We start from the raw sequence: 49,939 nt of genomic DNA, 5'->3' as shown, positions 1-49,939 counted from the left end.
TGTATTTTTCGGGCGCTCCTAAAGTTGCCGGATGATGTAGAACTAAGACGTAACATCCATCATCATGGCAAATGTGCGCCATTCCACCATATTCGTTTATAAAGGTGACTACGGGATGAATTATTACTCCATTATCCTTATACCTAAAAGAGGTCGGTTTTGTTTTTATCCACATAATTATTTATCACCCAATCCGAAACTCATATGACCGCTTTCATGCCCAATTAATGTGGTGACTTCTATGTCTTTCCGAGACGTATTGTTATAGTGGTGCTCATCAAACTCCTTCTGAACTTCCAGTAGTAGTTGAAGTGCGCGTACATTGTGTGTGGTGGCGAGTTCGCCTACTGATTGCTGTACTGCTTTAATTGCTTGCTCTATTGTTTGTTTTGGGTTATTCATTGTTATTTACCTCATTAACTACCAAAATCAACGCAATCTTCCCAATAAAAACTCAATTTTTCTATCATTCGTCTTCCAATGAAATCCCTGTTGTAAATGTCATTGCTAGAAGATTTAACTCGAATAAAGTCTTGAATAATCATTTTTCCTTCTTCTGAAAGGTCGCAATGTGTGGAAACTTCAACAGCCGTTCCTCTACGAGTCATGTTACTACACAAATAATATACAGTTTCATCAACTTCGTAACCACGATCGTATGTTCTATCTATAGGTTCAGCTAAAATTGCAGCTTGATATATCTCAGCTTCATCTTTGTCATCGAACAGTTTACCATCTGTAGTACGATAAGCGGTTATTGTTTGTATCATGTTATTCAAAAATATCGAAATATCCGTTCAGCGAGTATTCATCTAACACATAGTTCGCTACAGCAGTCCAATGTGTTTGTATGTTTTCGGGTAACTGTTCCCATGTGGGGGGCATTGGATTACCTTGAAAGTTCGTCCATTGTGCGGAATCGCCGTACACCTCGTATAACTGAATCGCTAGTTCTGTTTCATTATTCATGTTCTTACAGTATTGGTTGTAGTTATAGTATAACAACTTTAAATGCGGCGTTTCTAAAAATATAGATCGCCGCATTGTTTATACCTATTTAGCAAAACCAACCTTTTCGACCTTCATCTTGGTTCTCTACTTCTTTAGCTGTTTCCTTGATTTTCTCAAGTATCTCTTCCGTATTCTGAACATTCTCTGTTTTTTCTATCTTGTCTTTTACTTCCGATAAATCTTGTTCTGGACGATCGTTACGTTCGTCACCTTTACCAAACAACCCACTAGACATATTACTTGTTATCCTTTATTTGCTGTTCTAAGTCTTGAACGAGTATTGTAATTTCATTACTACCGCATTTACGAGAAATCTCATCAGCAGTAATATTTATCTGATGCATTATTCCTTCTACATCTTCTACGTTGTCCATCTGACGTACTTGTTCGATAATGTGTTGTATATCAGATTTGGGTCTGTTTATTTTAAATGATATTGATTTCATACTTGTTATCCTCTAACACATATGCTAGCATCATCCTTCATTGTAGCGTGGTAGAAAAAATGTTGTCTAGTAACTTGGAGATAGTTCCATCTCTACAAACTCTGGTTTACCAGCGATCGACATAATTCGCGCAATGACGTACTGATAATTTTCACACAACATCTGTATTTGTTCGAGATTGACGGTGTGATATATGCCTATTATAGGTTGGCGACGCTTCATTTGCTCGTATAATTTACCACACTCAAATCCGTATAAAAAATTGCGGTCGCACTCGTTCATTAGTGACTCCAGTTAACTATTAACCTGTGATGTGCGTATTCGTATATTGTTTCTATTACTTTTTTGTAAAGTAACAACAATTTAGCAGCAGGATATTTGCTGTATAATCCGCTAACAACAATCAACCATTCAAGCTGTCGTTCGTTCGACCACTCTTGAACTGCTGACATAACGTGTCCGTTGTATAAAACAAGTGCTAGTTCTTCTGGTAGTTCGAGTTGTGATGCTTCCATTTGGCATACAAGTTTGTAGCGTTCAATTAATTCTTGTTTATTATTCGACATAACTAATACGTAATTCCGGATATTGTGATTCAACAATCAACCAATCAACTGCGGATTCGTATATTGGTTCGCCATCTTTATCTTCATCTGACCAATCTAATATACCAGAATCAATACACTCTTGAATCAAGCCACCCATAGGAGCGCCACAATCCATCTTTTCTCTACATTTATTGTGTATCTTGTGGCAATCTATACACATTTTGTATGTTTCCCATTTGTCAAACCATAAGCCGCTAATATACCAATATTTGGTACCTTTATTTATTTGACGATCGCATTCAGAACATTTGTGTTGCTTTCGGGAAACACGCTCCACCTCGTTCCAAACTTTTGGATGCTCGTAATCACACATTTTTCTACCTCTTTTTCAGTCTAAACGTTATTGCCGCCACTATTTCATCCATTGTTAGGTTGTAGTCGTACATGAGGTTAGCAATATCATCACCACCTTTGTACGCGCTTTTAATTGCCCAACATGGAACTAACGTTCGTTTTATACAGTACTGTTGACGAACTATATGTTTATGCTTACATATTAAACTGCTATTTTCTTTCCCAGACATCTTGAAAGCTCCATTTAGTTTTATACCAGTTCATATTACTCTTTTTTCTATCCCTATTACAAAATATATAGTCGATATAATAACTAGCTAGTTTGATTGGGTTGTTGGCTTTCATTGTGTTTGCAGATAAGTTTGTATATTTGTTCCAATGTTCCAATTGATAGTTTGTCTAAATTCGCATTATCTATTTCATATACTAATTTGCGTTTGTGTTCGCGTAGCTGTTGTTCTCTCTGTATTTCATCGGCTCTTTCTTGAGTGATTGGACTTACCCACCATCGAAACATTGGACGACCGCCAACTTCGTAACCACTTGATTTACTAAACCTTATTTCAGAATTACCGGAACTTGCAACAATTTGAGTTTTGGTTACTTTGACAACTGGTAGAATCAACTCATTGCGATAATTTCCTTTACTTATCAGCAACAAATCTCCAACATTCACATCATTTAAGTTACTCATTCTTTTTCTCCTGTTTGTCTATTTTATCTATCAAATCGTATATCGCTTCATCTATTGAATCAGCATCCCAACCATTAATTACACGTTTGTCGCTGAACAGTATGTTCGCATAGCATCCATGATACATATGACTCGTTATGCTAAGTAAAGCATAGTCATCTTCCCAAATACAAAGCATGAGTTCGTTTATTAATTCTGCTGCCGTCATAAGTTATATTTGTCATAGATGAAACTATTATATTAAACAATGGCATACGTACAATATGCATCAGGTAGAACGAAGCTACCATTCAATACATCAAACGTAACAATAACTAACGATGGTTCGTTAGGTGTTGCAGGAACTATCTATTTATCCATACAAGGTGAAAACCGTGTTGGTAGAAATAAAAATAGTGTATTGGTTCCAGTAACTTTAACAGCAACCAGTAAACTATCAATAACAATACCTCCTCTACTAAACAGCGAAGACTGGCAGAACGTAATCGTTTCAGCGTCGTTAACGAACGATGTTAACACGCTCACACAAATCGTCAAGGTGAACGTTGCAGATATTGGAATACCTCTTATTCTCTCTAGTGAGAGAATATTTAAACTTACGTTAAACGATCGTACCGTAGCCAACGCATCATCGTTACCATTAGCACCAGAATACGGATTAATACGTTATGTGGCGGCGCTCAACTATTACTACGAGTACGACAAGTTCAGCACAAAAGTACCCGATGGATTGAATGTATTGTCAGCTACAGTTGGTCGTTGGTATCGTGTAGCATCCTCAGATACATACATCAGCGATACAACATTACCTGGAGGATGCGATCGCGACATCAGAACACCAGATCTTAAGGTGACAATACCCGACTATCCGGTGGACGGAAGTAAAGGTGCCGGTGTTGTGTACTGGATGCGTAATGACTACACCGAAGTCATACCAAGTGGAACCAGAGTCAGCACCATTGTCAAGTTATATGAAGAAGACCGGAGTCAATTGTTCTCTGGATTGATTGTGTTGGAATTGCTCGGATATGTGAATCTCACAACAACAGTTCTCGACACATCTGTTTCATCTGGTGAAATACTATTCGATCCAAACAAACGACATCTCACACTAACCGAAGACCTACCAAGCGGTCATGCAGCAGTTGTGCGAGTGTCGCCAAAATTCAGAATCGAACATCTGGGTAACGTAGTTCCTTTTGGTGCAAAACTGTCGGTAAACCTTCAATTTGTTGGCACTACCGGAGTGTACAGCCCTGGTGTATTCGGTAATGTGATTTACGCTGAATACGATAAATGGCGCATTGTACCCGAACTTGGGTTGAGTTGTAGAAAACTAAAAGGAAGTGGTATCGTCGATCGCTACGAACTCAATGCCATTGGTGAAGATAGCATCACGGGACTCATACCCCAGACCGCCGCACAATACATTTATCTCACAAGTAACAGCACTGCTTTTTCTAACACTTCCAACGATCTGGAAAGCGCCGTTATCCGAGCAGTCGTTGGAACTGTAGATGGTGAGGGAATAGCGACATCTTACGGAAATATCACAGTCAACAGTACAAGTAAAGTAGGAATAACCATATATTATCCTACGGATATCCGAAGTAATTATCCAGATACCACAATTGCAGGTGTAAGCAAAGGGGTCTTCAACGCCTCGTCAGTCATTTTTTACCTGAAGTCCGGCAGTGCGTACTACCGTTCTGAGAAAGTGATTTCGCCAGGAGCGCTTGTTGACACATTTAAGCTAGATTGGATTGATTTCACCGCATCCAGTTTACCTACAGTCGCCGCCAACTTTGGTCTATACAAACCAACGTCTGTTTCAACAACGGTTATCGCAGAAGCTTCTTCTTTTTCTACCACTACTTACGAAGTATTTGTCGCATTCAAATACATCAACACTGTGACAACTATCGATCACAGTGTTTCTCAACTGGTAGAAACAATAGCAAACCTTGCTGAAATACTCGATAGCATCAGCACGCAGTGGTTTACTGGTAGCGGCGTTCCAAGTTCCGGACTGGGAATCAACAATGATTTGTATTTGAATACCACCAACAGCGACATATACAAGAAGGTGAATGATACCTGGACTCTGGTTGCATCGATCAAAGGTCAAACAGGCGCATCTCCTACACTGTCTATCGCTGCTGTCAATAGCGTATCTCCAACAACACCAGCTAACGTGACATTGGGTGGTACTCAACTTGCACCGACATTAACGTTCAATATACCGCAGGGAATTCAAGGTGAAGCTGCAACAATGCAAGTTGGGTCTGTTAGTACTGGAACACCGTCAGTAACTAACAGTGGTACAACGGACGCTGCCATACTCGATTTTGTATTACCTGCTGGAATTCCTGGTGCTGCTGGTACTGTGAGTGTTGGAACTGTAACTGCACTTAATCCCAATCAATCGCCCACCGTAGCAAATGGAGGAACTGGAAACGCTGCCGTTCTCAATTTTGGATTGCCGCGATCGCCAGCTTTTACTGTAGGTTCTGTAACAACGGGTGCTTCTGGTAGTAACGCTTCTGTAATAAACGCTGGAACAAATGGTGATATCGTACTCAACTTCACCATACCTCAAGGTGCTGCTGGCACTTTATCTGCTACATCTAGTGTTTCACTCATACCATCAACGTCACCTTCAACTGCATCTAACGTAATAGGGGTATTCGCCGATAGCACGAACAATAGGTTAAAGTATAGATTGCAAAATAATGGTTTAGTTCATGCATTAGCTACAACATCTTTACCTCAACAATACGATGGAGTCCAGGGAATAAACATACAGAATATTACTTTTTCTACCACTCTTTCAGTTGATTTGAGCTTGAGTAATACTTATAGTTTGACATTGAATAACGATGTAAGTTCGTTTGATACAATCAATTTAAAACAAGCAACATACATATTCTTAATTAAGCAAGACTCAACAGGTGGTAGAATAATAAGCGGATATAGTAGTAAATTTAAATTCCCTAATGGTACTGTTCCTACATTATCGTCAGCAGCAAATAAAACAGATATGCTAACGTGTATTAGCGATGGAACAAGTTTGTACTGTACTTTAACACCAGGATTCTAGTATGTTTACTTTTCCAATAGGTTTATTTCAACAGTTGTCAAATAACAATAATTTTAGTACAAAACTATTGTTACATTTTGATGGAGTAAATAATAGTTCTACTTTCGCAGATAGTGCTAATAATTTACCAGTATTTATATCTGGTAATACTATTATTTCTACCGTTCAAAATAAATTTGGAGGAAGTAGTGGTTATTTTGACGGTAATAGCTCCTACATTTACGTAGACTCAAATGAATTCAATTTTGGAACTTCAGATTTTACTATAGAAGCGTTTATTTATTTAGAAGAATTAGGTAAATTTGGTCATACTATTTTTTCTAAGTTATTAAATAATCAATATTCAAGATATGCTTTTTACATCGACTACACCGATAAAATAAATTTTATTCAACAAGATGATTTTGGAAACACTGTGTTTGCGCTAACAAGTTTATCAACTATTGTTTTGCAGACTTGGACTCATGTTGCTGTTTCAAGATCTGGTAATAACTTTTATCTTTTTGTTGATGGAGTTTTAGAAGTATCAAATAATAACAATATAGCAATTTCTGGAACAAATGGTACTTTTAAGATAGGAGCATTAGATCCATCAAATCCGCCATATGATATGTATTTTCATGGTTATATAGATGAGTTTCGAGTTTCGAGTAGTGCTATTTACACTAATAACTTTATACCCCCTACAGGAGCATTTGATTCATGAGCGATCGCAAATTACAAGACGAACTAAAAAAATTAGTTTCCGGTAATATTATTTCTGGATTTTACGATGGAACTAAGTTTACGCATAATGGTGGTAACATTACTAGCGACAAACTGATATTAACTAACAATCAACCGAGTGATGGATTTGTTGTATGGAGTGAAGCGGATGATAAATGGGTGTTTGTTGGTAGTAGTGAAAGTGTTGTGGTTAGGCAGAATATTATCAATCAGCGTAGAAAAAGGTATCAAGAAACAACTTTTGATATTTTATATAAATGTTTAATAGCACCGTCTATGTCGGAAACATATATAACTTTTTACAATGATACGAGTGGTTCTTTAAATTATTTTTATTATACTTTTTATGAAATATTTAATAGAATAAAAGAGTTATTAACTCCAATTTATGGAGACAGATTAAATGATTATGTCAAAGCTATTGACGATTCTAGCGAACGATGGATATATTGGATGACGCCAGAACATGAAAAAGAAATTAAAATTGCTTTTATTAATGAGTCTGTTCCGGGTTATCATGAGAAGTTTTCTGAAGAACCTTACGATATTAGTGAAACATTTATTACTGATTTTCAAAATTTCAAAAAAGAAAAAGAAAAAGATACAGTAATATATTTTAAAGGATTAATTTATGCAATAGAGCCTCAAGAAGGATTTGACCAGCACATAGCATTAGCATTTAGTACATACAATTTACAAAGTTACAATTTAAGTTATCGCTTTAAAAGTAGCGGGATATCTGGAGATGAAGTTTATTCTGACTTTAAATCGTTTATATCAGAATCTTCTGATTATAATAAAATTTTCTTAATAGAAAAAAATAAAACAAAAACAATTCAGTTACCAGATTATTTTGAAGGATCTATATCTTATTTTTTAGAAAATAAATTTATTGGTTTTAAATTTGGAACAAACCCTAATGATAATAAATACTATAAAAGTATTGTTATTTACAAAAATGATAATTTCTATAAATTTGACTATCCTAACGTTCCATCTACTAAGCTAACACCTAATTCATGGCGAAAAGAATTTTGGCAAAATTATTTAATAAAACCTGAAGATGAAGACCCTAAAAATATAGATGGAATGCTTTAATAACAGAAATTAATAACAAAATATACAAAGTAAAAGAACCCACAATATTTTCTAAAGATACTATAGGTAATAAAAAGAAAAAAGGAATTCTACAATTATGTAAAATTATAGAAGGTATACCGTCTTTTTGTAAAAAATATACAACTATAACAAGTCCACCTTTCAAGCCAGAGAAAAAATTACCAGAGCAAGTAATACCGAAAGAAGTTCTAAAACAATTAACAATAGTAAGTGATTATTTTTCTATCTCATGACCACATCCTCATTCCTATCTTCGAGGATTACAGCACTAACTACAAATGTAATACAAGAACTATCAAACCCCAACAAACATTCGATAGAAGAATATCTAGAAATACTCAAAAACCCTTGGGCAGCAGCAGCAGTTGACATCAAAGCACAACGAGCTGCCAACTCGTTAGGTGAATACCAACACAAGAACAAAGAGGTAGAAAAATTTATCAAAGACAACATAGAGAACATGGTCGGTTCTCTACCAGATATTGTTGCCACACTCACCGGAGCAATGCCGTTCGGTCACATGGCTGCAGAGATCGGCTTTCGGAGAAAAAAGAAGTTTCGCAAAGTTGAGTGGCGACTTGATGGTTTCAACGTGCTCGATCCATCGAGATTGCAATACGCCGGACATTATGGACGATTGACTCATGTCAAATACAATGACACAAACAGAGAAATATGGATTCCTTACGATAAGGTCATTCACATAACCAACGGACTTGCTACCAACTTCAATAGGCGCACGGTATACGGGAACCCAGAATGTGAGGTGGCATACCCCTACGTGAAGCTGTACTCTCTGATCATGCAGGAGATGGCAATATCCGCCAAGACACTCGCTACAGGCATCCTCCTAGGACTTGCTGATGCCGATAATACAATTCTGGTAACAGACCCCAATACAGGCGAACCGATACGCGATCGCAACGGTCAACCACTGAAACGAGATGCGGTATTTCACTTAGCAGAACAATTGAAGCTATTGGAGAACCACTCACACATTGTTACCGATAAGAAGAACGCCGTATCAGCCCTTCAGATACCTGCTGGAGAGCAATTCTGGACTATCAGCGAGCAGATGTTGAAGCGATGTATTCTAGCAGCCTTCCGAGTACCTTCAATGGTACTGGATGAAGGTAGTGGTGCAATGGGTATGGCAACTCTCAGTGTAAAACATATGACAATACTTGACGCAACTGTAGAAGCAGTTGTGAAGCAAATCAGGGACAATCTGATCGAGAAGGTTTGTCGTCCACTGATAATTTGGAACTTCGGGACTCAAGATGATTATGGATCGTTTGAAATTACAGCAACATCAGACCCACAAACTGACAGCTTGATTACTCAGAACCTCATGTCCGCTATGAGTATGGGATTGATAAATCAAACAGATATGACTGCACAGAATGCACTTAGAGAACGCTTGAAGTTGCCGCCAATTACACCCGAAATGCAGCAACAACAAGCAATGCAGCAACAGATGTTGGCATCACTCCAACAACCTGCGGTCGATCCAAATCAACAACAGGTACCGGAGGAGTACCAGCAAGATTATTTGGGGGGTTAGGTGTTATTTTTATGACTTTTCTGATTGATGGTTGGTAAGTACTTTTTAGCCCAACCTTATATAACTACCTTATATAGCTATATAAGGGGAATTTGACATAATATTAGGCTTATTTGAGTCTTTTAACGCAAATAAGCTTGCTTATAGTCTCTCAAAGCCTGAAACCCTTTAAGGACTAGGTAAAAAGTGCTTAAACGCAAAAAAGCGATCGCATAGAAGAGTGCGATCGTTTTCCACTTGTTTATTTAACAGATTTCCTAGCTAGTCTTCTGGGTCTTCAAAAGGCTCCCCTTAAAGGGGAGCCTTTTGAAGACAGTGAAGGTTTACCTACTTTTGAGCGAGAATTTACAAATTCTTCCCAGGATAGTAAAGGTCTGCCTATTCGTTTGTAACAATCAATCAAATCTGCATCTTGCTCTCCTAAATAGTGGTCGAGGCAATTGTTAAAATCTACAGATGACCATAAACCTGCTTCTTTAACCGCTGAATCAAACTCGGCTTTCACATAAAAGGAAGCGCAAACAGTGTATTCTTGTATAAACTTTACCAGTTGTTCTGCTGGTTCAACCCATTCGCCATCGTACTGTATAGTTTTGGGGTTACACGCTCTGAATCTGGGGCTGACTGGATAGCCAACTTCAAATCTTTCTAAAGAGAACACGCTAACCCAGCAACTTTCAACATTTCTGTTGATTCTATCGACTATTTCCTGCAGATTTCTGCTATTAATTATTGGCATTTCTGATAACTCCTATGGTTTGAACTTCATTTATATGTCTGGTGTTTTCTTGAGCAATACGATATGTAGTAACAATCGCCTCGTTTTGTGCGAATATTGTTTCAGCCATATTGCTGAATATGTTTTCCAGACGAGTCATTCGTTCTTCAATGGTTAGCGGTCTTTCCGGTGTATTTGTCATTATTTTTCTACATCTATCTCAAACAATTTCTCATTTATCTTGGTTAACAGTTTTTCCAATTTTTCACCACTGTTAGAATTCCATTCGTATGGTTCTGATGCATTTTCACCAGGACAATTTTGTAAATACAACTGATAAGCAAGATTACCATGTGCGATTTTCAAATTCTCTAGATAATCTTCAGCACCGACAGTAGCCGCAATCGCCCCCAACAGTTGATGTGTTGTGAGTTCGAGCGTATGTCCGTCGAATTCAATTTCAATGCGATCGCTGTCAAGTTTGGTGATTCTGTAACTCATGTGTTTTCTATTCGATAATGTTTGAAATCTCAATCTTGGCTTTCCAGCAATCTTTACCATGCGCTTGTATGCATTCAGCACGATAGAAAAAATTGTTGTACAAAATTACTGACATTTTTCTGTAAGAGTCCCAGAACAAACACTTACTATCTAGTTCTGCGCTGTGGTTATCCAGTACAGCAAACACACGAAACTCAGCATCTTCGTTTGTATACTTGTTGTTGTGACCATATAGTCCATATCTCTTCTTTTTTCTATCCTCATATTCACTCATCCACACTTCAATTGTTTCATTGAGAGCATCAGCTAGTTCTTCAGCATCGTGTTCGTGTGGTAATTGTATGACCATGTAATTTGAATTTAGTAATACTTTTCCATCACCAGATGCTGTGAAATATATATCGGTCATTATCTTATCTCCCACTCTACGTGTAAATAAAACATAAACGGTAACCACAACCAGAATCCATAACAATTCTCTCCCAAATTATGAAGCGAAACAAACGAGAATGCCCACCGCATACCTTCGGACGTATCTCGCGATAACTTGAATTCATTTATTCTCATTTTCTACCTCTACTCCATACATTTCACACATCTTCTTCATTGCAGTTCCTAACGGTCGCTCGTGTAATATGTCATTTTCAGCTAACGCTGCTGCCAATACGATCTGGTGGTCGCATTCCGGGCAAATATCCAATCCATAATATTACTCTTGTAGGAAATCAAGCATCAACTCATCATAAGTCGGTATTTCTTTACCACAGCCATCGCAATCTGTCTTCTTCATAAGTCCTCTACAACTAGTATTCCACAACGATGTTGTTTCCAAATACGATACAGAGAATGCGCATCTGAATAACAGGCACATTCTTCCCAACTATACCAATTGTCATCCAAGTACAACCATAATTCCTCCGGTTCTCCTGTGTAAAAAAATAAGATGATGCGGTTGTATCGAATATTGTCCGCATAACATTTTCAATAGTGTTTAGTTTCATGACTATTCCAATAAATAAACAACCTCCCCTGACAACTCAAAGGAGGCATATACTAATGATTTCTTTTTTCTATCCGTCCTTTTATTTGTTGCTTCAAGGTTGACAAGTCACATAGCAATCGCTGATATTCGTCGCGTTCTGTTTGGAGTGGTAGAAAAAAACGATCTTCTTCAACCTTAAGTGTTACGTTATACATGAGAGAGAATGGTATTTACTATTACCATTTTAATCTTAAATTCTCAACTATCCGTGGGTAAATATGTGTAACCTAATTTCAAACAATTTTGCATGGTCGCGTATCCTTGGCTACCATCTGTTATTTTGTAATCTGGAACAAACACACCGGGTGTTTTACATTTGTTGTAACGAACGCCTTCAGTATAAGACTCATTTGTTACGTATAAAACTAATTTACACGTAGATTCTCGCCGCCATTGTATGTGTCTCATTTATTGATTTCCCCAATTCAAAAGTATATCAGATTGTACGTATTCCATATTTTTCTTCTGATATATTAATAATTGTTGCAATGTTTCTTGTTGCGCTCTATATAATGTAAACGCTTTGTTACAATAATAAATTCCCAATTCGCGCAATTCTTCTTTCGACATATTGTCACCCTTGAGTTTTGCTATGACCGCAAACTCTTCCATTAATAAATCGTTCATTAGACAAATCCTAATTTTGCAAGATTATCGTGTAGTGTTTTAACGTTACAACAGTAGCGGCGATATTCAACTTCGTAACTGCAATCTTCTTGATACCAAGTGTAACTCCACCCTTCTATGTAAACACAATAATTCCATATTTCAATGTAATCGTTGAAAAAGAATCTGCAATTTGTTGCGTTTTGAAACTTAAGTAATGCATCTTTCAGTTCTGGAAAAGATTTTTTCAGAGAATTACTTTCTATATCGTCACTAGACCATTCTTCCGATTGAAGTAAATCGACACCTATTATTTCTATAAAATCGTCAAAGCTCACTTATTCTCCTTTATCTAGTAAATAACACATAATTGCACCCAAGCTATCGGATGCATGGTTGGTGCTGAACTTATTGTTAATGTTGAAGTACTTCGCTACAGCACTCTCAACATCATGTTTGTCAGCTTTACCGTTACCTGTAGTTTTCTTCTTCAATTGAGGTGCTGTGTAGGATAGGGTTTGTATTCCGTTCAACCTACATAACAGTAGTATCACTCCAAGTACGCGATTAATGCGTTCACCTGTTGTACCTCTACCCACAAATACAGGTTGTTCGTAGGATAGCATCTTGAACTGATATTTTTCTATCAGTTCGTTGAACTTATTATAAACATGAACTAGTTTGTCTTCTAGTTCATGTTGTTTAGCAGTTATCTCGGATGACTCAAGTACCTGTTTGTCTATAGTTGAATAAATGCTGTACCCTATGTTCGTTACACCAGGGTCGAGACCAAATATGAGCATATATAACGAAATTAGTGTTGACTACATTATATTCACTATATGGTATTCATGGCTAGTATCTGTTTATTTCAATACGTGGTAAGTATAAATAATGTTGTCTACCAAAATCAATACTTAAATATAAGGGGAAAAATCGTATCTCGTATCTCCAATCGCGAGTCTAAAGTACAACAACATCTTCTAACCCATTGAATAACCGTGTGTTCTTTTTCATCAAAATACGAGTACCAAAAATATTGTACACAGTCATTAAATGAGCAACACCTTCATATATATCAAACCATTTTTCGTTCATATGTACTCCATGTGAATGTTTGTTTATCTTCTCTGTTTGTTTCTATCCATTGTTCCCAATCGATGTGTAAGAATCGATCGGCATCTGGGAATTCTTGATGAACGTGAGTAATGAACAACCGATTGACGAATGGTAGAAAAATGTTGTAAATGGATGAACCACCAATTACAAATATCTCAGTGTTGAATGTTCGTGCAAGAAATAGCGCAGTTACGGGTGCGTATATAAACCAAAGATTTTCATGACCGGGATAATTTAAGTCTTCTTTGTGCGGTCGTGTAGTCAACACGATGTTGCGTCTGTGAGGCAGTGTATGACCTCCCAAATCATCTCTGAAGGTCTTCATACCCATGATGACGGTATGACCTGTTGTAAGCTCTCGGAAGTGGCGCAAATCCTCTTTGTTGCGCCACACGAGTTGCCCATTTTCGCCTATCTCGCCGTTTTTTCCGATGGCAGCGATGAGGTTAATTTTATAAGTCATATTTTTACTTTATTTAGAAACATTGCGCCCATATTTAACAATATTTCATTAAATACTTGACACGGAAATTCCACATCATCTGCTCTGAAAAATTCAACTGATTTCTCACAAACGTAAACACTCAATTCGCAACCAATATCTGTAACAACGAATGAAGCTTGCATTATCGTCACTTCATAAAATTTAAATGAGTAAACCAGTAGCGTTCGTTGCGTTTCCAAATATTCAGATACTGTCCAATGAATGTTTGGAAAATACGAAATGATGAATTGCATTTTTTCTTGTTTGTTCATTTTGAATACCTATAAGCTACTATTTCTTGCGCTGGAGTACGATCGCCTTTACATGAAATGCATCGTGGTGCTTCCACTTGTAGTATTTCAAAACCAAAATCGCCGTATAGTTCGAGTATGCGGGGAGTTGCTTGGTTTGATGCGAACACCGTCTGTTCGGATTGTTTGAGCCATTCTGCTAGTCTTACTTGTTCATTCCAGTTGAATACCTCCTTACTATACTGCGTGAATTCTACATCATATGGAGGATCGACGTAGATAAAGTCGCCATCCTTTATTTCTGTCTCTGAGAAGTCAGTACAGGTAAATTCCCAGTCTTGTATGACTGGAACATATTCACGCAAGTCCTGTTTCGTATTCAATTTACTGTATTTACCAAATGGAACATTAAATAACCCCGATTGATTGAACCTACAGAGTCCGTTGAATCCTTGTTTGTTGAGGTAATAAAACCATTCGGCAGCATTCTGCGTGTCAGATCTGTTTTCTACAATCAACTTGTTGAATCGTTCGCGAACGAGGTAGAAAAAATCAGCATCATTTACTAGGATTGAATCGATCGCGAGTCCCTTCTGTAACCATTTCCAGAAGTTAATAAGGTGCGGGTTAATGTCGTTGAGTAATGCTGATTCTGGCTTAATACCGAGTGCGATCGCACCAGCACCAACAAATGGTTCAACAAGTCTTTTGTGTGGTTGGTGCGACCAATAATCGCACATCTTATCAACCAACCAAGACTTACCACCAGCCCATTTCAAAGCTGGCTTGAGTTTGGTGGGTGTTGTCATGCTAGTAACTCCAGTATTCTCTGTAATTCTTGCTTAAATTTTTCTACTTTTTCTGGTGTTGCTCTGTAGTATGGAAGCGATATCGATCTGAAAATTTGCTGTGCTTTCTGATATTTTACTTCATTTTCAGCAGCAGTTTTTATGTAAAAATAATCCGATGTGTAATCACTAACTTCTCGATAACGACCTTCGGATATTTTTTCTATCTTTATATCCGGAGCTATAGAATGCCATTTTATGTAAATGTATTTTCTACCAACTTTCGATATTTCATATGGAACTAGCTCGTAATCTTTACCTATTTTGTATAGTATTTCACTCATAATAGTAACCCCACGATTGATTGCGTGGGGCGATAGTAGTTTATTTCAAATAAGGTATGTCACAGATGAAATGATACGGACACTCTTCTTTATCATTAGTGCAGTGAACTTCCATTAATACTGTATTAAACAATGAGTAATTTAATTGCCCGGAACAATGAGGACAAGTCATTCCAGATATTACGTCGTTTATTCTCTCGTAATCAATTTGTTTGTTCATATTTTACCTAAAACGTACTTATCCAAACATTATTTTTATCAGCCCAATTGTACAAACATTCAAGCCAATCATCATATTCTGTTACATTTTCAATTTCCGCAAAGAAGTCAATCATATCATTCAAATTCCAATCATCTGGGAAATACTCTAATAAAGACTCTAATCGTTCTGATAGTTTATAAGCGACTTCGGTAATACAAATCTCCCCGTTGTTATATTGCCTATGAAGATCGCCCAACTCAACTGTATATTTCCATTCTTTCATTTTTTACCTCCAATTACTATTTACAAACTGTGGTTCGAGTTGTTGTGCGTAAACAATGTGTTCGCCATTAAACGAATTATTAATTATATAAAACGTTTGGTCATTTTTTACTCGACCAATAAACAATCGGTTGGCACCAGATAATTGTGTGTCTGTTAAAACATATCCGGCATCCCTTAATGTGTAATCAACTAAGTGTTTTCTTGAATGACTAACTGTCAAATATTCAAAACTACCAACAATTCGTATAAGTTTTGGTAGATATATAAGATCGGTAATACGATGATTTGTAAACCAACCAGATTCCGATGCGCTTAATAATACTAAAGTTGTATTACGCTCAAATATAAATTTTTCTACCATATCTATCCTATACTGACATTAATAAACAAGCTACAACTAACACTAACCAATCAATCAAGTTAAGGTACTTTGCTACTGGTATTGTCATCATTAACATGATTGTTAGATAAATAATGAATAGCAACATACTATATATTCTTAATTGCTTCAATGTACTGTTCGAGCGAAATGTAGTGATGTTCGTATAACTCCTTGAATCTATCTAATTTTCTCACACGAATAATACGTTTATTATTATGATATATTTGCCACGAAGCCAACATATTGTGAAAATCGGCAACTAGCAGTATCAATAATAGGAACAAACAACCCAATCCAAATAACAAAAACCATTCCATCATAATCATAGTTTTATCAGACACTCACCTTCATTGGGTATATAGTCTTCATACCAAATTACATTATGAGGTATGAAATAATCGTGTACTTGCTTGACTAGATTAAGTGTAGTAGGTGTTGATGTGATTTCATCAAGCGGTGGTGTATTGTGTTGTTTCTTGTACATCGAATAACCATTTTAGTAGTTCATCTATCATATCCATATTAACTACAATATCTTCATCTATAAACTGTGTACCAATTATATCTCTTGTGTACATTAACTTGTTACAATAATCGTTTGGCATATGAACGTATAACGTGCGATTGAAGTGCGATAGAAAAATGATGATGGAGCCACCACTGTCTTTCAAAATATCAGATACTGTAAATATGTGCGGATAGTATTGGGTGGCTCTCCATATTTCACCAACCATTATCTGAGCAGATAAGATTTCATCAGATGTGAAGCTTCTGTAGTTGTCTAATCGCTTATTCCATCCATCCGGTAACTGTGTCATCTCATCAAGTTTAGCGATCGCTTGTCTATATTGTTCGTTCATCTTTACTCTCCTGTGAAAACCTCAGTACCGCCAGTACTGAGGTTGTTTGTGTTATGTGGATTGGTTAATATTCGTCGTCTTCTATTTCCTCGTCAGATTCATCATCCTCTATTTCATCAATTAACTTCTGTAACGATTGAAGTACTGAGTTGTATACTTCTCGCTTCTCTTCAACTTGTCCATGTCTTACAATTCCCATCAAATCGAAATTAGATGATTTTACACCATAACTTTCCACAAACTCATTAACATAATCAGAACGAGTGAGATTGGATGCCAACCAATTCAGTAAATCACGATTATAAATATCGCCTTCTATTTCATAACCAAGGTCTTCCAAGTCATCTGTTTCACTATCTACTATGGTGTTCAGTGCATCGAAAATAAAGTCATATTTCCAATCATCTGGAAACATATCGCCATGAGCTTCGCGTATCAAGTCCTGTAATTCTTCAGGTCTAGTATCTTGCTTTGTAACCCAGAATGTATTGGAATGGTATTCTCTGTTCTCGTGTGTAAGTTGCTCAAAGTGAGTTAAATACTCAGCAGCGAGTGCGCGGATTTTTTCTACGTTGTTAGTTGTCATTGTGTATTTCTCCAAAATAAAGTAAAACCGTACTACTCATTATAGTACGGTATATATTCAGTGTATCTTAGTCAACTATTCTACTTCATCAAACAGTTGTGTTGCTTCAGTAAGAGTTTGTTCTCTTCTAAATTCTAGATTGACATACAATTCTAACAATTCTAATTGAATGTCAAACACACCTTCGACTATTTCATGGGTATAGTAGGTGACAAACTGCATTTTCCGCAGATCGAATTCCAACCACGTTACAATATCGCCAGTTTTATAGTTACCAAATGGGCGTTTGATAACACAGCAATCGTAACCCCACTTATGAACGTCGAGACGAAACTCTTGCTCGAATTCGACGAACTGACCAACAATTGTTTTAAATGTTATTGACACAATGTTTCTCCAATTGTAATTACTAGATTATGGCGGCTCTCAACTTCACCTTGAACATCATAAATTAGTAATTCAGATGTACTAAAGTTGATTTCAACGTATTCAAAGTAATCGCCAACTTCATACCTATCAATCTTTTGAGTAAGTACAACTTCAGTGTAACCATAGATATCATCCGACTCCGACTGTTGATATTTTTGTTCAAACGCGAACAACTGATTAATGAGAGGTTTGAATGTAACGGTCATTTTTATCTCCTTTATATTTCAACTCTTCCTACAATATATTGTCTTTTTTGTCTTTCATCTTCAGACAATTCTCTCAATACAACCCAACACGCAATCACGTCAAAAATTACATATTGGTTATTGTCAGAACCTTCAAGAACATCCCCGCAACGGAAATTGTTGTAGTTTAGTTTCTTGTAATGAACCTTAATTTTCATAACCTTCTCCAATCTTCTGAATCTAGTATTATCCGCTCAGAATTCTTACTTCTTAGCATTTGCGGATCTACTGGTATCCAATAAGTTCTAAACACATTACCCGTTCTCCATCTTACTTTCGACCATTGAAGTCTGGTTGATTTCCGGAATCTGGAAAAGTGGTAGAAAAAATGAGTGAGGTAAAACCACTCATTACCGATGAACGTTAGTATCCATTTCATAGTAAAACCCAGTTCTCATCAGACTTCAGATTGAACGCTTTCAAGCAATACTTGAAGGGATTTCCCTCAATATTTTCTACAAGATACAACATTGTGTTAGCTAGCTCATGTATTTCTTTTTGCGCGTGTTCATCATTCCGTAGTTGTTGTACGTTGACGAAACTCCTGAAATTCATTTGCCAATCATAGTTCAATTGAGTATTGTATCCAAGAAAGTAGCGTGCCGATTCCTTCGCTCTTTTTCTACCAAGTTTCAGTGAGAGTTGGTCGCACGCTGAATGATACAATTCAAATCCTAACTTACTGTAAAAGTCAAGGAAATCACCCCATGTGGGATTCATTTCACCAGTCCATACTGAATATAGTTTGTGATAAAAATCATTGACTAGCTCTGAGTTCTCGTAGGAAGCGTAAATGTCCCAATCGTCTGGAATATAATATCTGTCTGATTGAAATTCTTTATACCTAGCTGATTCAGCATTGATCGCTGATATCCTGTGCTTCAGTGAATGCACGTGACTTGCAATTTCAGCAGTTAGTTGAAAATCTAATATTGCTTTTTCAAACGGTGTACCGTGATTGTTCTGTGCTAAGAAATCAAGTAACTCGTATGGTGATTTCTTCTTTTGATTGGCAATGTGGTTGAATATCACATCGACACGATCTGGAATGTTGTTTGGTAACTCTATTCCCAACTCTTCTGTCGTACTTTGCCACGCAGATAGACAAACTCGCTTGTCGCCACCGTAATAACCAAGTAATTGAACGCTATTCTTCATTTGTATTCCAAGTGATTGTGAATGTGATAGAAAAATGAGGGGCGCTCTCCGTTTGTATTGAAAAGCGCCGCCATTTCCGACGCACTAGATTCCAGTGCTTCCGAATCCATTCATTGCGCGATCGCCAGCTCCTATTTTTTCTACCTCTGTTATCGGTAGTAACACAACAGGACAGATGACGAGTTGTGCGATTTTCTGTTTTAGTTGAATTGTAATTGGTTCGTTGCTCAAATTTACAACGATTACTTTTATCTCGTCAGAAAATCCATTATCTATAGTTCCTGGTGAGTTTAACACTCCTAATCCTTCTTTTACAGCACGCCCTGATTTCGCTCTAACTTGTGCTTCCAATACGTACTGAACGCCATCAATTGTATTTGGTGCGGGTAATTCAATTGCTATTCCAGTACCAATCAATCGCCGCTCAAGTGGTTGTAGTGTAATTGGTTCTTCAATACAAGCGTACAGGTCAACACCGCTATCGAACTGATATGCGCGAATTGGAATAATGGCGTTTGGATTCAGCTTCTTTATCTTCAATTGCATATAATTTACTCCTATGTTACTTTGTGACCGTTAATTATTTCATTAACAACATCATCTATTACGTCAAGCTCCTGTTCAGTGCAATTTAATAGTTTCTTCAACATTCTCACAATCATGTAATACTTGTTCGTTGCAAACACTCGATGATTGCACAAATGTTCGATGACATTATCTGCTTCTTTATAGTTCATGATTATTTCAAGCCTAATGTTATTTTGAGTGCTTCATCAAGATATCTTATATCATCTACAAAATAATGAATTTCTTCTTTGTTTTCTGGAATCTCGTCAATGTTTCGATCTTCTATCATTAAATTTGCCGCCACCTCTACAAAAAGATAATATAAACCCCATTCACTGATTCCTTTTATTATGAGATACTGTGCTGGTATGATTGATGCGGTTTCAAGAAGACTCATGGTTGCTCCTGTAATAACTTCTCATTTTGTAACACATATCGTACTTGGTCTGTCAACATCTCGATATCAACATATGGTTTGTTGCATATAGTATACTCGTGTTTGACGAAATCAAAATCATCGTAGCGAATGTGCGTGTCGCTTGTTTTTTGAACACCACGTTCACCAGGAACGATATGCAACAATATCATGTTGTATTTTGGTGATAGTTGACGCAACAGTTCGAGTTCCGTTCTGTTGCGAAGATCGACAATCGTCATATGACGTACATGATTGTTTTCTATCACTTGTTTAGTCCATCCTGGTACTAACCAATTCTCACCAGTTGGATATAGGTTGGGAAAATGATGGAATGCATCAACCATGAGTTCGTCGTATGTCTTTGATTCAATTGCACTCGTTACTGGATTCACAACGTATTGTTTACGAAACTCCTTATCATCCAATGAGCCGTATGGTATGTTTAACCATTGTTCCATTGGTGTTTTGAATGCACGATTGAATTTAATTTTATCTGTAGGGATGAATGAGTCAATGATATCTGCTACTTTGTCTTTACCAATGTCACTTTTGTTACCCCAACAAATGAAAATGTATTGTGCGTTCATATATTGTTTTTATGTTTATTTTTTCTATTTAACTAACAATACGTTAAATTCTTTTATTAAACGTTGTCTTTGTTCGATTAGTTCTAATAGATATTTGTAGTTTAATTTATTAAATATAGTTCATACCTCGGTATAACAATTAAACAACAATTATACCGAGGTAAAATAGTGCGTTACTTGTTCAATGAATCAACTAGTTTTTGTTGTTGTTCGTAATCAGCGAGTGTGTCTTCAACTATTTCTATAGCTATTTCATCCCAAGTTTGTTCGCTATCTGGATGTAAATTGACACTTCCATATCCCCATGCTCCACGACGATCTGTATCGTATTGACTATCTCCTGTGTGTATTTCATATGAACCATTCAGCAGTTGTAGTCGTATATCAACGTACTCAAATTCGTCTTCAATGTAATCAAATGAAGTAAAGATATCTCTAGCTGCTCTAGCAACTACCGTAATAAGTTCTTGTTTGTCGTACATAGTATATTTCCTGTAATTAGATAATAAAAAACCCGCTATTTGTTGTAGTGGGTAAGTGTAGAGAAATGTGAATGATGTGCGGCATTTTAAAAGTAAATGCGATCGTATCCGTTATGAGTCATTTCCATTTCGTTTATTTCAACCGCTTCACGAGCACAATTCTTAGAACAAAATTCAATATCTCCCCAATCTTTTAATTTCCATCTGCTATCCGGATTGAGAATTATATAACATACGGGACAATAAGTAACTTCAACATTTATACTTACACACATAAATTTTCTCCAGTTATTTTTCTACAACGCCACCGTTCCAATAACTCTGCGTATTGCAATCACCACACATCAGTGCTTCTTGTCTTGTAGCTAACCACAGATATGTAGACAACCTATTGAGAAAGCCAGCATAACCGTCAATATTTATGACGATACGTTGAGCAATGTCTGGTTGTTCGCGTACCGTATCGATAATAAATTGCATAATGATGTCATGCCGCCGCCACTTCGTAAATGCACGTTCAACATCACGTATTGAAATACGTATAGTATCTAGAGCTATATATTTCAAACTATTATGAATGACAAAATCAGCAGCTTCTCCGACAACTTTATCTTCTTTCAGTTCGCACACATTCCATTCCAAATCATCAGATATATCTACTGAAAGAGCGTGACGATCGCTGTTTCCCTTGAGAAAACAAAATGAGCTAATTGAAAAACTGTTACTTTTCAACCATTCCAACAATGATAATAGTTCGCAGTATTCCAACTCATATGTTGCCAGTGTTTGAGATATCTGATTGTTCAGGTGCTCAATCTCACTATATATCCAACATGATGGATCGTCCTTACTGATTGAGTGACCATCAAGCAACAAACTATACCCTCTGTCGCCATTGCCTTGGTTGTACTTGTGAGTGATTCTGTTACTCATATTGCTCCTTCAAACCAATCGTAATAATTGAATAGTACTTTCAGTAACTCTGACTTACTTTTTCTATAGATTGGAGGTATTGCTATTCCATAGAAATCAATAAGTGATTGCAAGTCTTCGGTAGAAAAATAGTGGATGTTGTTACGCATGAGGGGAATTGCTAGTCATCATAGCTTGAATTACTGGTGTAATTACTGTAGATGTAATTGTCAAAATATGATTCTGCTCTTTTTCTTTTGCGTTCATTCAGAAGATCTTCTACTTCACTACTTGTCAATTGTTGCTTGCAATCCGAGCAAACATATTCATCCTTTCCTCTTCTTTTTCTGCTTTTTTGATGGGAACAATAAGGTTTCATGATGCGCTACCTTTCAATTGCGATTGCCTGGATATATTACCAAATTTCGTTTTGCTTTCCGTTGTATATATTCTTGTACGGCTTGCATATGAAGATTGATTCTTGTTACTGACGGAAGATTGTCTGCGATCTTGCATTCTTCATTCACAGTAAAGAAGTAATCCTTCCATTCGTCCGATGTATGTGGTCGATCTTTGTCAAATTCTGCCAAATTGAATTCTGGATTGATAAAATCATGACTGAACAATTCTATCTTGTTTTTGTCAGCATAGATTTTGAGTATACCGTGGGCTGTCATCATGTATTCAGTCATTTCATTTTCCTCAATAATTGATTACTTCAAGTAGATCGTCAACCCTGACTGTTGTAAACAATTCAGATGCTATCAACGAACTGGGCAAGCGCCGCTAGCACAATCAGATCCCAGATCTGCTTCCTCATATCGTTGTTCGTACTTTTGCAGTAATTCTATCAACTGCAATTCTGTTGGCATTGGTGTTTCAACTTTCAAGGCAGCATACTCTTCCGGGTTTGATGTCTGGTACGGCAAGTTCGGATACAACACTTTACCATCGTCATCCAACGGATTGAACCGTGGTAAAAAACTGATGCCAATTATGTCATCGTAATTTTCGTACAACCATACCGCTACATCATCCCATTCATTTTCCGCAACTGATATTGTGATGCTGCAATTGTGCTGCACGTAATATTTCATTACGGTCTTGTATCTCTCAAGTTGTACCAATGCGGGTTCATCAATTGAGTTGATTTTGGCTGATGTTTTGATGGGGAATGTGAACACCCAAGTGTTGCACTGTTCGGCAAACAAATCATCTCCTTGAGAGTTTTCAGGTACTGGTCGCAATCCTAAGTCGTACAACACCATAGCCAATGGATCTTGGCGACTCACACGAATGCGGCGCAAGTAGTAAGGGGCATATGGTCTGTGTATCCCACTAGATACAGTTGGTAATTGCGACAATGAGCCACTAGGTTTGATGGTGGTTTTCAGCAAGCTGCGTTCAATTCCGAGTGAATCATGGTAAATGTCAGCTTCCTTGTCAACGATTGATTGAGTTGTCGCGAAGAACAGTTCAATCTGTTCTTGGTTCCAGTTGAGCATATCGAACGCTTCAACTATTCCAGTCATGGATACACCAAGCAGGCGATCGCGTTTTTGCATTTTGTCCCATTCTGGATGCCACATAGTAACAAGAGTGATGCGGGAACCCATTCTGGTAATCAAGCGAATTGTTTCTACCCATTTATCCCAATTGAATGTTCCATCTGTGTTGACATGAGCAACAACGTTTGCTTCTGTGAGATTGCAAACGCCTCGATCGTCCAACAAAATCTCACCACATGGGTTGGTCAGCTTTCTTGACTGGTGTTTTTTCTGAGCATTACCAATACTGTATATTCCAGGTTCCCCTGATGTTCTGACACTTTCCATCAATTCTTTGAAGTACTGCAACCCTGGATTTTCGTACAAGGTAACGGAATTATTACTCATGACTCGTGTCGCTCGTTTATCCGTCAACGATTCATCGTTCCACAAATTCTTCTTAGCTGTGATGAATCCTGAATCTTCCAAATCTCCTAGTGCTAACTGAGAGGAGCGTCGAACACCTCCGACAACCACGGCAATACCAATAGAATTCAGAATGTCCAGACATTGAACGCTAGATAATTGTCCTGGCTCTTTCAATTCATTGACAATATCAGATACCCTTTGTATCAAGGATTGGAGAGCACCGTGACCGCTAGCTCTACCACCAAATGTCTTGAGTATATATCCTTCTGGACGAACGTAATCGTAATTGATTTCAACAGCTTCAATGCTTGGATTTGTCATCAGCGTTAATACCAATCGCAAAGTATTGACCCAACCCACACGACTATCACCAACTATGATTTCAGCAATTGTTGCTTTTTTTGGAACTAGTAAATAATTGATATCTGATGCAATGCGCAAGTCTTCTTCTTCATATTCAGAATCAGTTATGAATTTTTTTCTACCAGAATCATCAACGTAATAAAACTCAATATTAGTATTTTCTTGCTTGATGTATTTGTTGTATTCGTATTTCACATTTTGCAATTTCACGCCAGGATAAAACATGGGAAGATTGTCTATCCATTGTTTCTCTACAGAGAATCCATATCCCGTTCCAACCATGAGCATATAGAAACATTCTGCAAATTTCGAGATGCTATCAGTTGTTGCTGCCGAACAATTGAAGTTGGCTGTACCATTTACTTCGGTTATTTTTGTATTACCGATCCACAGCGTTCTCCCTGCTGGAAAACCGCGCAAATTGAACATTGTATCAAACAGTTGTTCGGCTTCTTTTTGTTTGTCTCCCAAAAAAGTAACTTCATCGAGATTCAAAGAGTATTCAACAACACGCAATACAACTTCCCTCCAATACTCTCTTCTACCCAGTTCATCAATGAAGCGAGAGTATGTTCGCAAAAAAACAATAGTACCAAGTTCACCGAATGGAGGTTGTTTATCGACGTACTGTGAATAGAAATCCCATGAGATATATTTGGGTGTCAATAGAGAATAGTACGCTTGTGTATCGTTAATAGACATAATTGATTCCTTTAAATTATGAATGTTTATAATCGACAATATTTACTTCTTACTATCGTATGGTTTATTAATTACCTTAAATGAAAAGTCACCACCTTTGATAACAACACCTTCAAACGATTGCTCGTTAATTTTTTCTACCTCACTGTACTTCACTATGAGTTCACAATTAAGTACTACATTTTCTTCAAGTATATCAACGGTGGGTAGTTCGAGTTCTCGACATACGTCCAGAAAATAATGCTTATCTCCTTTGTATGCGTATCTCATCTCATCAATTAACCATACATTGTAGAATGCGATACTTTTGTGGAGTTTGGAGTGTGGGTTATTCTTGTTATTCTGAATCCCCTGTCCGTAAGATTCACCACGCAAGCAGATGTTAATGCTGTGAGTTTCACAGTAGGATGCGAGTTTACTGTAGAGATTCAGCTGACCAACATGAATTGTATAATTGTTGATGACACTTGGATCGAACTGTTGATTGCGACTGAGAATGCCGAATTCACCATCTTTGTAGAAAAATGAGCAGGATTGACCATCGACTTTCAATGTCACATCAACCAGTTGTCCGTAGTAATCATTGAGGTTTCGGACATTCTGCCAGTTGGTTTCATCTGTCTTGGCGATCGCAAAAGGAAGTCCGGGTTTTCCACCTTCATCCGGTATCAGAGCATCGTATTTTACGATACTCAGGAGTTCCGCAACATCCGTTCCTACAGGATAATCGGTATCCTCCAATAAATTCATGCTTTCCACAATACCAAACGAGTAAAATCCACATATTTTCTGTGCGCGAACTCGCTTACCATATTTACTGTATATCGCCGCCCATTCCGTGTTTGGTAGTACACTATCCGGTTGGATAAGAATTACCTTGTCTCCCGGTAGTAACAATCCCTTCGCTACAACACAAGTGTATTCAAGAACCTTAGCTATTTCCAGTCGTTCGACTTCTGGATCTGGATGTGGGAATATATCAACTATTGTTTCTACAGTTGCTAGATTCATATATTTTCTTTAAATATTTATAAGTGATAGAAAAATATGGTTCGTCATCACGATGAATCAATACATCGTTATCTTTTATCGACAAGATATAGTATCGCTATCCCATGTACGAGCGTCTTCACCGTAGTCGATGTCAGCACAGTCACTTTCATAGCGTATGTATACTTTATATCCACTACCTTCAACTACTTTCTTAACTTTTTCCATAGCTTTACGATTTGTATCTTTATATTGATCTTTACCGTCAGCACTAAATATCCACATAACTATATTTCACTGTACGTATGTTTTATCTGAAGGAAGAAAATATTAGATTTACCCTTATTCCTTCGTTCAATGATTATATAGCTAGTGTGGAATTACTTAAAACAATCTATCTAACAATTCATCCCATATGCAATCTGGATGATGTTCAATACGACCACTCTTATCTACAGCGTATTCAGTACCATCGTACCAAACGAGCGTAAATGGTTCAATCTTACCTTCACGAACTAATACTTTAGCTGCAAGTACGACTAAGTAGTTCGATGTCCATGTTGAACAATACGTTAACCTAAGTGCGTAGATTTCAGCGTTAGCATCGTTCGTTACTTCTTTTATTTCGATACTATTTGGTACGTAATACAATCTATTCATTTGTTTCTACCAGTCAATACACCAATAATGTAGAACACAACGAATAGTATGAATAGGTGGAACTTATCGTGTTTCATTTTCAACAACCTCAACTTCAATATCAGCATATTCATATAATGCAGCTTGTATCTCAAGCGCCGCTTCAAGATTGTCACCAGTCAAGAACAACTGTGGTTCGCCAAACCAGTATATGAGATTGTAGTTCACTTTGTTTCTACAGTGTATGATACTTTCTTTTCATCTAATAGACCCAATAGTTCGTCAAGTTCATCTTTCGTAACCATGACTATTGGCTCGCTCGTAACTATAACATACAGTTGCTTATTGGTATCCATAATTATAATTCTATATGGGTAGAAAAAAGAGCGCCGTTGTAGACGCTCTTGACTATGGTATCGTATTGTTTGATTATTGTGCTACATCATACTTTTTCCATCATCTCGCTAATTGCACCATTGATGTCAGATCTAGGTATAAACTGTTTCAATAAGCGTTTAATTACTTTGTGCTGTTGTTCGATTTTACGTTCTAACAAAACTATGTACTCGTTTGCTATGTTTCGATTGATGTACTCACTGCTGTAGTACCATAATTGTTTATCCTGTGCTGCTTTTGCTTGTATTAATTGTTGTTCGTCTTCATTAGACCACATCATCGTCATACATCTTCTCCATGTCTTCTTTTGTAACGTAAATATCCATTGCGTAATTGTTACATTTTTTGAGAACTCGTTGTAGTTCGAGTTGTAACCACGCTATTTTGTCTTCTAGTAAAAAAATGTACTCACCTGTAACTTCAGAATACTGTCCTTCTTCTATGTGTTGTTTATAGATCGATTGAAGTCGTTGTTCGTCATCATTATTCCAAATCATAATTCATCGTTCTCCTTTGTCTATACATCGTTGATTGCTCCTATTTTATTTATCTCATTCATACACAACTGTAAGTAAAACTGGCAATCTATGTTGTACTCTGAGAAATGTTCTACCGGGTAATAGTCATTGAACAGAGTTACAAAGCTACCAGAAGCCAACACTGCTTCTGTTTCTACCTCCTGCATTTCTTCCCGATATACAGCAGGTATGACTTCGCGATCGCGCACCTTGTCACGATATTTCTTCATCTTGCCAGTTTTAGGATTGATGCGGCGTTCCTCCACATACTCAGTAGGTATGATTTGTTTTGGATAAACCTCTATTTTGACCTTCTTTATCTCCTTTTTAACCTTTTTGAGTATTTGTCCTGACATTGTGCCCAACTCATCTATTGATGGTCTGGATACAAAAAAACGAAGGGTTTTCTGAACTTCTTGTTTGTTCAGAACCACATCGTTATTGCGCGGTTCAGCGTACTCGTGACCCTTATCGTTGTGGGTGATGATGGTACGGTCGATAGAAAAAAGGAATGCTTTGTACTGTGACCCCATCTTCTGACTGAAGCAGAAGTCGTAAATGTCATTGTGTTTGTATATGGTTGTCTCAGGGTCAATTCCATCCAAGTAGTACTTTTGGAGTGCGATCGCCACGACTGGGAACTCAAATCCCTTGAGTATTCCTTTGATTGGTAAATAGCAACCATCATCGTGTTTTGGTAGGTCGTACTTGTAGTACGGCTTCAGGTATGCACCACCAGGAACGAAGTCACCTTTGATTTTGATAGTACCATCTGACTTCTTGGCTAAGTACGTGTTCACGTCTCTACGTGCATACAGATCGTAGTACGCATCTTCCATTACAAATCCTGTTTCTATCTCCCACGCTCGAATGATGCATTTTACTGGAACGAGATCGTATTCTGGAATGTACAACAAAATACCATCAGTGTTGGCACTGATGACTTCGTAGCCGTATTCCACAGACAGCATCTCGATGAGCTTCAGAAGCCACAATTGATTAACGACTGTGGTTTTGTACGTACACAAAAGGTCGTGCAGCATGAAATTCAGATATCCAAACAATCCGAAAATTGCATTGAGAGAAATCTTCAATCCGTATTCCAAAGCTGCATAAATTACTGCTTCTTTCTTCCTTTTTTTGTATTGTTTTCTATCCTCCAATGTACCAATCAAGGTACTGATAAAGATCGTTGTATCGAGATGATCGGGGCATATCTCGTAGTTGATGATGGCTTGCGGGTAGTACGATGTGACATCCATATCAACCAACAAATATCCATTCTCCGATCTGAAAATTCCAGGTTTGTCTACACTGTGAATTCCTCCCAGTCCCAATTGAAGTTCCAGTCCATTCACGGCAATCGATGGTAATGAAAGCTTGAAGTTCTTAGCCATCGTTACTTACCTCAATTTCATCTTTGGTCAACTTGATTGATTTCAGTTGTTGCAAATACTGTTGCAATTGTGGGGTAGAAAAATTAATTTGTTCTGGTATGACATCCTTGAAATCAATAGTTTCTCTGATGGTGCGGCTGTACTTTATCTTCTTGGTATCCGCACCTGGATATTTTTTCTTGTATTCTTCTATATAGCGTTGACTGAATAATTCTTTACCAATACCAGAATCGGACAAACTGTGCAAATTGAGCTTGTAACTCTCAGACAGCAATTCGCGCATCTCAAGTGACAGTCTCATGTACTCCAACACCTTGCAGGTTATCTCTACGTCATTCTTGTTGTACTCCTTCATCAACTCAATCTGCTCGGGTTGAATCTCAGCATCAAACGGAATAGGTAGGTCTTGAATCTTCTCGTGCTTGAGGTTGACTGCCGCACCTTTCAATGATATCGCATTGAATCCGGCACGTATCACTTCCATGCAATCGTATGACTCAAATGGACAATTGTATCTGTATGGATTGCGATCGCCTCTGATGAGAGTTTGTGCGAATCTCCACAATTCTTCTACAGTAATGTTTGGATTTCTCATCAAATGAACGATGACACCATCGTCGAAGTTCCAGTTGTTGTAGCCAATCCACGATCTTTTCTTGCTGTCAACTTTGCTGTGAAGAATGTTCAGGAATTGCTTTCGCTCGTCAATTATATTGTGCCAGATGCGCCGATCGTCAATTCTGTCAAACCAAGTGTACGTTCGATACTGTTTTGCACGCAATGAATACATCGTTACCATGAACATATTGCGATATATCTCAACGTCATATACAATTCCGCAACTGTACAATCTCTCCAACATACAATCACCTCACGTATTCATCACCAATTGCTTGAGTTTGTCAACGTGCATCGATCGCAACGCCGACTTGACAGTATCGAATCTCTTGCCGCGCAAAGCAAACAGTATCGAATGATACGGAAAATTCTTGATTGCGATTGCGAACTCCTTTTGATTCTCAATGTCACGGTACTCAGTATATGATTTCTCTATCTTTTCTACCAATTGTCGGTATCTAACCACGCATTCCTCGTACAAATCCTTGAATCCTGGGAAGTACGCCAGAAACTCATCCGACTCGTTCCACCGAATGATTGAAATCATGCGAGTATGCGTCATGACTTCCTTCGAGTGACACAGCGCAACATAGTGCGGCGACTTCAATTTCACGCGATTGAAGTCGCTATCAGTAATCACATATCCCTCGGAATCAATGCCGTACAGATTGTTGGTAGAAAAAATGGCATCTTCAATACTGCTGAAGTCAAAAACGCGCACCGTTTCTATGTGTGGTTGTTGACCAATAGTGCGTTCTTTGAGTGTCAATCTATCGCGAGCACCATGCGCCACCAATCTGCTTTTCCTGTGATGCACGAACACTTGATTGTATGGCGTACACAACTCAAAAAAGTAATTGAAATCGGGATGCAACCATTCCGTCTGATATCCCAACTCGCGAAACACTTTCCATGTGAGTTCTGCATACGTCACGTCAAGACCGCCCACTTTTCCACTGGCATCCGGCGTTCCTCTTGTGCTGACATTCCATTTGTTGTCATAGTACCAGAACGAAATGAGTGTACCATCAAGCTTCTCGTACACTTTGGCAGTGCTCCAGTCGATAACAGCAGCAGCACCTTCACCGTAGTTGAAGAATCGCTTGTATGGGAAATTCACAACTTCCCAGTCTTTTGCTTCATCGAGTATCAATCCACGGCATTCACAAACTATTGAGTGAGATTTTGGTGAGTCTATCTGGTCGTAATCAAGCAGCACGAGGTTCGAGTATGTGTTGTGTCGCTTCATTTTGATGCCGAATTCGGCAGTAATCGAGTTCGGGTACAGTCGTAAGTATTCTTGTGTTAGTAACATCTATTATTTTTTGTTTGTAGAAAAAGGAATGCGCCTTGAACGCACTGTAACAATATCTTCTCAGTCATCACATTCCGAAGCTTTCGAGCACCTTCCATCTCTGAATTCCAGATGAGCAACAATACACCTTCCTCATCAATTAGAGTAATACGGAAGATGCACTTGTCATATAAATACTTCAGGTCTGGATAAAACTGAGTCTTGATGTAAATACAATTTGTCTTCTGTAATTGCTTGACTACGTGAGCAGCTTTCTCTTTGTAACCAAGCATTTTTTCTATCTCCGACTTCCAATAATAAGTTTTTCCATCTACGTCAACTCGTAAAACGTCGAGATCGTTCAACAATATATTCAGTACGGATGTGTCTGTCATTATCTTGCTTTTGTAAGTGGTTCGTCATATTTTACTCTTTGAAACAATAAAACCGCATTCTTGTGGAATACGGTTGTTTGTAATATTGAAATTTGTAGAAAAATGGACGTTACACAAGTCGTAAATCTATTTCGTTTCCAAGGTCATGATAACTCGGTGCGAACTCTTCATCGCTCAAACTCAGGTAAATGCAAGCTTCGGTGAGCGCTTCAGATAATGTTTCTACATCCCAGACAACATTATTCTTCAGAACAAGTCTTTGATAACACTCTTTTTCTAACATTTCTCGAACAATGACGGTTATTAGTTGTGCGTTAATGCTAGTTCCCCACTCTCTGCCGCGATCTACAGCTAATTTTATTTCAAACCTCTCTCTATCTTTGTTTTCCATGATTTGCATTTCTGCTTTACTTCTAGCATCTGCTATATCCGGTCGGTCGCCAAAACCGTCTACATCCCATCTTTTAAAATTTGGATTCATGTTTATCTCCTATAATATAAAAAACACACCAACAATTTAACACTGTTGGTGCGAAGTTTGTCTCTTTATGAATTTAAACTAGGCGGCGTACCGAATTTGTTGACGTTGTGGGAACTGGAGAACTTGTGCGTTCTCGCGAATTCTGTAACTATCAACAATTACGAGTTGCTTATTGTATATTTCAGCTTCAATTCTGTAATACTTATCAACTGCCGTTCCACGAGCATTACCATAATCATCAATGGTGGCACTGTTATTCAAGTGACCGACTAATTTGATTTTCTGGTCATTACGTCCTTTCTGAAGTTTAACTAGGATGAACCCGTGATTGCGATTTTCGTAAATCACTTTACCGCATACTTTCACAATGTCCATATCTAATTCATTGATGTCCTGATTAACTGGAGTACCGATAATCGTGAAATCCAGATGTGGCTCCTGTTCGTCCTGATAGTTAAATACTGAAGGATGAAGTGTATTTGGAACTAGTATGAGAGGACGTTTTTCAGATAGGTTCAATTCACCACTTCTTACTAGTTCTTCTACTTTCAAAGTAAGGGTAGCCGGATAAGAGCTACCGCAAACATTTACTCTTCCATTACTATATGTTCCCGTTGTTATTAATCTCGCTGTCTGACGCATTTAATTTAATCTGTTCCGATCTATATGTACCTTCTACATTCTGTAGATAATACATATGATACTTCTTATCCTTGTCATAAACGATGCGTTCGACAGTTGATGAAATATCTTCATCGATTATAATTACAGAAACACCTATTTCGTATTGGGGTGGATAGTAAACTAACCATAGTTTATCATTCTCCTCTTCTGTTAATGCTAAACGCAGAGCGTTATATTTGTCTTTATTTTTCTCAGCGTAGAGGGGTTTGAGTATTTTCTCAACAGTCTTTAAATTACGCTCATCTATTGCTTCCTTGATTTCTATTAACGTTTGCTGAAATATACGGTTTTCTAATTCATTTTGTTCGCGTTCCTGTTGTTCGCGTTCTTGTTTCCTTTTCTCTATCGATTCTTCTTGTTCGAGGTAATATTCGAGCCACGATTCACCATTCGGATGAATGCAATAAACCCACTGTTTGATAGATCGATCGGCGTATGCCATAATACCATCGCTACCCAACATATCATTTAGTCGATTTTTAACATCTTCTTCGGTTGAATCAGTTATTCCAATCAATTCATTTTTTGTATAACCGAATGGAACAGGTCGTTCGTCAATATCGACATCATTATACTGTTTGTCCCATTTATCCCAACGTTCAAATAGTACGCGAAGTATCTTGTTTTGAAGCTCCAGGTTCTCCGGTGTCAAAACTGTATCCTTGCTTACAGAGAATTCCCACCTGTTAGCTTCTTCCTTGACAATCTTGTATTGAATTGTCACTGGATCGCCATCGCGTGGAACGGTGTTGAGTTGCACGTATGATTCATTAGTTTGCGGATCTTCTACACGAGATAGAACAAAGTTACCGTCATTAGCACGTGTTATACCAGATCGACCGGCAATACTGTTCATCCTTCCTTGAGTGGAATTGTTGTCACCTTGTTTATTAGCATGGTGAACTAGAACGATAGTGAAATCGTTTTGTTGTGCGAGTCGTTGTAATCGGTAAAGATGTCCGGGTACTTCTGCTGATAGTTCATCTAATCCAGCTTTCTCAAACGAGCTACCGAGAGCATCTATCAGAACCAACTTGCAATCAAGCTCTTTTACCTTGTGTAGAATAAGCTCTTGCTCTAACGCGATGTCGATCTTGTGAGCGATAGTGATTTTGTCATCCCAGAGTGTTTTTCTGTAAAGGTCAAAATCCGTTAACTCAAGGTCTTGTATGCCGCCTGTCAACACTCGCTTACGAGTAGTCTTGACAAGATTTTCCTCATTCTGAATATACAGCACATTTCCCCGTACCGTATTTCTACCAAGGAACGGTTGTCCGAGAGCCACGCTGTTAAGCATCTTGGTGATGAACAAACTCTTTCCAACTTTGGCGCTGGCAGCTATTAGAATGAGTGCGCCAAGCGGTATCAAACCTTTGATGAGTGATGTATCCGGCATAGATTTACTCATCTCAATAAGTTCGCCAAGTTTGTAAAACCTGGCATTACTCTGCTCTATTGAATAAGTGATGATGGTTTGCTGCCTGAGTTGGCGGTCTGGAATAAAGTTTGCCAACCACGCATCAAGAGCCACACGTTTGCGGTTCTTGGAAATTACATCGTTAGTGTCATTAATTCCTCGAATACGACGTTTACATTCCTCACCGAGTACGACACTGAAATCCTCATCCATCTGTTCGTATGATTTACCAAACTGATGACACTGAGATGCGATCGCTTCTTGTACTTTATCGTGAGTGCTATTTAAATGTCGTCGTAAAAAAATAATATAATCATCACTTTCGGTATCTGTATCTAGTATTTTTATCGTATCCATGTGTCAATCAACTCCTTGATATTTACTCCTCTTTCATTCAGATCGACAAAATCATCACTGTCGTTCATAGGAATATCACCATAATCAAATACCGAACACGATATGCCCACATTCCAAGCAGCACGTTGGACGATACTAGCTTTTTTTCTACCCATTTCATCATAGTCTGGTAAGTATAATACATTTGATATCTTTGGGTTCGTTAGGTTTGCGGCAATGTAGGTTTCACTCCATCCGAATGGAGGTGGTGTTAGTGTGATATATCCAGTTACTGAACTAACAACATCTGCTGTTTTCTCTCCCTCACATATGATAGCTGTTCCAGATGATGTAATATATCTTGAGTTGAACAACCCAAAGGAACTATGACTACCATATTTCCAAATCGAACCTGATAAATATTTAGGGTAACATTCCTTTCTGTTATTGATATCAGCATAATCTACACGTTCAATAATACAACGTTCATTATATATATAATTTGTTATAACTCTATCTTGAAGAATGCGACGTTTAGCAGGTTCATAACTGGTAGAAAAAGAGATAGGCGGTTTCAGTTTACCTACTTCAATGGGACGAACGTATATGTCACTTGAAACAGGTTTATAATCGCCTGTACCACCCATAGGAGCGCCAAGCTTGCTTCTTATATCTTTCGTATTACAAAAGCCGCTATAGCACGTATATGCTTGATTCTGAAGACGTACTTTAAGTTTACTACCGCCGCATACAGGACATTGATACCACTTTTCACTATTGTTTCCACCTGTAGATTGAAGTTTATGTTCGTAATCAAGTATTTGAAATACCATGTTCGTTTACCTCGACTTGCAATATACTAGCGAAAACAAAACCACCTGTAGTAGGTGTTCATCGGGTGGTCTGATGTGTCGATTTATTTTATCTACCGTTATCAGGTTCTAATAATTGAACTATCTCATCACATTCACGAGGTAAAGTATCACTGAAATGTCCGCTATCTACGTCCACAATACAGTACTCATTTTGCCCCTCTACTGTATTAACGAATAATAGCAATTGTCCCCTGAAAGAATAAAGTTGAGCATTGTTATTGAATAATATTTACTCTATCTCTTCAATAATTTGTTGTGCATTCATGTTGTTTCCTCCAATATGACAAATAAATAATACACGTTGGGAAACTGTGGTTCCGTTTGACACAATTGATAACAGTGAATATCAGCATCATCCCAAGACTCGAATATCTTCTCTTTTTCTACAACTTCTCTTGTAAATTTGAGATCGTCGTACTTAATTATGTCAACTTTCATCATTTCCCATCTCCGACCACTGTTTGGTTCTGAAATCGTATTCGTATATTGTTGATGGCGGCACTTCAGCAATGTACGCAGTATCGTTAAAGTGGGTTGTTGCCCACTGCTCGTCTTCATTCTTATACACGGACGTTTCAACAACACCCCAAAATCCCAATCCCAATTCTCCGTAGATTGAGTGGGTTTTTATAACTATTTCTTTGAGTTTTTCTATCATAATTGGGTGTCAATCTACTGACATTTCTCACATTATCACAATTACCAGAGCAATCCCATGAGCCGCAATATGGGCAATTAAGTTTCATTGTACTGATTCCTTATATTCTGATACTTCAAAATTCCAGTAATCATCTACGGCGTACTGACAGACCAGCTTCCTTGCTTCTTCTATCGATTCAGCACAAACTGGAACTATAGATATTTCACCCCAAAGGTAGAAATATTTAATGTAAAAGGTTTTCATTTTTCTACCCCGTACAATCGTTTAATAGTTTTCACGTATAATTCACAATCTTTTGCCAACTGTACTTTTGCATCCATTAATTCAGTCAGAAATTGCTCGCTGTTCTGTTTGTGATGGAACCATTTCAATGTACTATCTTCTACAATTTGAACGTAACAAAACAATAAAACTATAAGTTTTTCTAATTCTTTGAAATATTCTTCGTTTGTCATATATCAAATCAAATCACATCTGTCACCAAGAAAACCGAGTCTATCAGCTTCCTTTTCAAAGGATACCCAATTAAAGTTTGTGTTCGTGTAGTAACAGTCAACTATTTGTTTCATCTTATTCCAGTAAAACATTACCGCTTCCGGACTGAAGTAGTAGATAAATGGTGCGCGACAATTATTAGTTACACCGAAGATGAATGCCCGGTTTACTGCTGCATTCCCACTAGTACGTTGATTGGTAGCAGCAGCATATGCGCTTAGTTGCAATCCGTAACTAATCAATGGGTAGTAACGTTCGCCTTCACGGTTACTAGCATATGGATACTTCGCTTTGTTCCAAGTCTTGATATCACCAATGAACGATACTTGTTCATCAGCTACTACTTGATTGGTGGCGCGATTCACTAGCTTAGCACCGTTAATCGATGCCCACATATCCTTCGTACCAGCAAATCCATATCCATACTCGTTAACCCAGTACGTCTTTTTTTCTATCTCTATTGGTTGTATGAGGTTAACTACAGGTAATAGATTCTCAAAGCACTTGTATGATTCATCATTTGATGGTGTAGGTAATACCCGTTTCAACAGATAATCTTCAACGTAACCGTGCGCTTTTGTTCCTCTGTTGGCAGCAGTTGTAGTAATACGTTGTGCTTCTTCTTCACCTACAGATTTACGCCATGCAAACAATGCTTCTTTAGGTTTCACTTTATCAAGTAGCGAAGTTACTGATATCAGTTTGTATAAATTACCGTTATTATTTATTTCGTAATGTCTACCATTACCCGTATTAACTTGTTTAATATTAAAGTTATCGTACATATTGTTTATATAAAAATACTCTAGTCATTACATACTAACAACCAGAGTATCGTTTGTCTCCTGTATATATGTTTACTATTTATTAGATTTGATTAATTTAACAATATCATTCCATACCCAAGACATAAATGCATTAATGAATAATGCTCCAGTAATGTCTATGTTACCAATACCAAAGAATGAAGCTATAGTATTGTATATCCACATAGTTGGATAAGCCATTAAAAATACGAGAGCGAATGCTAACAATAACATCAAAAACGCGGATATGATTGTTATTGTCTTTTCACGAATATCTGAAGTAAAAAACTCTTTCATTTTTCTACCTATTTACGAAAGAATGACGAAACTATAGAAACAAGGGAAAGTAGAAGTATTGTTTGAGAGAAAGTCACTGAAGGTAATCCGAATACTGTTGGAATTACTGCATTCCAAGCGAGCATTGCGATATACGAAATCGTAGCAATAGAAATAGCCATAAAAGCAAGTGCGATAATACCAGCAATAATGTAACCAATTAATTTTTCCATTGTTCTATTTCCTATATATTTATAAAAAACTTTACGACTTATTGAAGAAGGGAACAGGGAACTAAAACCCTATCTTCTATAAGTTGCTCGTTTCAATTGAAGTTTAAATCCCCAGCCTTTACAGTCTGTTAAGAGTTCCCTGTTCCCTGTTGCCTTTTAATTATCCAACCCCATTACACAATAACCTTCCTCTAAGCCGAACTTACCACCGTGTAGAATGTATGTTATTCTTTTTTCTAACGTCCTACCCGTTGGTTTAAAGTTGTCGTTCTCATCTACCTCAATGAGATTTAGTAAGTCGCCCACTCTAAAGTCTCTATCGTTCTTTCATAACTCAAACATTTTCAATCCATCAAGTACTGCATTGAAATAAGGTTTCCATGTTTTCAAATCGTGAATTGTACAGAACATATAAATCTCCTTATAGTTGATAGAAAAATAGGGTGGCGATCCACCCTATACATTATCTAGAAGTTATCATCAGCAGATGATACTGGTAAATCATCAACTACGTTACCGTTATTGGAACTGCCGCCACCATTACCACCAGATTTACCAGAGCTGCCTATTACCTTACGGAAAGTCTTGACTTCTTTCACATCGAAGTCACAGTACGCTTTACCGTTGTATTCTCGTAATTGCATGACAACATCTACTTCAAAGCGAACTAAACTACCTTTACCAATCTTGGTTTTATCGCTACTTGGATTTTGTACTAGTGCAAATAATTTATCGGCACCATCTACACTGTTCCAGACGCTCAATGTAACCCATTGAGTCTGATTCTGATAGGAACCATCTTCTTGCTTTTTACTACCACCATTGGCAGCAACACTTAACTTCATAACACTACGACCATTATCTACAGTTTTAACTTCCGGATCTGACCCTAAGAATCCTTCAACCGTAAGAGCAAGACCACTTTGAGCAAACAAGTTGTAACGAACAGTGTTGTTAGTAGTCATAGTTCAAATACCTTTATATAAGTAATTAGCGAATACTGCGTTTATGTTCATCAAGTATAACACTATGATGAATGAAAATGGGAAGTGGGTGTTTTATAAGAAATAACCCCGTTCTATATCTTCAGGTTTCGTTGGTTCGTCAAACCATCTATGGTAGTTATCCGATAGTATGTGTTTTCCATTCCATGCATCTTCAAAAGTCATCCATTCACCTTTAGATTCAATCCAGAATAAGAAATCAGACATATAACAGCTATCACACCAATCCTCACCGGATACGATAATTTCATTAACTGAATGTAAATTAAATGTGCTAGATGTACACTCTTCGCCAGTTTTCACGTTCTTTAGTTTCATATATTTCTCCAAGCAATTAACTATTTACCCAATCGTAGTAGTCGTTCCAAAACCACAAACACTCGAAACAATAAGTTGGATAACCCAATACCTCAACGACTTCTGTTTGGAAGCATTCGATACGTTCATCTAAAGTTACTGGCATGAAAAACTCAATCGGGAAATTCCGACCATCTTCACGTTCCATTTCAAAATATTCAACGTTATTCTTCGTTCTCCAATCCATAACTATCGTGACAACCTCTCTGCGGATTTAATGTTCTCTTTTTCTATCTATTGTTCTGTTCTATCCTTACTGACAGATTCTCTGATATCTTGTCTGTAATCATCTCTACTCTTGGTTTCTATACCCTGTGTGTTGAGATTGTTCATATAGTTCAGTATCAGATAGATATAATAGCTGAACTCTAGCAAATAGGAAACAGAGTTATTCTTCTATATTGTCTTCTTCATCTTGTATGTAATCGAATGGATTATAACCAACGTCACCTATCAACTGAACATATTTATCAATAAACTCTTGGTCATCTGTGACAGTGATGATGTCGCCACCTTGTAAATCAACCTGTATATCACTGTGCTTTCCTAATACCTCACCGAAGTATATGGTTGTCTTGTACAGCCGCTTGACTTCTTCATCTGTAGAAACAAACATACCTGTTATAGTTCCCTTACGAGAAAATATAAACTCCATCTTATACAACTTACGCATTTTTTATCTCCACTATTACTTCATGGTATTTATGTTGTTCAACGAGCGCAACAACTCATTAATGTGAACTATATCCAGATCGTTTAATCTACTCATCGTCTTCATCCTCTACATCGTAATCACACTCATCGCAAACCCAATAACTACAGATGAAACCAGCTAACTCGTATACGTGCTCAAACATAATTCCACTACATATTGGACATTCACAATCATTCATTTTCTACCACTCTTAATTCCAAATCAAACGTTGCAACCAGTTTCCAGTCATCTTTATCATCATTTTCATCGTAAAATTCAAGTTTCCCATTCTCGAAGTCAACCATAGCCGACTTGAACTTACGACCAATGGGAAACTCACCTATCTGCTTGATGAGTGTGGGATTGTAGAAAAAGAATGCTGTATTGACAACTTCATCCCATCCGTCCCAAGTGAACAGTTGTTTTTCCATATTTTTTCTTTGTAGAAAAATGGGAGGTCGTTACCTCCCTGTTGTGGTGTGATTACATTGGTACTAATTCTTTGTTCTTAAGTGTGTTGATATCCGCCACTAATTTTCTACCGTGTTCCCGAAGTTGTTCTTCTGTAAATGTTGATAAATCTAGCGTCGAATACTCGTGATCGATACTTGCTAATTGTTTGTATTCTGTTAATTTACCGTTGAACATATCTATTAACTTAAGCAGTGCGGGGTCAACTCCTTTTTCTAAGAAGAACTTGATATGAGAAACTGCCTCATCTGCATTCCAAGTGTTCATTCCCTCCATTGTATTTGGAGGAATAATTGCTTCAAACTCTGCGAAATAAGGAATGCGAGGCGGTTTTGTATTACGAATAAGTTGTACATCCTTACCAGTCTTGGTTGTGAGTAAGCTGAATTCCAAAGATGCATCAACTTCGTATTCCAAGCCATCTTTGAACACTGGAGCTAGACCAACCTTCACAGCTTTGGTTTTTGTTTTACCTTGCCAGTCCGTGTACTCCTCCATGATTGTTTCTGATTTCACGCGACAAGTAACAATGACGTGCGCCGATTTGCTAGAAAAAAGTGTCTCTGTTGCTTTGCTAATCTTTGGAGTTACTTTTCCCCAAGCATCTTGAGTTTTAGCTTTGTTGCCACCAGTGATAAAGTTAACTTCATCAAGAGCGCCGCCAACACCCGACCAGAATTTAGATAAGGTATCGATAATAATAACACCACTCTCACCGACATATTTTTCAGCGTCTTTGAATGCGGTAACTAGATTATCTAAGCTGAATGGACTGTCAATTGGTAGAATGTCAAAATCAATTAAGTCGCAGCATAAAGAGCTTGTCTCATTCTCGGTATCAATTACCACTATTTTTTCAGAAGTGAGTAGTTTTGCCACTTCGAGAGCATTACGAGTCTTGCCAGCACCGGATAATCCGTAAAACAAAAGACGAGCTTTTTGTTTCTTTTTGCTAGCCTTACGAATAGATGATGCCATATTTTTCTCCTATTAACTGATACTGCCGATATAGCAGTAGTCAATCGCTAGTTACAAGAAAAGGTAGTAGCAATTGACTACTACCTTAAAATACAATTAGGCAAAAACTTATTACGCCGCCATTATCAGAGCACGCGAATCAAGAGACTTCTGGAATTCGCCGTATAAATAATCAATACTATACCGTGGGTCAAGATTAGCTCCAAACTTTCGACTATTAACATACGCATTGAATGCAGGTTGGTTGTTCAATAATGCGGCAGCTACAGAACATGGATTATGTAGCCAGGTATGTAGTAATCGTGGGTCAGTCACGATCTGCGCTCTGATACCGTTATCGCTGATGTGTAAGCTACCGAGTTCAGTGTAGAACGTCTTATTATGAGTTCTGGTACTCATGAAACGCTGTTCTTTCTTCACAATCGAACGTACATCTTGAGTTCTAGCCCATGTATGCTTGTTGTAGTAAGTTGTAAATGGAATTGGATGCTTTGTCCACTGACAATAGCTTACGATCATTTCATGAGCAAACTCGTTATCGGTAAGCAGTGTAGAAATAATGTTGATAGTTTTCATCGTACAACTCCAATATATAAATAATGTTTACGCTAATAATGAATCGACTGAGCCGAGGATAGTGAGTGCTGTTAACGCATTGTTCACTTGTTTTAAACGTTCCTCTAGTTCGTGTTTCTTCTTTGTAAGTAATTCTATCTTGCTATCTATGATAACATCGATTCCTCCAATGTCTACTGATGGAACAAGTACTTCATTCATTGTTTCTATCGTTGGTTGAAGTTCATAACCGTACTTTGTTAGTAATTCAATAATAGTACGATACGATATCTCGTACTTTCCGTATTTACTACGTTGAGTACAGCCTATCTCTTGAAAATGTTCCCAGTTGTTACGGAAGTAAAAATAAAGGTCGCTGTTAAACTTGTCACAATACTTGTTCACCAGTAGTGCAACTGTCTTCAACGTTGTGAGTTCCATGAGTTCACAATTTTCACCCCATCGTTCAGTTGTCTTTACTCTGAGGTCGTTCGTTATGCGTTCGATATTGAACTGAACTAAATTGTACGCTTGTTCTTCCGTTAGCGTCATACTATTTCTATCCAATTATTTTTTCTACCTCTACAGTTAATCCCATCTGCAACAACCGCACAGCATACAATTCAGCGTATGCCTGAAGATCGGTTGTCACAACGCTACGTCCAGTGAAGCAACTCTCAACGACGATAAGTTTACATTTCTCGGTGTCATACCCCATGACATCCATCAATACTGCTACCACCATACAACAAGGAACGCCAGTGTCCAGTAAAACTACGTTGAATATGGGTCGATCGCAAACAAAAGTATCTGGGATCATAGAAGATAAAGTAACCATAGTTGTACTCCAGAGATAATGTGGTATGTGGTAGAAAAATGTGGGCGGTTTTAGCTGTTCAAATAGTCGTATGATTCCCACATACGATCGCGACAATTGTACAAACGGTCGGGCGATTGATATTTTTTCCACTTGTAGTTGTAATTGATTTCATCAATCACATTTTTCCAATGTATCGGATATTCTGAATCTTCGTATTCATCGTCTTCGTTATCTGAGATTAATCCCATCAATGAAATATTGTATATTCTGTTCGCCAATTCTCTCCTTTCTCGTTTCCACTGTCGTAAAATATCCCCGAACGAATATTCTTTATCATCTTCGTACCAAGATTGAATAGCTGAAAAGATATAAGGAGACAACATTTCCTCTATCTCACGTATCTTGTTATACTTCACATCATTACTGATTGCTTTCATATTTAACTCCTGCTAACCTCAACGCCTCACTAAACACAAACTTACGCGCACCTGTACTACGCGCCACCGAACACACTTTTGCCAACCAATCATGATGCTGTAGTCTAGCCAGCACCAATTTTTCTTGTTCGTCGTAAAGAGCAATTTCGTTAAAACTCATATTGCTTTCACGTTGGCGAATCTGCCAATTGATATCATATAAAGTCTGTTCGCTCTGACGAACAATTGCTATCGCTTCGTCAATTGATACAGTAGGCGGTACATTATCCCAAGCAATAGATTCAATGGAATCAATATAAGGAACTTGAATTGACTTGTTAATTTGAGGTTTGGGTTGCAGTTTCATAATATCTCCTGTAGAAAAAGGCAGGAACCACCTGCCTCACACAATAAGTTTTTCAGATTTTAGGTACGACGTTTTGTTCGTTTAGCTGTAATTGGTTCAGTTTTTTTTGAATCAAGTTGTTCTTCTTCATCTGTCTCATCAGATTCATCCTCGCCGGATTCATTTTCGTTATCACTATTATCTACCTCACCGACAGGTAATTCATCTAGAGCGTCTGTTTTTTTATCCTCTGTTTTATCATCTTCATACTGTATGTTATCCAAGGTTTTCAGCAATTCATCCTGTCTGCCGCCCATATTTTTCTTACCCCAACCAAGGGATTTGTTAAATACAACAGTACTTATTATCCAGATGAACTCTATCCCTTCGTACTCAACAAACTTCTCATAGAAGTCATTACTGTTTTGAACTACTTCTGGGTACAAGCGCATAGCGGCAGCAACAATCAACTCTAGCATCGTTGCTAGGTCTTTGTCTGCTTCAAGAATTCCCTCTATGTATTGGACTGGTGGAATTCTTTTTCGATTATTTTTAACCGACGAACGTTTGACTGAGAGCAAACTCTCAAGCCAAGACTTTTCTATCTTTTTCCTTAAATCCGGATCTGGAATCAAAGCAAGTTGTTCTAATTGTTCTGATGAAAGGGTGAGTGGCATTTGTTCTTCAGGTTCGGAAACCATTATGTGTTATTCTCCTATTATATGATGTGAAATACTAAAGAAACTATCGGTGTTTTAAGCCTAGTAAGAAACCAGACCAACATATCTCTCATTTAGTTGCGTGAAAGGTTTCTGGTACGTGCGTTGCGTCCTGATATAGTGTAATAAGGTACACTTATCGTATTTTATTTTTGTTAACTCATACCAATTATAAACCTCGCATTCCAACTGTTTATATGAAATCCACAGAAGTATATCGAAATATGAGGTGTACCAATTATTTAATATATTGTTCATATTGCTGCGTCCTATGGATACAAAAAACATCATAACGGACTTAGCACCAATCGTAAGTGCCGCCATCTCAAGCAGCGTTACGTATTTGATAACTAAGTCTAATCACAAACAATCTCTCGCGGAAAAAGAATATGAATTCATCTCACAAGAGCGCGAACGTATAGAAAAAATGATAAATCAAGAAATCGAACAGCTTCGTGCTGATAAAATGAACTTGATATTAGACATCGCTTCTATACGTAAGAACCTAGAGGAACTAGATGCTCATGAGGAAGTATGTCAGCGTAAGCTAGTAGAAGCAAACCTTACGATTGCTCATCTCAAAGAGCAATTAGGACTTCGTAACCAGACGTAATTTAGATTGACTGCTTTAGACAGCAGTCTTATTTATAGTTAAGGTATGTAATTTTCCCATCTTTGAATGTTGCGATCTTAAGTGTTACCCATGTATTGATTTCCTCAATCGTAAGATTCATCAGTTGTGCAATATCATTACTGATGCTAAAAACATTAAGTTTTCTCAATTGTTTATATTTTATGAGTGTATCTTTCACCTCATCTTTGATTGGAATATTTAACCATTTTGAAATTGCCAACATTAATTCTATTGGTTTGCTATTGCTATTGCACCAAACACACCCTGGTGCATTGTACATTTTTTTTTCTACACTATAGTAACCAAAAGGTTTGAGCTTCTTACCTTTCCATTGTTCTACATATTTAGTAAAACCGAACTGACTAGATTTAACTTGAAATCCAATGTATCGATTATTGTACTTAACCACTACATCAACTTTGAGGTGACAATCCATAAGGCTACCAGACTCAGTTACCCATATTTTGTCTACTTCTAACAAGTTTAGTATTTTTGTAATAGTATTTATACTATCTTTCTCCTTCTTGAAATCGGAGTATCTTGTATTATACTCGTATTTTTTGTCTACCAAATCGAACATTTGTTCTTTACCAAGATAATCGAAAGGGGACATATCTTGAGTAATCGCAAATGTAACTATGGTGGCATTAGTATTTTTAGAAACGGTATTCATTGAAATTGTATCCTCAAAAGAAAAGGGAGCTTAGTTGCTCCCTTGTTGTTATATAAGTAAATGACTCTGGTTGACTCGTCTAACGTTAGTTTGGAAATTTAGTTAGCGGTGTTAGTGATTCTATATAACCCTCATCGTCTAATATTAATGCGTATAATTTATTGTCGCTTTCAATTATTAGAGACAAAGAGTTATTACCACTCATATAAATAGCTTTTGATAAATCGCTAGCGTATTGACGATGATTAATTTCAACTTGATTTAACAAGTCTTTCAGTTCTTCCTGACGTAGATATGTCTTTATGTATTTATCGATAATCTCTTGATTATTCATGCTACATTTTCCTCCAATTGAGAGTTAGAAAAAACAAACACCGTAACTGTATCCGGTAAATACTTGATAATTGGACGTATTTGCTTGTAAGTAAGTCCACCATAACCAATTCCCGGTGCTGGTAAAGCTACAAACTTATTAGGATTAACAACGCACCAATTTGCTAAATACTCAGTTGAGCGCTCAATAATGGTTAGATCGCTACCGTGTTTGTAGTGATCTTTTGTTTGAAATGCACCAATACCAAGTTGTTCGAGTATTATTACTCCATATGGTACTTTCAACCCTCGAATTACTTGACCAAATAATTGAGGTGCATCGGGGTATCGTTGTTTCATCTCTAGCGCTGAACCAGCACCCATAACGAGTTCTTCGCGATTGTTGAGAACTGCATTGGTGGTTGCTAGATATACATCAGCTTTCGCATCCCATAAGTTACCAATTTGAAGTTTCATTTTCTACCTATAGTGGGACACTGTTCATAGCGTAGTTGTGCTTCTCAATGAGTTGCATTGCGCTTGCGATCGCTTGCTCTTTATCTGTGTGTAATTTAGTTGTCTGAACCATCACATTCAGATACTTGATGAGAGCACACACTTTTTCTACCGGATACTGTACAAGTAAAATACTGTATCCATTACGAATACCATTAACTTCTACTTGTTCAAATACTGGTTCGCCTAGTTCCATAATTACCTCATTGTGGTAGAAAAAGGGGCACAAAACCCCTTATGTGTTAATTCAATTTATTGAGTAAAACTTTCACATCATTAATTAAAATCGGCGCTTTCAACGAGAGTAGTAAATCTATCTGTTCTGGTTCAGCTTCAATTCGATGAACGCGATACCACAGAAACAAGTATTCAAATTCATTCTGACTTATTTCACCAGAAATATATTGATTCATGAGTGAAGTAAAGTCACACAACCTGAGTGTGAGTTTAGTTGTCATGCGGCAACCTCCATTTCGTATTGTTCTTCTACTTCTTCTACATTGTTAGTCAATATCGCATGAAGCAATTCCATGAAAGCTTCATATGGATAATCGCGATCGTATACTCGTACAATTGTTTCTACCTGTTCTCGTGTGAATATATTATGTAAAATGTCGAGATATGTAACTAATGGTGTGCCAATGTTGTTATCGTCGTAATCTCGCAATATCTTCAACCACTCATACTGAACGTAGTTGGTATTTTCCATCCATAGAACACGGTTAAGTCCTACAGAACTATGACGTGTAATGAATTGAAGTACAGTACCTAGATTGTCACTACAAGACCAGAACCAATCGTATTGGAACGGATATGCAGTTAGATATTGTTCAACATCAGACAGAACCGATAACGCTTCTTCGGTATACATACTTACTCCTGAATGGTAGAAAAATGGAAGGGGCGATTTCTCACTCCTATTGTTTACCTATTGTTTTTCCATCTCTTTAATTTGTTCTAGCGTTATACAATTTGGCGGATTCATTTTTTCTTCCATATTTGTTAATAAGCTTTCGTTGAAATTAGGAAACACGATTTCCGGTTCAACTTCATAATATAATCTGTCTTTCGCGTATACACGACCACGATCGCCTTCTTCATCCACGTAATCGATGATAAACAACACGTTCGGAAATAATTTACCAAGTTCGTCAATAGCTATGTCTAGGTTGTACCAAGAAAACTTTTCTTCCGATACTAATTGTTCATCGCGTACTCTCCAATCAACATCATCAATAAGTCGCCGCAATTCCCAACCAATTGTTCGTATATCGGGAATTGAATAAACGTCGTCAATATATTCATCGCTGAAAGATATGTACCATTTACAATCAATACCCATATTATTGTTCTCCACTTTTATCGAAAACTACAAAAACATTCATCGTGATAATTGGTAACAAATACTTCATTGTTTCTACCAACTACTATTTCATGTACGCCAATAGCAATGATGACGTATTGGTCGTACAAGTCATACCAACTATCTCCAACATTCATACTATTTATCGCCTACCACTACCACGATAACAGCGCAATGATTGAACTACTTGTTTATTTATGAGAACGAACAACCACAATATCAATTCCATATATTCACCTCGTATAATTGATGTATATTTACCCCATTCACATTATGACAACTTCAAATACCTTAAAAGATGTAATTGATAGTAAAACGCCTGCATTTTTAATTACAGATGCATCTGAACAACTACTTCGCGATATTCAATCAATACTCAAGCTACCCATAACTGGCGTTTGTGATGAACTAACTAAACAAGCATTTAGTAAGTTCAAAAGTGATAGAAAAATGTCATATCCCTTAGCTATGGGTATTGACACAGCGAAAGCACTGTTGGAAATGGTAGAAAAAATAGGTGAAAACTATTTGTATCTCACCAGAACCGATCGTAAAGATTCATATGGTGCTGTTGTACTTAGACTTCAATATTTTAAGAATGGTGTAGCAATTGATGAGATAAATTGTTGCTCTGGTCAACCAAGTAAACAATTCTTCCGTACAGGTCGTGACAGCAAAACTGGTAGTATGGAACCGTTACCCGAAGGACGTTGGCGTATTGGTACTATTAAATGGGCAAACGGTAAGGACAACTGGAACGCATCTCAAGGTGCGGGGCTTGGTGCAATGTCCATACCTTTTAAATACGATGCGCCAGGAACCACCGCACGTTCGGCAATTGAAGGTCATCTCGATGCAAACAGAAGTGGCGGCGCTCCAGGAACTGCTGGGTGTACAGGTTTTTACACGGTGGAAGATTCCAAAAAAGTTGTATCTTGGTTGCGCGATACAGACCCGAAATTCCTATACGTCAACTGGAACCTTGGTACCTGCCCACCAGTGGGAAAGTAACAACCACATCCTCGAAATTACCGGAATGTGGTGTTGAATTGATAAAGTTGTTTGAATCTTGTTTTCTATCAGCATACCCAGATCCTTTATCAGGTAATCTCCCAATAACAATCGGTTTCGGCGCAACAGTCAAACTTAACGGACAACCTTGGAAACTAGGCGATCGCATCACTCAAGATGAAGCCGAACACCTACTGAATCATCAATTATCTACCAGTTATCTACCAACAATTGCCGCTACAGTTCCATTTTGGAATGAGATGAACGATAACCAGCGTGGTGCGTTACTCAGTTTTTGTTACAATCTTGGGCAGTTCATGAAAGGTGGCAATTTTGACACCTTACGATCTGCATTACATGAGAAACGCTGGTCTGACATACCTAAAATATTGTTGATGTACCGTAATCCAGACAGTCGTGTAGAACTAGGATTAAAGCGCCGCCGTTATACAGAAGGTCTTGTATGGACAGGTGTTAATGTTCAAATTGCATTCTCTCGCGCACAACGAGAAGTTGCTATCTGAATTATGTCGTAAATTGCGATCGCTAACTCGTACTCGCACATTAAAAGAGCTACTTCGTTCATTAGAAGTAGCTCATCTTTTTGTTCCTTTGTCATTACCCCTCACTCAAACATCTAATGATTTCTTTACTATGGTATTCCCAAGGTTGTTCTTCTTTATCGAGACGGATACATTACCACCAACCCTAATTAGAACCCATCTTTTCAACTTGATACAGTCGATCGAAACGATTGAACTTCAAAACTGGATGAATTACCACTTTTTTCTAACAAATTTACCAATGATTGTTCGTTAATTGGTTCACTATCAACCTCAAAATCGTCATAGTAATTATACTCGTTAGATGTTTTGTCAATCGAATTTAGCCATTTCTCGGCTTCTTCTTTTGAAAAAAATATTTCACTAATCACATTGTTGGATTCATGATGAACAATGCCCAGTACAAACCACGCTCTCATTCTTCTACTATTCCTTCTCTAATTTGACTCGGTAAAAATTCCCAAACATAATTATCTACCAATCTTTG

93 protein-coding genes and 1 pseudogene (2 of these 94 cut by a window edge) are annotated in these 49,939 nt (G+C 37.5%); 7 read left to right on the top strand and 87 right to left on the bottom strand.

Annotated features, from left to right (window positions below):
- The 12 genes from ACKTT2_RS45015 to ACKTT2_RS44960 form a co-directional block, all read right to left on the bottom strand.
- Positions 1 to 82, bottom strand: partial view of a hypothetical protein gene (locus ACKTT2_RS45015; RefSeq protein ID WP_407898954.1) — the beginning only. The gene continues 131 nt to the left of window position 1, outside the view; the window shows 82 of its 213 coding nt (coding positions 1–82); the start codon lies at positions 80 to 82; its stop codon lies beyond the left edge, outside the window.
- A 95-nt stretch (positions 83 to 177) separates the two neighbouring features.
- The gene (locus ACKTT2_RS45010; protein WP_407898952.1) at positions 178 to 402 is read right to left on the bottom strand and encodes a hypothetical protein; all 225 of its coding nucleotides are present in this window, start codon (positions 400 to 402) and stop codon (positions 178 to 180) included.
- Positions 403 to 416: 14 nt separating this feature from the next.
- Positions 417 to 770, bottom strand: coding sequence for a hypothetical protein (locus ACKTT2_RS45005; protein ID WP_407898950.1), 354 nt, complete (start codon positions 768 to 770; stop codon positions 417 to 419).
- A 1-nt stretch (position 771) separates the two neighbouring features.
- Entirely contained in the window at positions 772 to 969 is a 198-nt protein-coding gene (locus ACKTT2_RS45000; RefSeq protein WP_407898948.1) for a hypothetical protein, read from the bottom strand.
- Positions 970 to 1,057: 88 nt separating this feature from the next.
- Positions 1,058 to 1,246 carry a hypothetical protein gene (locus ACKTT2_RS44995; protein WP_407898946.1) on the bottom strand — a complete coding sequence of 63 codons (189 nt, stop codon included), beginning with the start codon at positions 1,244 to 1,246 and terminating at the stop codon, positions 1,058 to 1,060.
- 1 nt (position 1,247) lies between these two features.
- Positions 1,248 to 1,385: a hypothetical protein gene (locus ACKTT2_RS44990; protein ID WP_407898944.1), complete on the bottom strand. Its 138-nt coding sequence runs from the start codon at positions 1,383 to 1,385 to the stop codon at positions 1,248 to 1,250.
- Between the two features lie 138 nt (positions 1,386 to 1,523).
- Positions 1,524 to 1,739 carry a hypothetical protein gene (locus tag ACKTT2_RS44985; RefSeq protein ID WP_407898942.1) on the bottom strand — a complete coding sequence of 72 codons (216 nt, stop codon included), beginning with the start codon at positions 1,737 to 1,739 and terminating at the stop codon, positions 1,524 to 1,526.
- Complete coding sequence (locus ACKTT2_RS44980; RefSeq protein ID WP_407898939.1) at positions 1,739 to 2,023, bottom strand: hypothetical protein; 285 nt, start codon at positions 2,021 to 2,023, stop codon at positions 1,739 to 1,741. The genes ACKTT2_RS44985 and ACKTT2_RS44980 overlap by 1 nt, the downstream gene beginning before the upstream one ends.
- Positions 2,013 to 2,378, bottom strand: a complete 366-nt coding sequence (locus ACKTT2_RS44975; protein ID WP_407898936.1) for a hypothetical protein — start codon at positions 2,376 to 2,378, stop codon at positions 2,013 to 2,015. The genes ACKTT2_RS44980 and ACKTT2_RS44975 overlap by 11 nt, the downstream gene beginning before the upstream one ends.
- A gap of 4 nt (positions 2,379 to 2,382) precedes the next feature.
- On the bottom strand, positions 2,383 to 2,589 hold the full coding sequence (locus ACKTT2_RS44970; RefSeq protein ID WP_407898934.1) for a DUF433 domain-containing protein: 207 nt from the start codon (positions 2,587 to 2,589) through the stop codon (positions 2,383 to 2,385).
- An 83-nt stretch (positions 2,590 to 2,672) separates the two neighbouring features.
- Positions 2,673 to 3,053, bottom strand: a complete 381-nt coding sequence (locus tag ACKTT2_RS44965; protein WP_407898932.1) for a beta barrel domain-containing protein — start codon at positions 3,051 to 3,053, stop codon at positions 2,673 to 2,675.
- Positions 3,046 to 3,261, bottom strand: a complete 216-nt coding sequence (locus tag ACKTT2_RS44960) for a hypothetical protein (RefSeq protein ID WP_407898930.1) — start codon at positions 3,259 to 3,261, stop codon at positions 3,046 to 3,048. The genes ACKTT2_RS44965 and ACKTT2_RS44960 overlap by 8 nt, the downstream gene beginning before the upstream one ends.
- 39 nt (positions 3,262 to 3,300) lie before the next feature.
- Here ACKTT2_RS44960 and ACKTT2_RS44955 point away from each other — a divergent pair, with 39 nt between their 5' ends.
- The 4 genes from ACKTT2_RS44955 (at position 3,301) to ACKTT2_RS44940 (ending at position 9,562) form a co-directional block, all read left to right on the top strand.
- Positions 3,301 to 6,153, top strand: a complete 2,853-nt coding sequence (locus ACKTT2_RS44955) for a hypothetical protein (protein ID WP_407898928.1) — start codon at positions 3,301 to 3,303, stop codon at positions 6,151 to 6,153.
- A gap of 1 nt (position 6,154) precedes the next feature.
- Positions 6,155 to 6,859, top strand: coding sequence for a LamG domain-containing protein (locus ACKTT2_RS44950; RefSeq protein ID WP_407898926.1), 705 nt, complete (start codon positions 6,155 to 6,157; stop codon positions 6,857 to 6,859).
- A complete protein-coding gene (locus tag ACKTT2_RS44945) occupies positions 6,856 to 7,977 on the top strand; it encodes a hypothetical protein (protein ID WP_407898924.1) in 1,122 nt (373 codons plus the stop codon). The genes ACKTT2_RS44950 and ACKTT2_RS44945 overlap by 4 nt, the downstream gene beginning before the upstream one ends.
- A gap of 250 nt (positions 7,978 to 8,227) precedes the next feature.
- Positions 8,228 to 9,562, top strand: a complete 1,335-nt coding sequence (locus ACKTT2_RS44940) for a phage portal protein family protein (RefSeq protein ID WP_407898922.1) — start codon at positions 8,228 to 8,230, stop codon at positions 9,560 to 9,562.
- Positions 9,563 to 9,839: 277 nt separating this feature from the next.
- Here ACKTT2_RS44940 and ACKTT2_RS44935 read toward each other — a convergent pair whose 3' ends face one another.
- From ACKTT2_RS44935 to ACKTT2_RS44615, 65 genes and pseudogenes are all read right to left on the bottom strand, one after another.
- Positions 9,840 to 10,301: a hypothetical protein gene (locus tag ACKTT2_RS44935; protein ID WP_407898920.1), complete on the bottom strand. Its 462-nt coding sequence runs from the start codon at positions 10,299 to 10,301 to the stop codon at positions 9,840 to 9,842.
- On the bottom strand, positions 10,288 to 10,482 hold the full coding sequence (locus ACKTT2_RS44930) for a hypothetical protein (RefSeq protein ID WP_407898918.1): 195 nt from the start codon (positions 10,480 to 10,482) through the stop codon (positions 10,288 to 10,290). The genes ACKTT2_RS44935 and ACKTT2_RS44930 overlap by 14 nt, the downstream gene beginning before the upstream one ends.
- Positions 10,482 to 10,781, bottom strand: coding sequence for a hypothetical protein (locus ACKTT2_RS44925; protein ID WP_407898916.1), 300 nt, complete (start codon positions 10,779 to 10,781; stop codon positions 10,482 to 10,484). The genes ACKTT2_RS44930 and ACKTT2_RS44925 overlap by 1 nt, the downstream gene beginning before the upstream one ends.
- A 7-nt stretch (positions 10,782 to 10,788) precedes the next feature.
- Positions 10,789 to 11,190, bottom strand: coding sequence for a hypothetical protein (locus tag ACKTT2_RS44920; protein WP_407898914.1), 402 nt, complete (start codon positions 11,188 to 11,190; stop codon positions 10,789 to 10,791).
- A 144-nt stretch (positions 11,191 to 11,334) separates the two neighbouring features.
- Positions 11,335 to 11,481, bottom strand: coding sequence for a hypothetical protein (locus ACKTT2_RS44915; RefSeq protein WP_407898912.1), 147 nt, complete (start codon positions 11,479 to 11,481; stop codon positions 11,335 to 11,337).
- A 353-nt stretch (positions 11,482 to 11,834) separates the two neighbouring features.
- The gene (locus ACKTT2_RS44910) at positions 11,835 to 11,978 is read right to left on the bottom strand and encodes a hypothetical protein (RefSeq protein ID WP_407898910.1); all 144 of its coding nucleotides are present in this window, start codon (positions 11,976 to 11,978) and stop codon (positions 11,835 to 11,837) included.
- A gap of 43 nt (positions 11,979 to 12,021) precedes the next feature.
- The gene (locus tag ACKTT2_RS44905; RefSeq protein WP_407898908.1) at positions 12,022 to 12,231 is read right to left on the bottom strand and encodes a hypothetical protein; all 210 of its coding nucleotides are present in this window, start codon (positions 12,229 to 12,231) and stop codon (positions 12,022 to 12,024) included.
- Positions 12,232 to 12,450: a hypothetical protein gene (locus ACKTT2_RS44900; RefSeq protein WP_407898906.1), complete on the bottom strand. Its 219-nt coding sequence runs from the start codon at positions 12,448 to 12,450 to the stop codon at positions 12,232 to 12,234.
- Positions 12,450 to 12,767: a hypothetical protein gene (locus ACKTT2_RS44895; protein WP_407898904.1), complete on the bottom strand. Its 318-nt coding sequence runs from the start codon at positions 12,765 to 12,767 to the stop codon at positions 12,450 to 12,452. Before ACKTT2_RS44895 ends, ACKTT2_RS44900 begins: the two co-directional genes overlap by 1 nt.
- On the bottom strand, positions 12,768 to 13,232 hold the full coding sequence (locus tag ACKTT2_RS44890) for a crossover junction endodeoxyribonuclease RuvC (protein ID WP_407898902.1): 465 nt from the start codon (positions 13,230 to 13,232) through the stop codon (positions 12,768 to 12,770). It lies immediately after the preceding gene.
- Positions 13,233 to 13,507: 275 nt separating this feature from the next.
- The gene (locus ACKTT2_RS44885; protein ID WP_407898900.1) at positions 13,508 to 14,011 is read right to left on the bottom strand and encodes a dihydrofolate reductase; all 504 of its coding nucleotides are present in this window, start codon (positions 14,009 to 14,011) and stop codon (positions 13,508 to 13,510) included.
- On the bottom strand, positions 14,008 to 14,304 hold the full coding sequence (locus ACKTT2_RS44880) for a hypothetical protein (protein ID WP_407898897.1): 297 nt from the start codon (positions 14,302 to 14,304) through the stop codon (positions 14,008 to 14,010). The genes ACKTT2_RS44885 and ACKTT2_RS44880 overlap by 4 nt, the downstream gene beginning before the upstream one ends.
- Entirely contained in the window at positions 14,301 to 15,092 is a 792-nt protein-coding gene (locus ACKTT2_RS44875; protein WP_407898896.1) for a DNA adenine methylase, read from the bottom strand. The genes ACKTT2_RS44880 and ACKTT2_RS44875 overlap by 4 nt, the downstream gene beginning before the upstream one ends.
- The gene (locus ACKTT2_RS44870; protein ID WP_407898894.1) at positions 15,089 to 15,415 is read right to left on the bottom strand and encodes a beta barrel domain-containing protein; all 327 of its coding nucleotides are present in this window, start codon (positions 15,413 to 15,415) and stop codon (positions 15,089 to 15,091) included. The genes ACKTT2_RS44875 and ACKTT2_RS44870 overlap by 4 nt, the downstream gene beginning before the upstream one ends.
- A 227-nt stretch (positions 15,416 to 15,642) precedes the next feature.
- A complete protein-coding gene (locus tag ACKTT2_RS44865) occupies positions 15,643 to 15,900 on the bottom strand; it encodes a hypothetical protein (protein ID WP_407898892.1) in 258 nt (85 codons plus the stop codon).
- Between the two features lie 3 nt (positions 15,901 to 15,903).
- Positions 15,904 to 16,263 carry a hypothetical protein gene (locus ACKTT2_RS44860; RefSeq protein WP_407898890.1) on the bottom strand — a complete coding sequence of 120 codons (360 nt, stop codon included), beginning with the start codon at positions 16,261 to 16,263 and terminating at the stop codon, positions 15,904 to 15,906.
- Between the two features lie 128 nt (positions 16,264 to 16,391).
- Positions 16,392 to 16,610 carry a hypothetical protein gene (locus ACKTT2_RS44855; RefSeq protein ID WP_407898888.1) on the bottom strand — a complete coding sequence of 73 codons (219 nt, stop codon included), beginning with the start codon at positions 16,608 to 16,610 and terminating at the stop codon, positions 16,392 to 16,394.
- 123 nt (positions 16,611 to 16,733) lie between these two features.
- A complete protein-coding gene (locus ACKTT2_RS44850) occupies positions 16,734 to 17,144 on the bottom strand; it encodes a hypothetical protein (protein ID WP_407898886.1) in 411 nt (136 codons plus the stop codon).
- Between the two features lie 64 nt (positions 17,145 to 17,208).
- Positions 17,209 to 17,730, bottom strand: a complete 522-nt coding sequence (locus ACKTT2_RS44845) for a hypothetical protein (RefSeq protein ID WP_407898884.1) — start codon at positions 17,728 to 17,730, stop codon at positions 17,209 to 17,211.
- Positions 17,731 to 17,805: 75 nt separating this feature from the next.
- Entirely contained in the window at positions 17,806 to 18,117 is a 312-nt protein-coding gene (locus ACKTT2_RS44840) for a hypothetical protein (protein ID WP_407898882.1), read from the bottom strand.
- Positions 18,108 to 18,365: a hypothetical protein gene (locus ACKTT2_RS44835; protein WP_407898881.1), complete on the bottom strand. Its 258-nt coding sequence runs from the start codon at positions 18,363 to 18,365 to the stop codon at positions 18,108 to 18,110. Before ACKTT2_RS44835 ends, ACKTT2_RS44840 begins: the two co-directional genes overlap by 10 nt.
- A gap of 11 nt (positions 18,366 to 18,376) precedes the next feature.
- Positions 18,377 to 18,562: a hypothetical protein gene (locus tag ACKTT2_RS44830; protein WP_407898879.1), complete on the bottom strand. Its 186-nt coding sequence runs from the start codon at positions 18,560 to 18,562 to the stop codon at positions 18,377 to 18,379.
- 217 nt (positions 18,563 to 18,779) lie between these two features.
- Entirely contained in the window at positions 18,780 to 19,562 is a 783-nt protein-coding gene (locus ACKTT2_RS44825) for an FAD-dependent thymidylate synthase (protein ID WP_407898877.1), read from the bottom strand.
- An 84-nt stretch (positions 19,563 to 19,646) separates the two neighbouring features.
- Entirely contained in the window at positions 19,647 to 20,108 is a 462-nt protein-coding gene (dut, locus tag ACKTT2_RS44820; protein ID WP_407898875.1) for a dUTP diphosphatase, read from the bottom strand.
- Positions 20,109 to 20,301: 193 nt separating this feature from the next.
- Positions 20,302 to 20,526 (bottom strand): hypothetical protein, encoded by a 225-nt coding sequence (locus tag ACKTT2_RS44815; protein ID WP_407898873.1) that lies wholly within the window; start codon positions 20,524 to 20,526, stop codon positions 20,302 to 20,304.
- Positions 20,523 to 21,134 (bottom strand): hypothetical protein, encoded by a 612-nt coding sequence (locus ACKTT2_RS44810; RefSeq protein WP_407898871.1) that lies wholly within the window; start codon positions 21,132 to 21,134, stop codon positions 20,523 to 20,525. Before ACKTT2_RS44810 ends, ACKTT2_RS44815 begins: the two co-directional genes overlap by 4 nt.
- A gap of 173 nt (positions 21,135 to 21,307) precedes the next feature.
- The gene (locus ACKTT2_RS44805; protein WP_407898869.1) at positions 21,308 to 21,616 is read right to left on the bottom strand and encodes a hypothetical protein; all 309 of its coding nucleotides are present in this window, start codon (positions 21,614 to 21,616) and stop codon (positions 21,308 to 21,310) included.
- Positions 21,617 to 21,702: 86 nt separating this feature from the next.
- Complete coding sequence (locus ACKTT2_RS44800; protein WP_407898867.1) at positions 21,703 to 21,891, bottom strand: hypothetical protein; 189 nt, start codon at positions 21,889 to 21,891, stop codon at positions 21,703 to 21,705.
- Positions 21,892 to 21,904: 13 nt separating this feature from the next.
- Entirely contained in the window at positions 21,905 to 22,549 is a 645-nt protein-coding gene (locus ACKTT2_RS44795; protein ID WP_407898865.1) for a cobalamin adenosyltransferase family protein, read from the bottom strand.
- A 371-nt stretch (positions 22,550 to 22,920) separates the two neighbouring features.
- A complete protein-coding gene (locus tag ACKTT2_RS44790) occupies positions 22,921 to 23,220 on the bottom strand; it encodes a hypothetical protein (RefSeq protein WP_407898864.1) in 300 nt (99 codons plus the stop codon).
- A 72-nt stretch (positions 23,221 to 23,292) separates the two neighbouring features.
- Positions 23,293 to 25,509, bottom strand: coding sequence for a ribonucleoside-triphosphate reductase, adenosylcobalamin-dependent (gene nrdJ / locus ACKTT2_RS44785; RefSeq protein ID WP_407898862.1), 2,217 nt, complete (start codon positions 25,507 to 25,509; stop codon positions 23,293 to 23,295).
- 42 nt (positions 25,510 to 25,551) lie between these two features.
- The gene (locus ACKTT2_RS44780; RefSeq protein ID WP_407898859.1) at positions 25,552 to 26,520 is read right to left on the bottom strand and encodes an RNA ligase family protein; all 969 of its coding nucleotides are present in this window, start codon (positions 26,518 to 26,520) and stop codon (positions 25,552 to 25,554) included.
- A gap of 75 nt (positions 26,521 to 26,595) precedes the next feature.
- Positions 26,596 to 26,727 carry a hypothetical protein gene (locus tag ACKTT2_RS44775; RefSeq protein ID WP_407898857.1) on the bottom strand — a complete coding sequence of 44 codons (132 nt, stop codon included), beginning with the start codon at positions 26,725 to 26,727 and terminating at the stop codon, positions 26,596 to 26,598.
- A 495-nt stretch (positions 26,728 to 27,222) separates the two neighbouring features.
- Positions 27,223 to 27,366 carry a hypothetical protein gene (locus tag ACKTT2_RS44770; protein WP_407898855.1) on the bottom strand — a complete coding sequence of 48 codons (144 nt, stop codon included), beginning with the start codon at positions 27,364 to 27,366 and terminating at the stop codon, positions 27,223 to 27,225.
- Positions 27,363 to 27,494, bottom strand: a complete 132-nt coding sequence (locus ACKTT2_RS44765) for a hypothetical protein (protein ID WP_407898853.1) — start codon at positions 27,492 to 27,494, stop codon at positions 27,363 to 27,365. Before ACKTT2_RS44765 ends, ACKTT2_RS44770 begins: the two co-directional genes overlap by 4 nt.
- A gap of 86 nt (positions 27,495 to 27,580) precedes the next feature.
- The gene (locus ACKTT2_RS44760; RefSeq protein ID WP_407898851.1) at positions 27,581 to 27,820 is read right to left on the bottom strand and encodes a hypothetical protein; all 240 of its coding nucleotides are present in this window, start codon (positions 27,818 to 27,820) and stop codon (positions 27,581 to 27,583) included.
- Positions 27,801 to 28,031: a hypothetical protein gene (locus ACKTT2_RS44755; protein WP_407898849.1), complete on the bottom strand. Its 231-nt coding sequence runs from the start codon at positions 28,029 to 28,031 to the stop codon at positions 27,801 to 27,803. Before ACKTT2_RS44755 ends, ACKTT2_RS44760 begins: the two co-directional genes overlap by 20 nt.
- 20 nt (positions 28,032 to 28,051) lie before the next feature.
- On the bottom strand, positions 28,052 to 29,449 hold the full coding sequence (locus tag ACKTT2_RS44750; protein ID WP_407898847.1) for a hypothetical protein: 1,398 nt from the start codon (positions 29,447 to 29,449) through the stop codon (positions 28,052 to 28,054).
- Entirely contained in the window at positions 29,442 to 30,248 is an 807-nt protein-coding gene (locus ACKTT2_RS44745; RefSeq protein ID WP_407898845.1) for a hypothetical protein, read from the bottom strand. The genes ACKTT2_RS44750 and ACKTT2_RS44745 overlap by 8 nt, the downstream gene beginning before the upstream one ends.
- A gap of 72 nt (positions 30,249 to 30,320) precedes the next feature.
- Positions 30,321 to 31,316, bottom strand: a complete 996-nt coding sequence (locus ACKTT2_RS44740) for an RNA ligase (RefSeq protein WP_407898843.1) — start codon at positions 31,314 to 31,316, stop codon at positions 30,321 to 30,323.
- A 56-nt stretch (positions 31,317 to 31,372) separates the two neighbouring features.
- Positions 31,373 to 31,756, bottom strand: a complete 384-nt coding sequence (locus tag ACKTT2_RS44735) for a BRO-N domain-containing protein (RefSeq protein WP_407898841.1) — start codon at positions 31,754 to 31,756, stop codon at positions 31,373 to 31,375.
- Positions 31,757 to 31,865: 109 nt separating this feature from the next.
- Entirely contained in the window at positions 31,866 to 32,237 is a 372-nt protein-coding gene (locus tag ACKTT2_RS44730) for a hypothetical protein (RefSeq protein WP_407898839.1), read from the bottom strand.
- A gap of 78 nt (positions 32,238 to 32,315) precedes the next feature.
- Positions 32,316 to 32,879: a hypothetical protein gene (locus ACKTT2_RS44725; protein ID WP_407898837.1), complete on the bottom strand. Its 564-nt coding sequence runs from the start codon at positions 32,877 to 32,879 to the stop codon at positions 32,316 to 32,318.
- Complete coding sequence (locus ACKTT2_RS44720) at positions 32,839 to 34,695, bottom strand: AAA family ATPase (protein WP_407898835.1); 1,857 nt, start codon at positions 34,693 to 34,695, stop codon at positions 32,839 to 32,841. The genes ACKTT2_RS44725 and ACKTT2_RS44720 overlap by 41 nt, the downstream gene beginning before the upstream one ends.
- The gene (locus ACKTT2_RS44715; RefSeq protein WP_407898833.1) at positions 34,683 to 35,507 is read right to left on the bottom strand and encodes a hypothetical protein; all 825 of its coding nucleotides are present in this window, start codon (positions 35,505 to 35,507) and stop codon (positions 34,683 to 34,685) included. Before ACKTT2_RS44715 ends, ACKTT2_RS44720 begins: the two co-directional genes overlap by 13 nt.
- 303 nt (positions 35,508 to 35,810) lie before the next feature.
- Entirely contained in the window at positions 35,811 to 35,990 is a 180-nt protein-coding gene (locus ACKTT2_RS44710) for a hypothetical protein (protein ID WP_407898831.1), read from the bottom strand.
- Positions 35,977 to 36,207 (bottom strand): hypothetical protein, encoded by a 231-nt coding sequence (locus ACKTT2_RS44705; protein ID WP_407898829.1) that lies wholly within the window; start codon positions 36,205 to 36,207, stop codon positions 35,977 to 35,979. The genes ACKTT2_RS44710 and ACKTT2_RS44705 overlap by 14 nt, the downstream gene beginning before the upstream one ends.
- Before the next feature lie 84 nt (positions 36,208 to 36,291).
- Positions 36,292 to 36,453, bottom strand: coding sequence for a hypothetical protein (locus ACKTT2_RS44700; protein WP_407898827.1), 162 nt, complete (start codon positions 36,451 to 36,453; stop codon positions 36,292 to 36,294).
- Positions 36,450 to 36,665, bottom strand: a complete 216-nt coding sequence (locus tag ACKTT2_RS44695; protein ID WP_407898825.1) for a hypothetical protein — start codon at positions 36,663 to 36,665, stop codon at positions 36,450 to 36,452. The genes ACKTT2_RS44700 and ACKTT2_RS44695 overlap by 4 nt, the downstream gene beginning before the upstream one ends.
- A 3-nt stretch (positions 36,666 to 36,668) precedes the next feature.
- Complete coding sequence (locus ACKTT2_RS44690; protein WP_407898823.1) at positions 36,669 to 37,490, bottom strand: hypothetical protein; 822 nt, start codon at positions 37,488 to 37,490, stop codon at positions 36,669 to 36,671.
- 75 nt (positions 37,491 to 37,565) lie between these two features.
- On the bottom strand, positions 37,566 to 37,808 hold the full coding sequence (locus ACKTT2_RS44685) for a hypothetical protein (protein ID WP_407898821.1): 243 nt from the start codon (positions 37,806 to 37,808) through the stop codon (positions 37,566 to 37,568).
- 8 nt (positions 37,809 to 37,816) lie between these two features.
- On the bottom strand, positions 37,817 to 38,020 hold the full coding sequence (locus tag ACKTT2_RS44680) for a hypothetical protein (protein WP_407898819.1): 204 nt from the start codon (positions 38,018 to 38,020) through the stop codon (positions 37,817 to 37,819).
- 156 nt (positions 38,021 to 38,176) lie between these two features.
- Positions 38,177 to 38,335: pseudogene (locus tag ACKTT2_RS44675) on the bottom strand (DUF3850 domain-containing protein); the annotation flags it as partial.
- 152 nt (positions 38,336 to 38,487) lie between these two features.
- Positions 38,488 to 38,985 (bottom strand): single-stranded DNA-binding protein, encoded by a 498-nt coding sequence (locus ACKTT2_RS44670; protein WP_407898817.1) that lies wholly within the window; start codon positions 38,983 to 38,985, stop codon positions 38,488 to 38,490.
- A 93-nt stretch (positions 38,986 to 39,078) separates the two neighbouring features.
- A complete protein-coding gene (locus ACKTT2_RS44665; protein WP_407898815.1) occupies positions 39,079 to 39,231 on the bottom strand; it encodes a hypothetical protein in 153 nt (50 codons plus the stop codon).
- A 127-nt stretch (positions 39,232 to 39,358) separates the two neighbouring features.
- Complete coding sequence (locus ACKTT2_RS44660) at positions 39,359 to 39,529, bottom strand: hypothetical protein (protein WP_407898813.1); 171 nt, start codon at positions 39,527 to 39,529, stop codon at positions 39,359 to 39,361.
- A gap of 240 nt (positions 39,530 to 39,769) precedes the next feature.
- Positions 39,770 to 40,054, bottom strand: coding sequence for a hypothetical protein (locus ACKTT2_RS44655; protein ID WP_407898811.1), 285 nt, complete (start codon positions 40,052 to 40,054; stop codon positions 39,770 to 39,772).
- Positions 40,055 to 40,266: 212 nt separating this feature from the next.
- A complete protein-coding gene (locus ACKTT2_RS44650) occupies positions 40,267 to 40,506 on the bottom strand; it encodes a hypothetical protein (protein ID WP_407898809.1) in 240 nt (79 codons plus the stop codon).
- A 52-nt stretch (positions 40,507 to 40,558) separates the two neighbouring features.
- Positions 40,559 to 41,524: an AAA family ATPase gene (locus ACKTT2_RS44645; protein ID WP_407898807.1), complete on the bottom strand. Its 966-nt coding sequence runs from the start codon at positions 41,522 to 41,524 to the stop codon at positions 40,559 to 40,561.
- Between the two features lie 111 nt (positions 41,525 to 41,635).
- The gene (locus tag ACKTT2_RS44640) at positions 41,636 to 42,043 is read right to left on the bottom strand and encodes a hypothetical protein (protein ID WP_407898805.1); all 408 of its coding nucleotides are present in this window, start codon (positions 42,041 to 42,043) and stop codon (positions 41,636 to 41,638) included.
- Between the two features lie 84 nt (positions 42,044 to 42,127).
- A complete protein-coding gene (locus ACKTT2_RS44635) occupies positions 42,128 to 42,631 on the bottom strand; it encodes a hypothetical protein (RefSeq protein WP_407898803.1) in 504 nt (167 codons plus the stop codon).
- A gap of 7 nt (positions 42,632 to 42,638) precedes the next feature.
- Positions 42,639 to 42,917, bottom strand: coding sequence for a hypothetical protein (locus tag ACKTT2_RS44630; protein ID WP_407898801.1), 279 nt, complete (start codon positions 42,915 to 42,917; stop codon positions 42,639 to 42,641).
- A gap of 50 nt (positions 42,918 to 42,967) precedes the next feature.
- Positions 42,968 to 43,336, bottom strand: a complete 369-nt coding sequence (locus ACKTT2_RS44625; RefSeq protein ID WP_407898799.1) for a hypothetical protein — start codon at positions 43,334 to 43,336, stop codon at positions 42,968 to 42,970.
- Complete coding sequence (locus ACKTT2_RS44620; RefSeq protein ID WP_407898797.1) at positions 43,320 to 43,682, bottom strand: hypothetical protein; 363 nt, start codon at positions 43,680 to 43,682, stop codon at positions 43,320 to 43,322. Before ACKTT2_RS44620 ends, ACKTT2_RS44625 begins: the two co-directional genes overlap by 17 nt.
- A gap of 59 nt (positions 43,683 to 43,741) precedes the next feature.
- Complete coding sequence (locus tag ACKTT2_RS44615) at positions 43,742 to 44,362, bottom strand: hypothetical protein (protein WP_407898795.1); 621 nt, start codon at positions 44,360 to 44,362, stop codon at positions 43,742 to 43,744.
- Positions 44,363 to 44,723: 361 nt separating this feature from the next.
- Here ACKTT2_RS44615 and ACKTT2_RS44610 point away from each other — a divergent pair, with 361 nt between their 5' ends.
- On the top strand, positions 44,724 to 44,993 hold the full coding sequence (locus ACKTT2_RS44610) for a hypothetical protein (protein WP_407898793.1): 270 nt from the start codon (positions 44,724 to 44,726) through the stop codon (positions 44,991 to 44,993).
- Between the two features lie 28 nt (positions 44,994 to 45,021).
- On the opposite strand, the gene ACKTT2_RS44605 is transcribed toward ACKTT2_RS44610, so the two are convergent.
- The 8 genes from ACKTT2_RS44605 to ACKTT2_RS44570 form a co-directional block, all read right to left on the bottom strand.
- Positions 45,022 to 45,687 (bottom strand): hypothetical protein, encoded by a 666-nt coding sequence (locus tag ACKTT2_RS44605; RefSeq protein WP_407898791.1) that lies wholly within the window; start codon positions 45,685 to 45,687, stop codon positions 45,022 to 45,024.
- Between the two features lie 85 nt (positions 45,688 to 45,772).
- A complete protein-coding gene (locus ACKTT2_RS44600) occupies positions 45,773 to 46,021 on the bottom strand; it encodes a hypothetical protein (protein ID WP_407898789.1) in 249 nt (82 codons plus the stop codon).
- Complete coding sequence (locus tag ACKTT2_RS44595; RefSeq protein WP_407898787.1) at positions 46,018 to 46,476, bottom strand: macro domain-containing protein; 459 nt, start codon at positions 46,474 to 46,476, stop codon at positions 46,018 to 46,020. The genes ACKTT2_RS44600 and ACKTT2_RS44595 overlap by 4 nt, the downstream gene beginning before the upstream one ends.
- A gap of 7 nt (positions 46,477 to 46,483) precedes the next feature.
- Entirely contained in the window at positions 46,484 to 46,711 is a 228-nt protein-coding gene (locus tag ACKTT2_RS44590; RefSeq protein WP_407898785.1) for a hypothetical protein, read from the bottom strand.
- A gap of 46 nt (positions 46,712 to 46,757) precedes the next feature.
- Positions 46,758 to 46,973, bottom strand: coding sequence for a hypothetical protein (locus ACKTT2_RS44585; RefSeq protein ID WP_407898783.1), 216 nt, complete (start codon positions 46,971 to 46,973; stop codon positions 46,758 to 46,760).
- On the bottom strand, positions 46,970 to 47,386 hold the full coding sequence (locus ACKTT2_RS44580; protein ID WP_407898781.1) for a hypothetical protein: 417 nt from the start codon (positions 47,384 to 47,386) through the stop codon (positions 46,970 to 46,972). The genes ACKTT2_RS44585 and ACKTT2_RS44580 overlap by 4 nt, the downstream gene beginning before the upstream one ends.
- Before the next feature lie 57 nt (positions 47,387 to 47,443).
- Positions 47,444 to 47,857 (bottom strand): hypothetical protein, encoded by a 414-nt coding sequence (locus tag ACKTT2_RS44575; protein ID WP_407898779.1) that lies wholly within the window; start codon positions 47,855 to 47,857, stop codon positions 47,444 to 47,446.
- Between the two features lie 17 nt (positions 47,858 to 47,874).
- Entirely contained in the window at positions 47,875 to 48,015 is a 141-nt protein-coding gene (locus ACKTT2_RS44570; protein ID WP_407898777.1) for a hypothetical protein, read from the bottom strand.
- Positions 48,016 to 48,151: 136 nt separating this feature from the next.
- Between ACKTT2_RS44570 and ACKTT2_RS44565 the strand changes: the two genes are divergently transcribed.
- Both ACKTT2_RS44565 and ACKTT2_RS44560 read left to right on the top strand, forming a co-directional pair.
- Complete coding sequence (locus ACKTT2_RS44565; protein ID WP_407898775.1) at positions 48,152 to 48,889, top strand: hypothetical protein; 738 nt, start codon at positions 48,152 to 48,154, stop codon at positions 48,887 to 48,889.
- Positions 48,890 to 48,936: 47 nt separating this feature from the next.
- Positions 48,937 to 49,413: a lysozyme gene (locus tag ACKTT2_RS44560; protein ID WP_407898773.1), complete on the top strand. Its 477-nt coding sequence runs from the start codon at positions 48,937 to 48,939 to the stop codon at positions 49,411 to 49,413.
- Between the two features lie 203 nt (positions 49,414 to 49,616).
- Here the strand turns inward: ACKTT2_RS44560 and ACKTT2_RS44555 are convergent, their stop codons facing one another.
- Positions 49,617 to 49,871 (bottom strand): hypothetical protein, encoded by a 255-nt coding sequence (locus tag ACKTT2_RS44555; RefSeq protein ID WP_407898771.1) that lies wholly within the window; start codon positions 49,869 to 49,871, stop codon positions 49,617 to 49,619.
- A protein-coding gene (locus tag ACKTT2_RS44550; protein ID WP_407898769.1) for a hypothetical protein crosses the window boundary here: on the bottom strand, positions 49,868 to 49,939 show its 3' portion. Its footprint extends 54 nt past the window's final position; the window shows 72 of its 126 coding nt (coding positions 55–126); its start codon lies beyond the right edge, outside the window; the stop codon is at positions 49,868 to 49,870. Before ACKTT2_RS44550 ends, ACKTT2_RS44555 begins: the two co-directional genes overlap by 4 nt.

It is taken from the genome of Scytonema hankhaensis NUACC26 (assembly GCF_045865695.1).
GTDB lineage: Bacteria > Cyanobacteriota > Cyanobacteriia > Cyanobacteriales > Nostocaceae > Scytonema.
This window is presented reverse-complemented; position numbering and strand designations above follow the sequence as displayed.

Bases quoted from the DNA above. Each gene is read 5' to 3' on its own strand.
- ACKTT2_RS45010 (WP_407898952.1), bottom strand. From the start codon at position 402: ATGAATAACCCAAAACAAACAATAGAGCAAGCAATTAAAGCAGTACAG.
- ACKTT2_RS45005 (WP_407898950.1), bottom strand. From the start codon at position 770: ATGATACAAACAATAACCGCTTATCGTACTACAGATGGTAAACTGTTC.
- ACKTT2_RS45000 (WP_407898948.1), bottom strand. From the start codon at position 969: ATGAATAATGAAACAGAACTAGCGATTCAGTTATACGAGGTGTACGGC.
- ACKTT2_RS44995 (WP_407898946.1), bottom strand. From the start codon at position 1,246: ATGTCTAGTGGGTTGTTTGGTAAAGGTGACGAACGTAACGATCGTCCA.
- ACKTT2_RS44990 (WP_407898944.1), bottom strand. From the start codon at position 1,385: ATGGACAACGTAGAAGATGTAGAAGGAATAATGCATCAGATAAATATT.
- ACKTT2_RS44985 (WP_407898942.1), bottom strand. From the start codon at position 1,739: ATGAACGAGTGCGACCGCAATTTTTTATACGGATTTGAGTGTGGTAAA.
- ACKTT2_RS44980 (WP_407898939.1), bottom strand. From the start codon at position 2,023: ATGTCGAATAATAAACAAGAATTAATTGAACGCTACAAACTTGTATGC.
- ACKTT2_RS44975 (WP_407898936.1), bottom strand. From the start codon at position 2,378: ATGTGTGATTACGAGCATCCAAAAGTTTGGAACGAGGTGGAGCGTGTT.
- ACKTT2_RS44970 (WP_407898934.1), bottom strand. From the start codon at position 2,589: ATGTCTGGGAAAGAAAATAGCAGTTTAATATGTAAGCATAAACATATA.
- ACKTT2_RS44965 (WP_407898932.1), bottom strand. From the start codon at position 3,053: ATGAGTAACTTAAATGATGTGAATGTTGGAGATTTGTTGCTGATAAGT.
- ACKTT2_RS44960 (WP_407898930.1), bottom strand. From the start codon at position 3,261: ATGACGGCAGCAGAATTAATAAACGAACTCATGCTTTGTATTTGGGAA.
- ACKTT2_RS44955 (WP_407898928.1), top strand. From the start codon at position 3,301: ATGGCATACGTACAATATGCATCAGGTAGAACGAAGCTACCATTCAAT.
- ACKTT2_RS44950 (WP_407898926.1), top strand. From the start codon at position 6,155: ATGTTTACTTTTCCAATAGGTTTATTTCAACAGTTGTCAAATAACAAT.
- ACKTT2_RS44945 (WP_407898924.1), top strand. From the start codon at position 6,856: ATGAGCGATCGCAAATTACAAGACGAACTAAAAAAATTAGTTTCCGGT.
- ACKTT2_RS44940 (WP_407898922.1), top strand. From the start codon at position 8,228: ATGACCACATCCTCATTCCTATCTTCGAGGATTACAGCACTAACTACA.
- ACKTT2_RS44935 (WP_407898920.1), bottom strand. From the start codon at position 10,301: ATGCCAATAATTAATAGCAGAAATCTGCAGGAAATAGTCGATAGAATC.
- ACKTT2_RS44930 (WP_407898918.1), bottom strand. From the start codon at position 10,482: ATGACAAATACACCGGAAAGACCGCTAACCATTGAAGAACGAATGACT.
- ACKTT2_RS44925 (WP_407898916.1), bottom strand. From the start codon at position 10,781: ATGAGTTACAGAATCACCAAACTTGACAGCGATCGCATTGAAATTGAA.
- ACKTT2_RS44920 (WP_407898914.1), bottom strand. From the start codon at position 11,190: ATGACCGATATATATTTCACAGCATCTGGTGATGGAAAAGTATTACTA.
- ACKTT2_RS44910 (WP_407898910.1), bottom strand. From the start codon at position 11,978: ATGTATAACGTAACACTTAAGGTTGAAGAAGATCGTTTTTTTCTACCA.
- ACKTT2_RS44905 (WP_407898908.1), bottom strand. From the start codon at position 12,231: ATGAGACACATACAATGGCGGCGAGAATCTACGTGTAAATTAGTTTTA.
- ACKTT2_RS44900 (WP_407898906.1), bottom strand. From the start codon at position 12,450: ATGAACGATTTATTAATGGAAGAGTTTGCGGTCATAGCAAAACTCAAG.
- ACKTT2_RS44890 (WP_407898902.1), bottom strand. From the start codon at position 13,232: ATGCTCATATTTGGTCTCGACCCTGGTGTAACGAACATAGGGTACAGC.
- ACKTT2_RS44885 (WP_407898900.1), bottom strand. From the start codon at position 14,011: ATGACTTATAAAATTAACCTCATCGCTGCCATCGGAAAAAACGGCGAG.
- ACKTT2_RS44880 (WP_407898897.1), bottom strand. From the start codon at position 14,304: ATGAACAAACAAGAAAAAATGCAATTCATCATTTCGTATTTTCCAAAC.
- ACKTT2_RS44875 (WP_407898896.1), bottom strand. From the start codon at position 15,092: ATGACAACACCCACCAAACTCAAGCCAGCTTTGAAATGGGCTGGTGGT.
- ACKTT2_RS44870 (WP_407898894.1), bottom strand. From the start codon at position 15,415: ATGAGTGAAATACTATACAAAATAGGTAAAGATTACGAGCTAGTTCCA.
- ACKTT2_RS44865 (WP_407898892.1), bottom strand. From the start codon at position 15,900: ATGAAAGAATGGAAATATACAGTTGAGTTGGGCGATCTTCATAGGCAA.
- ACKTT2_RS44860 (WP_407898890.1), bottom strand. From the start codon at position 16,263: ATGGTAGAAAAATTTATATTTGAGCGTAATACAACTTTAGTATTATTA.
- ACKTT2_RS44855 (WP_407898888.1), bottom strand. From the start codon at position 16,610: ATGATTATGATGGAATGGTTTTTGTTATTTGGATTGGGTTGTTTGTTC.
- ACKTT2_RS44850 (WP_407898886.1), bottom strand. From the start codon at position 17,144: ATGAACGAACAATATAGACAAGCGATCGCTAAACTTGATGAGATGACA.
- ACKTT2_RS44845 (WP_407898884.1), bottom strand. From the start codon at position 17,730: ATGACAACTAACAACGTAGAAAAAATCCGCGCACTCGCTGCTGAGTAT.
- ACKTT2_RS44835 (WP_407898881.1), bottom strand. From the start codon at position 18,365: ATGACCGTTACATTCAAACCTCTCATTAATCAGTTGTTCGCGTTTGAA.
- ACKTT2_RS44830 (WP_407898879.1), bottom strand. From the start codon at position 18,562: ATGAAAATTAAGGTTCATTACAAGAAACTAAACTACAACAATTTCCGT.
- ACKTT2_RS44825 (WP_407898877.1), bottom strand. From the start codon at position 19,562: ATGAAGAATAGCGTTCAATTACTTGGTTATTACGGTGGCGACAAGCGA.
- dut (WP_407898875.1), bottom strand. From the start codon at position 20,108: ATGCAATTGAAGATAAAGAAGCTGAATCCAAACGCCATTATTCCAATT.
- ACKTT2_RS44815 (WP_407898873.1), bottom strand. From the start codon at position 20,526: ATGAGTCTTCTTGAAACCGCATCAATCATACCAGCACAGTATCTCATA.
- ACKTT2_RS44810 (WP_407898871.1), bottom strand. From the start codon at position 21,134: ATGAACGCACAATACATTTTCATTTGTTGGGGTAACAAAAGTGACATT.
- ACKTT2_RS44805 (WP_407898869.1), bottom strand. From the start codon at position 21,616: ATGTACGACAAACAAGAACTTATTACGGTAGTTGCTAGAGCAGCTAGA.
- ACKTT2_RS44800 (WP_407898867.1), bottom strand. From the start codon at position 21,891: ATGTGTGTAAGTATAAATGTTGAAGTTACTTATTGTCCCGTATGTTAT.
- ACKTT2_RS44795 (WP_407898865.1), bottom strand. From the start codon at position 22,549: ATGAGTAACAGAATCACTCACAAGTACAACCAAGGCAATGGCGACAGA.
- ACKTT2_RS44790 (WP_407898864.1), bottom strand. From the start codon at position 23,220: ATGACTGAATACATGATGACAGCCCACGGTATACTCAAAATCTATGCT.
- nrdJ (WP_407898862.1), bottom strand. From the start codon at position 25,509: ATGTCTATTAACGATACACAAGCGTACTATTCTCTATTGACACCCAAA.
- ACKTT2_RS44780 (WP_407898859.1), bottom strand. From the start codon at position 26,520: ATGAATCTAGCAACTGTAGAAACAATAGTTGATATATTCCCACATCCA.
- ACKTT2_RS44775 (WP_407898857.1), bottom strand. From the start codon at position 26,727: ATGGAAAAAGTTAAGAAAGTAGTTGAAGGTAGTGGATATAAAGTATAC.
- ACKTT2_RS44765 (WP_407898853.1), bottom strand. From the start codon at position 27,494: ATGGATACCAATAAGCAACTGTATGTTATAGTTACGAGCGAGCCAATA.
- ACKTT2_RS44760 (WP_407898851.1), bottom strand. From the start codon at position 27,820: ATGACGATGATGTGGTCTAATGAAGACGAACAACAATTAATACAAGCA.
- ACKTT2_RS44755 (WP_407898849.1), bottom strand. From the start codon at position 28,031: ATGATTTGGAATAATGATGACGAACAACGACTTCAATCGATCTATAAA.
- ACKTT2_RS44750 (WP_407898847.1), bottom strand. From the start codon at position 29,449: ATGGCTAAGAACTTCAAGCTTTCATTACCATCGATTGCCGTGAATGGA.
- ACKTT2_RS44745 (WP_407898845.1), bottom strand. From the start codon at position 30,248: ATGGTAACGATGTATTCATTGCGTGCAAAACAGTATCGAACGTACACT.
- ACKTT2_RS44740 (WP_407898843.1), bottom strand. From the start codon at position 31,316: ATGAAGCGACACAACACATACTCGAACCTCGTGCTGCTTGATTACGAC.
- ACKTT2_RS44735 (WP_407898841.1), bottom strand. From the start codon at position 31,756: ATGACAGACACATCCGTACTGAATATATTGTTGAACGATCTCGACGTT.
- ACKTT2_RS44730 (WP_407898839.1), bottom strand. From the start codon at position 32,237: ATGAATCCAAATTTTAAAAGATGGGATGTAGACGGTTTTGGCGACCGA.
- ACKTT2_RS44725 (WP_407898837.1), bottom strand. From the start codon at position 32,879: ATGCGTCAGACAGCGAGATTAATAACAACGGGAACATATAGTAATGGA.
- ACKTT2_RS44720 (WP_407898835.1), bottom strand. From the start codon at position 34,695: ATGGATACGATAAAAATACTAGATACAGATACCGAAAGTGATGATTAT.
- ACKTT2_RS44715 (WP_407898833.1), bottom strand. From the start codon at position 35,507: ATGGTATTTCAAATACTTGATTACGAACATAAACTTCAATCTACAGGT.
- ACKTT2_RS44710 (WP_407898831.1), bottom strand. From the start codon at position 35,990: ATGATGAAAGTTGACATAATTAAGTACGACGATCTCAAATTTACAAGA.
- ACKTT2_RS44705 (WP_407898829.1), bottom strand. From the start codon at position 36,207: ATGATAGAAAAACTCAAAGAAATAGTTATAAAAACCCACTCAATCTAC.
- ACKTT2_RS44700 (WP_407898827.1), bottom strand. From the start codon at position 36,453: ATGAAAACCTTTTACATTAAATATTTCTACCTTTGGGGTGAAATATCT.
- ACKTT2_RS44695 (WP_407898825.1), bottom strand. From the start codon at position 36,665: ATGACAAACGAAGAATATTTCAAAGAATTAGAAAAACTTATAGTTTTA.
- ACKTT2_RS44690 (WP_407898823.1), bottom strand. From the start codon at position 37,490: ATGTACGATAACTTTAATATTAAACAAGTTAATACGGGTAATGGTAGA.
- ACKTT2_RS44685 (WP_407898821.1), bottom strand. From the start codon at position 37,808: ATGAAAGAGTTTTTTACTTCAGATATTCGTGAAAAGACAATAACAATC.
- ACKTT2_RS44680 (WP_407898819.1), bottom strand. From the start codon at position 38,020: ATGGAAAAATTAATTGGTTACATTATTGCTGGTATTATCGCACTTGCT.
- ACKTT2_RS44670 (WP_407898817.1), bottom strand. From the start codon at position 38,985: ATGACTACTAACAACACTGTTCGTTACAACTTGTTTGCTCAAAGTGGT.
- ACKTT2_RS44665 (WP_407898815.1), bottom strand. From the start codon at position 39,231: ATGTCTGATTTCTTATTCTGGATTGAATCTAAAGGTGAATGGATGACT.
- ACKTT2_RS44660 (WP_407898813.1), bottom strand. From the start codon at position 39,529: ATGGAACGTGAAGATGGTCGGAATTTCCCGATTGAGTTTTTCATGCCA.
- ACKTT2_RS44655 (WP_407898811.1), bottom strand. From the start codon at position 40,054: ATGCGTAAGTTGTATAAGATGGAGTTTATATTTTCTCGTAAGGGAACT.
- ACKTT2_RS44650 (WP_407898809.1), bottom strand. From the start codon at position 40,506: ATGGAAAAACAACTGTTCACTTGGGACGGATGGGATGAAGTTGTCAAT.
- ACKTT2_RS44645 (WP_407898807.1), bottom strand. From the start codon at position 41,524: ATGGCATCATCTATTCGTAAGGCTAGCAAAAAGAAACAAAAAGCTCGT.
- ACKTT2_RS44640 (WP_407898805.1), bottom strand. From the start codon at position 42,043: ATGATCGTAAGCTATTGTCAGTGGACAAAGCATCCAATTCCATTTACA.
- ACKTT2_RS44635 (WP_407898803.1), bottom strand. From the start codon at position 42,631: ATGACGCTAACGGAAGAACAAGCGTACAATTTAGTTCAGTTCAATATC.
- ACKTT2_RS44630 (WP_407898801.1), bottom strand. From the start codon at position 42,917: ATGGTTACTTTATCTTCTATGATCCCAGATACTTTTGTTTGCGATCGA.
- ACKTT2_RS44625 (WP_407898799.1), bottom strand. From the start codon at position 43,336: ATGAAAGCAATCAGTAATGATGTGAAGTATAACAAGATACGTGAGATA.
- ACKTT2_RS44620 (WP_407898797.1), bottom strand. From the start codon at position 43,682: ATGAAACTGCAACCCAAACCTCAAATTAACAAGTCAATTCAAGTTCCT.
- ACKTT2_RS44615 (WP_407898795.1), bottom strand. From the start codon at position 44,362: ATGGTTTCCGAACCTGAAGAACAAATGCCACTCACCCTTTCATCAGAA.
- ACKTT2_RS44605 (WP_407898791.1), bottom strand. From the start codon at position 45,687: ATGAATACCGTTTCTAAAAATACTAATGCCACCATAGTTACATTTGCG.
- ACKTT2_RS44600 (WP_407898789.1), bottom strand. From the start codon at position 46,021: ATGAATAATCAAGAGATTATCGATAAATACATAAAGACATATCTACGT.
- ACKTT2_RS44595 (WP_407898787.1), bottom strand. From the start codon at position 46,476: ATGAAACTTCAAATTGGTAACTTATGGGATGCGAAAGCTGATGTATAT.
- ACKTT2_RS44590 (WP_407898785.1), bottom strand. From the start codon at position 46,711: ATGGAACTAGGCGAACCAGTATTTGAACAAGTAGAAGTTAATGGTATT.
- ACKTT2_RS44585 (WP_407898783.1), bottom strand. From the start codon at position 46,973: ATGACAACTAAACTCACACTCAGGTTGTGTGACTTTACTTCACTCATG.
- ACKTT2_RS44580 (WP_407898781.1), bottom strand. From the start codon at position 47,386: ATGTATACCGAAGAAGCGTTATCGGTTCTGTCTGATGTTGAACAATAT.
- ACKTT2_RS44575 (WP_407898779.1), bottom strand. From the start codon at position 47,857: ATGGGTATTGATTGTAAATGGTACATATCTTTCAGCGATGAATATATT.
- ACKTT2_RS44570 (WP_407898777.1), bottom strand. From the start codon at position 48,015: ATGAATGTTGGAGATAGTTGGTATGACTTGTACGACCAATACGTCATC.
- ACKTT2_RS44565 (WP_407898775.1), top strand. From the start codon at position 48,152: ATGACAACTTCAAATACCTTAAAAGATGTAATTGATAGTAAAACGCCT.
- ACKTT2_RS44555 (WP_407898771.1), bottom strand. From the start codon at position 49,871: ATGAGAGCGTGGTTTGTACTGGGCATTGTTCATCATGAATCCAACAAT.